General features: G+C 60.3%; 54 protein-coding genes and 1 tRNA gene (1 of these 55 cut by a window edge). 20 read left to right on the top strand and 35 right to left on the bottom strand.

What is annotated here, in order from left to right:
* A protein-coding gene (gene cmoB, locus ACKUG4_RS25950) for a tRNA 5-methoxyuridine(34)/uridine 5-oxyacetic acid(34) synthase CmoB (protein ID WP_064599221.1) crosses the window boundary here: on the top strand, window positions 1-244 show its final stretch. 713 nt of this gene lie to the left of the window's left edge; the window shows 244 of its 957 coding nt (coding positions 714-957); the start codon falls outside the window, past its left edge; the stop codon is at window positions 242-244.
* Window positions 245-373: 129 nt separating this feature from the next.
* Here cmoB and tadA read toward each other — a convergent pair whose 3' ends face one another.
* Complete coding sequence (gene tadA / locus ACKUG4_RS25945; protein ID WP_445435121.1) at window positions 374-871, bottom strand: tRNA adenosine(34) deaminase TadA; 498 nt, start codon at window positions 869-871, stop codon at window positions 374-376.
* Window positions 871-2,247: a multicopper oxidase family protein gene (locus ACKUG4_RS25940; RefSeq protein WP_445435120.1), complete on the bottom strand. Its 1,377-nt coding sequence runs from the start codon at window positions 2,245-2,247 to the stop codon at window positions 871-873. Before ACKUG4_RS25940 ends, tadA begins: the two co-directional genes overlap by 1 nt.
* Before the next feature lie 197 nt (window positions 2,248-2,444).
* On the opposite strand from ACKUG4_RS25940, the gene ACKUG4_RS25935 reads away from it, so the two are divergent.
* Window positions 2,445-5,522, top strand: a complete 3,078-nt coding sequence (locus ACKUG4_RS25935; RefSeq protein ID WP_445435119.1) for a membrane-targeted effector domain-containing toxin — start codon at window positions 2,445-2,447, stop codon at window positions 5,520-5,522.
* Between the two features lie 183 nt (window positions 5,523-5,705).
* Complete coding sequence (locus ACKUG4_RS25930; protein WP_445435118.1) at window positions 5,706-10,040, top strand: membrane-targeted effector domain-containing toxin; 4,335 nt, start codon at window positions 5,706-5,708, stop codon at window positions 10,038-10,040.
* 81 nt (window positions 10,041-10,121) lie between these two features.
* On the opposite strand, the gene guaA is transcribed toward ACKUG4_RS25930, so the two are convergent.
* The 4 genes from guaA to ACKUG4_RS25910 form a co-directional block, all read right to left on the bottom strand.
* On the bottom strand, window positions 10,122-11,699 hold the full coding sequence (gene guaA, locus ACKUG4_RS25925) for a glutamine-hydrolyzing GMP synthase (RefSeq protein WP_064599229.1): 1,578 nt from the start codon (window positions 11,697-11,699) through the stop codon (window positions 10,122-10,124).
* Between the two features lie 100 nt (window positions 11,700-11,799).
* Entirely contained in the window at window positions 11,800-13,269 is a 1,470-nt protein-coding gene (gene guaB / locus ACKUG4_RS25920; RefSeq protein ID WP_085649329.1) for an IMP dehydrogenase, read from the bottom strand.
* Window positions 13,270-13,384: 115 nt separating this feature from the next.
* On the bottom strand, window positions 13,385-13,933 hold the full coding sequence (locus ACKUG4_RS25915) for a hypothetical protein (RefSeq protein WP_011335799.1): 549 nt from the start codon (window positions 13,931-13,933) through the stop codon (window positions 13,385-13,387).
* Window positions 13,934-14,096: 163 nt separating this feature from the next.
* Entirely contained in the window at window positions 14,097-14,864 is a 768-nt protein-coding gene (locus ACKUG4_RS25910; RefSeq protein WP_074691031.1) for a sulfite exporter TauE/SafE family protein, read from the bottom strand.
* 100 nt (window positions 14,865-14,964) lie between these two features.
* Between ACKUG4_RS25910 and ACKUG4_RS25905 the strand changes: the two genes are divergently transcribed.
* The 4 genes from ACKUG4_RS25905 (at window position 14,965) to leuA (ending at window position 20,114) form a co-directional block, all read left to right on the top strand.
* Window positions 14,965-15,852 carry a LysR family transcriptional regulator gene (locus ACKUG4_RS25905; protein ID WP_445435117.1) on the top strand — a complete coding sequence of 296 codons (888 nt, stop codon included), beginning with the start codon at window positions 14,965-14,967 and terminating at the stop codon, window positions 15,850-15,852.
* 10 nt (window positions 15,853-15,862) lie between these two features.
* On the top strand, window positions 15,863-17,242 hold the full coding sequence (xseA, locus tag ACKUG4_RS25900; protein ID WP_445435116.1) for an exodeoxyribonuclease VII large subunit: 1,380 nt from the start codon (window positions 15,863-15,865) through the stop codon (window positions 17,240-17,242).
* A 3-nt stretch (window positions 17,243-17,245) separates the two neighbouring features.
* A complete protein-coding gene (locus tag ACKUG4_RS25895) occupies window positions 17,246-18,067 on the top strand; it encodes a peptidoglycan DD-metalloendopeptidase family protein (protein ID WP_445435115.1) in 822 nt (273 codons plus the stop codon).
* Between the two features lie 367 nt (window positions 18,068-18,434).
* Window positions 18,435-20,114: a 2-isopropylmalate synthase gene (leuA, locus tag ACKUG4_RS25890; RefSeq protein ID WP_064599237.1), complete on the top strand. Its 1,680-nt coding sequence runs from the start codon at window positions 18,435-18,437 to the stop codon at window positions 20,112-20,114.
* Window positions 20,115-20,316: 202 nt separating this feature from the next.
* On the opposite strand, the gene ACKUG4_RS25885 is transcribed toward leuA, so the two are convergent.
* From ACKUG4_RS25885 to trmJ, 21 genes are all read right to left on the bottom strand, one after another.
* The gene (locus ACKUG4_RS25885) at window positions 20,317-21,108 is read right to left on the bottom strand and encodes an amidohydrolase (RefSeq protein WP_445435114.1); all 792 of its coding nucleotides are present in this window, start codon (window positions 21,106-21,108) and stop codon (window positions 20,317-20,319) included.
* Window positions 21,096-22,244 carry a pyridoxal phosphate-dependent aminotransferase gene (locus tag ACKUG4_RS25880; protein WP_085649334.1) on the bottom strand — a complete coding sequence of 383 codons (1,149 nt, stop codon included), beginning with the start codon at window positions 22,242-22,244 and terminating at the stop codon, window positions 21,096-21,098. Before ACKUG4_RS25880 ends, ACKUG4_RS25885 begins: the two co-directional genes overlap by 13 nt.
* Window positions 22,245-22,363: 119 nt before the next feature.
* Window positions 22,364-23,836 carry a ribosome biogenesis GTPase Der gene (gene der, locus ACKUG4_RS25875; RefSeq protein WP_007956675.1) on the bottom strand — a complete coding sequence of 491 codons (1,473 nt, stop codon included), beginning with the start codon at window positions 23,834-23,836 and terminating at the stop codon, window positions 22,364-22,366.
* A gap of 141 nt (window positions 23,837-23,977) precedes the next feature.
* On the bottom strand, window positions 23,978-25,129 hold the full coding sequence (gene bamB / locus ACKUG4_RS25870; RefSeq protein ID WP_041475426.1) for an outer membrane protein assembly factor BamB: 1,152 nt from the start codon (window positions 25,127-25,129) through the stop codon (window positions 23,978-23,980).
* Window positions 25,122-25,763 (bottom strand): tetratricopeptide repeat protein, encoded by a 642-nt coding sequence (locus ACKUG4_RS25865; RefSeq protein ID WP_011335807.1) that lies wholly within the window; start codon window positions 25,761-25,763, stop codon window positions 25,122-25,124. The genes bamB and ACKUG4_RS25865 overlap by 8 nt, the downstream gene beginning before the upstream one ends.
* A gap of 41 nt (window positions 25,764-25,804) precedes the next feature.
* Window positions 25,805-27,094 (bottom strand): histidine--tRNA ligase, encoded by a 1,290-nt coding sequence (gene hisS / locus ACKUG4_RS25860; RefSeq protein WP_445435113.1) that lies wholly within the window; start codon window positions 27,092-27,094, stop codon window positions 25,805-25,807.
* Window positions 27,095-27,116: 22 nt separating this feature from the next.
* Entirely contained in the window at window positions 27,117-28,226 is a 1,110-nt protein-coding gene (gene ispG / locus ACKUG4_RS25855) for a flavodoxin-dependent (E)-4-hydroxy-3-methylbut-2-enyl-diphosphate synthase (protein WP_007956680.1), read from the bottom strand.
* Window positions 28,227-28,229: 3 nt separating this feature from the next.
* On the bottom strand, window positions 28,230-29,279 hold the full coding sequence (locus ACKUG4_RS25850; RefSeq protein ID WP_064599242.1) for a RodZ domain-containing protein: 1,050 nt from the start codon (window positions 29,277-29,279) through the stop codon (window positions 28,230-28,232).
* A complete protein-coding gene (gene pilW / locus ACKUG4_RS25845; RefSeq protein WP_007956682.1) occupies window positions 29,279-30,037 on the bottom strand; it encodes a type IV pilus biogenesis/stability protein PilW in 759 nt (252 codons plus the stop codon). The genes ACKUG4_RS25850 and pilW overlap by 1 nt, the downstream gene beginning before the upstream one ends.
* 12 nt (window positions 30,038-30,049) lie before the next feature.
* Complete coding sequence (gene rlmN / locus ACKUG4_RS25840) at window positions 30,050-31,198, bottom strand: dual-specificity RNA methyltransferase RlmN (RefSeq protein WP_007964428.1); 1,149 nt, start codon at window positions 31,196-31,198, stop codon at window positions 30,050-30,052.
* 28 nt (window positions 31,199-31,226) lie between these two features.
* Window positions 31,227-31,652: a nucleoside-diphosphate kinase gene (gene ndk / locus ACKUG4_RS25835; protein WP_039765715.1), complete on the bottom strand. Its 426-nt coding sequence runs from the start codon at window positions 31,650-31,652 to the stop codon at window positions 31,227-31,229.
* A gap of 88 nt (window positions 31,653-31,740) precedes the next feature.
* A complete protein-coding gene (gene iscX, locus ACKUG4_RS25830) occupies window positions 31,741-31,941 on the bottom strand; it encodes a Fe-S cluster assembly protein IscX (RefSeq protein WP_008084655.1) in 201 nt (66 codons plus the stop codon).
* 14 nt (window positions 31,942-31,955) lie between these two features.
* Window positions 31,956-32,297, bottom strand: coding sequence for an ISC system 2Fe-2S type ferredoxin (fdx, locus tag ACKUG4_RS25825; RefSeq protein WP_007956685.1), 342 nt, complete (start codon window positions 32,295-32,297; stop codon window positions 31,956-31,958).
* The gene (gene hscA / locus ACKUG4_RS25820) at window positions 32,297-34,162 is read right to left on the bottom strand and encodes a Fe-S protein assembly chaperone HscA (protein WP_445435112.1); all 1,866 of its coding nucleotides are present in this window, start codon (window positions 34,160-34,162) and stop codon (window positions 32,297-32,299) included. Before hscA ends, fdx begins: the two co-directional genes overlap by 1 nt.
* A 51-nt stretch (window positions 34,163-34,213) precedes the next feature.
* A complete protein-coding gene (hscB, locus tag ACKUG4_RS25815; RefSeq protein ID WP_007956687.1) occupies window positions 34,214-34,735 on the bottom strand; it encodes a co-chaperone HscB in 522 nt (173 codons plus the stop codon).
* 8 nt (window positions 34,736-34,743) lie between these two features.
* Window positions 34,744-35,067 carry an iron-sulfur cluster assembly protein IscA gene (gene iscA, locus ACKUG4_RS25810; protein ID WP_003227904.1) on the bottom strand — a complete coding sequence of 108 codons (324 nt, stop codon included), beginning with the start codon at window positions 35,065-35,067 and terminating at the stop codon, window positions 34,744-34,746.
* A 34-nt stretch (window positions 35,068-35,101) separates the two neighbouring features.
* Window positions 35,102-35,488, bottom strand: coding sequence for a Fe-S cluster assembly scaffold IscU (gene iscU / locus ACKUG4_RS25805; protein ID WP_003227907.1), 387 nt, complete (start codon window positions 35,486-35,488; stop codon window positions 35,102-35,104).
* 101 nt (window positions 35,489-35,589) lie between these two features.
* Window positions 35,590-36,804 carry an IscS subfamily cysteine desulfurase gene (locus ACKUG4_RS25800; RefSeq protein ID WP_064599246.1) on the bottom strand — a complete coding sequence of 405 codons (1,215 nt, stop codon included), beginning with the start codon at window positions 36,802-36,804 and terminating at the stop codon, window positions 35,590-35,592.
* 50 nt (window positions 36,805-36,854) lie between these two features.
* Window positions 36,855-37,346, bottom strand: coding sequence for a Fe-S cluster assembly transcriptional regulator IscR (iscR, locus tag ACKUG4_RS25795; RefSeq protein ID WP_007956690.1), 492 nt, complete (start codon window positions 37,344-37,346; stop codon window positions 36,855-36,857).
* 168 nt (window positions 37,347-37,514) lie between these two features.
* On the bottom strand, window positions 37,515-38,291 hold the full coding sequence (cysE, locus tag ACKUG4_RS25790) for a serine O-acetyltransferase (RefSeq protein ID WP_007956691.1): 777 nt from the start codon (window positions 38,289-38,291) through the stop codon (window positions 37,515-37,517).
* A gap of 2 nt (window positions 38,292-38,293) precedes the next feature.
* The gene (gene trmJ, locus ACKUG4_RS25785) at window positions 38,294-39,064 is read right to left on the bottom strand and encodes a tRNA (cytosine(32)/uridine(32)-2'-O)-methyltransferase TrmJ (RefSeq protein WP_007956692.1); all 771 of its coding nucleotides are present in this window, start codon (window positions 39,062-39,064) and stop codon (window positions 38,294-38,296) included.
* Between the two features lie 145 nt (window positions 39,065-39,209).
* Between trmJ and suhB the strand changes: the two genes are divergently transcribed.
* Window positions 39,210-40,028, top strand: coding sequence for a type III secretion system regulator SuhB (gene suhB / locus ACKUG4_RS25780; protein WP_007941397.1), 819 nt, complete (start codon window positions 39,210-39,212; stop codon window positions 40,026-40,028).
* Window positions 40,029-40,125: 97 nt separating this feature from the next.
* Here the strand turns inward: suhB and ACKUG4_RS25775 are convergent, their stop codons facing one another.
* The 6 genes from ACKUG4_RS25775 to queA form a co-directional block, all read right to left on the bottom strand.
* Window positions 40,126-40,674, bottom strand: a complete 549-nt coding sequence (locus ACKUG4_RS25775; RefSeq protein ID WP_007956693.1) for a glycine zipper 2TM domain-containing protein — start codon at window positions 40,672-40,674, stop codon at window positions 40,126-40,128.
* 120 nt (window positions 40,675-40,794) lie between these two features.
* On the bottom strand, window positions 40,795-41,709 hold the full coding sequence (secF, locus tag ACKUG4_RS25770) for a protein translocase subunit SecF (protein ID WP_445435111.1): 915 nt from the start codon (window positions 41,707-41,709) through the stop codon (window positions 40,795-40,797).
* Window positions 41,710-41,718: 9 nt separating this feature from the next.
* Window positions 41,719-43,587 (bottom strand): protein translocase subunit SecD, encoded by a 1,869-nt coding sequence (secD, locus tag ACKUG4_RS25765; RefSeq protein ID WP_039765691.1) that lies wholly within the window; start codon window positions 43,585-43,587, stop codon window positions 41,719-41,721.
* A 64-nt stretch (window positions 43,588-43,651) separates the two neighbouring features.
* Window positions 43,652-43,987 carry a preprotein translocase subunit YajC gene (gene yajC / locus ACKUG4_RS25760; RefSeq protein ID WP_007956696.1) on the bottom strand — a complete coding sequence of 112 codons (336 nt, stop codon included), beginning with the start codon at window positions 43,985-43,987 and terminating at the stop codon, window positions 43,652-43,654.
* A 43-nt stretch (window positions 43,988-44,030) separates the two neighbouring features.
* On the bottom strand, window positions 44,031-45,146 hold the full coding sequence (tgt, locus tag ACKUG4_RS25755) for a tRNA guanosine(34) transglycosylase Tgt (RefSeq protein ID WP_161794909.1): 1,116 nt from the start codon (window positions 45,144-45,146) through the stop codon (window positions 44,031-44,033).
* 14 nt (window positions 45,147-45,160) lie between these two features.
* Complete coding sequence (gene queA, locus ACKUG4_RS25750; RefSeq protein WP_443578484.1) at window positions 45,161-46,210, bottom strand: tRNA preQ1(34) S-adenosylmethionine ribosyltransferase-isomerase QueA; 1,050 nt, start codon at window positions 46,208-46,210, stop codon at window positions 45,161-45,163.
* A gap of 108 nt (window positions 46,211-46,318) precedes the next feature.
* Here queA and ACKUG4_RS25745 point away from each other — a divergent pair.
* The 3 genes from ACKUG4_RS25745 (at window position 46,319) to ACKUG4_RS25735 (ending at window position 47,302) form a co-directional block, all read left to right on the top strand.
* Window positions 46,319-46,403, top strand: a tRNA-Leu gene (locus ACKUG4_RS25745).
* A 93-nt stretch (window positions 46,404-46,496) separates the two neighbouring features.
* A complete protein-coding gene (locus tag ACKUG4_RS25740) occupies window positions 46,497-46,826 on the top strand; it encodes a hypothetical protein (protein ID WP_445435110.1) in 330 nt (109 codons plus the stop codon).
* Between the two features lie 110 nt (window positions 46,827-46,936).
* Window positions 46,937-47,302 carry a hypothetical protein gene (locus ACKUG4_RS25735; protein ID WP_085649338.1) on the top strand — a complete coding sequence of 122 codons (366 nt, stop codon included), beginning with the start codon at window positions 46,937-46,939 and terminating at the stop codon, window positions 47,300-47,302.
* Between the two features lie 24 nt (window positions 47,303-47,326).
* On the opposite strand, the gene ACKUG4_RS25730 is transcribed toward ACKUG4_RS25735, so the two are convergent.
* Window positions 47,327-48,073 carry a hypothetical protein gene (locus tag ACKUG4_RS25730; protein WP_064599255.1) on the bottom strand — a complete coding sequence of 249 codons (747 nt, stop codon included), beginning with the start codon at window positions 48,071-48,073 and terminating at the stop codon, window positions 47,327-47,329.
* A gap of 119 nt (window positions 48,074-48,192) precedes the next feature.
* On the opposite strand from ACKUG4_RS25730, the gene ACKUG4_RS25725 reads away from it, so the two are divergent.
* The 5 genes from ACKUG4_RS25725 to ACKUG4_RS25705 all read left to right on the top strand — a co-directional run bounded on the left by ACKUG4_RS25725 (window position 48,193) and on the right by ACKUG4_RS25705 (window position 52,109).
* Window positions 48,193-48,546: a hypothetical protein gene (locus tag ACKUG4_RS25725; RefSeq protein WP_082934444.1), complete on the top strand. Its 354-nt coding sequence runs from the start codon at window positions 48,193-48,195 to the stop codon at window positions 48,544-48,546.
* Between the two features lie 120 nt (window positions 48,547-48,666).
* Complete coding sequence (locus ACKUG4_RS25720) at window positions 48,667-49,413, top strand: hypothetical protein (RefSeq protein WP_445435109.1); 747 nt, start codon at window positions 48,667-48,669, stop codon at window positions 49,411-49,413.
* A 71-nt stretch (window positions 49,414-49,484) separates the two neighbouring features.
* On the top strand, window positions 49,485-51,404 hold the full coding sequence (locus ACKUG4_RS25715; protein ID WP_445435108.1) for an alkaline phosphatase D family protein: 1,920 nt from the start codon (window positions 49,485-49,487) through the stop codon (window positions 51,402-51,404).
* Window positions 51,405-51,603: 199 nt separating this feature from the next.
* On the top strand, window positions 51,604-51,858 hold the full coding sequence (locus ACKUG4_RS25710; protein WP_039765667.1) for a type II toxin-antitoxin system Phd/YefM family antitoxin: 255 nt from the start codon (window positions 51,604-51,606) through the stop codon (window positions 51,856-51,858).
* A complete protein-coding gene (locus ACKUG4_RS25705; protein WP_011335833.1) occupies window positions 51,855-52,109 on the top strand; it encodes a Txe/YoeB family addiction module toxin in 255 nt (84 codons plus the stop codon). The genes ACKUG4_RS25710 and ACKUG4_RS25705 overlap by 4 nt, the downstream gene beginning before the upstream one ends.
* Window positions 52,110-52,117: 8 nt before the next feature.
* On the opposite strand, the gene ACKUG4_RS25700 is transcribed toward ACKUG4_RS25705, so the two are convergent.
* Window positions 52,118-53,290, bottom strand: a complete 1,173-nt coding sequence (locus ACKUG4_RS25700; protein ID WP_445435107.1) for an aspartate aminotransferase family protein — start codon at window positions 53,288-53,290, stop codon at window positions 52,118-52,120.
* 102 nt (window positions 53,291-53,392) lie between these two features.
* On the opposite strand from ACKUG4_RS25700, the gene ACKUG4_RS25695 reads away from it, so the two are divergent.
* The 4 genes from ACKUG4_RS25695 to ACKUG4_RS25680 all read left to right on the top strand — a co-directional run bounded on the left by ACKUG4_RS25695 (window position 53,393) and on the right by ACKUG4_RS25680 (window position 56,215).
* Window positions 53,393-54,298 carry a LysR family transcriptional regulator gene (locus tag ACKUG4_RS25695; RefSeq protein ID WP_064599264.1) on the top strand — a complete coding sequence of 302 codons (906 nt, stop codon included), beginning with the start codon at window positions 53,393-53,395 and terminating at the stop codon, window positions 54,296-54,298.
* Between the two features lie 45 nt (window positions 54,299-54,343).
* Window positions 54,344-54,748: a GNAT family N-acetyltransferase gene (locus ACKUG4_RS25690; RefSeq protein WP_085610942.1), complete on the top strand. Its 405-nt coding sequence runs from the start codon at window positions 54,344-54,346 to the stop codon at window positions 54,746-54,748.
* A 64-nt stretch (window positions 54,749-54,812) separates the two neighbouring features.
* A complete protein-coding gene (locus tag ACKUG4_RS25685) occupies window positions 54,813-55,337 on the top strand; it encodes a hypothetical protein (protein WP_445435106.1) in 525 nt (174 codons plus the stop codon).
* A gap of 173 nt (window positions 55,338-55,510) precedes the next feature.
* Complete coding sequence (locus ACKUG4_RS25680; protein ID WP_039765656.1) at window positions 55,511-56,215, top strand: hypothetical protein; 705 nt, start codon at window positions 55,511-55,513, stop codon at window positions 56,213-56,215.
* Window positions 56,216-56,236 lie beyond the last annotated feature (21 nt).

Here is a 56,236-nt window from a genome sequence, read left to right as displayed (position 1 = left end):
TTATGCGCAGATGCGTAACGTGTGGTTCCTGCCGTCGGTGCCGGCGCTGGAATTGTGGTTGCGTCGTGCCGGTTTCACCGATGTGAAATGCGTGGATGTCAGCACCACCACCGTTGAAGAACAGCGCGGGACCGAGTGGATGAAGTATCAGTCGCTGAGCGATTTCCTTGATCCTGAGGATCACAGCAAGACGATCGAAGGACTGCCGGCGCCGATGCGGGCGGTGATTGTCGCGAAGAAGTAACCCCGACCTCCGGAAATAGGAGATCCCCTGTGGGAGCGGGCTTGCTCGCGAAGGCGATGTGTCAGGTACATCAATGTCGCCTGGCACTCCCTCTTCGCGAGCAAGCCCGCTCCCACATTGGTTTTGTGTTCAGTCTGCCGGTTTCGCGCGCCGCGCCCGGAAGAACTCGGTCAACACCGCCCCACACTCCTCCGCCAACACCCCACCTTCATACAACACTCGATGGTTGAGAAAGCCCTGAGTGAAGAACTGCCCCTGACTCTGCACAATTCCGGCCTTAGGCTCCAGCGCGCCATACACCACCCGCGCAATCCGCGAGTGCACGATCAGCCCCGCGCACATGCTGCACGGTTCCAGCGTCACGTAGAGCGTGCTGCCCGGCAGACGATAGTTATCCACCGCTTGCGCGGCGGCGCGGATCGCGACCATTTCTGCGTGTGCGCTGGGATCGCTGGTGCTGATCGGGCAGTTGAAACCACGACCAATGATCTCGCCGTCCTGCACCAGCACTGCGCCCACCGGCACTTCGCCGAGGGCCGCGCCTTGGGCCGCCAAGGCCAAGGCTTCACGCATGAAGTCGCGGTCTCGGCTGCGGTCGATGATCGCCGCGGGGCGAATCTGGCGCATCACTTCACCTCGATGGCGGCCATCAGGCCGGTTTCCATGTGATCGATCACGTGGCAGTGGAACATCCACACCCCCGGGTTATCCGCCACCAGCGCCACTTGCGCGCGCTCGTTCTTGCCCAGCAGATAGGTGTCGGTGAAGTACGGCACGATCTTGTGCCGGTTTGATGCAATCACCTTGAAGCTCATGCCGTGCAGGTGGATCGGGTGCTGGTACTGGGTCATGTTCTTCAGTTCGAAAATATAGCTCTGACCCAGTTTCAGGCTGGCGATCGGCCGGTCGGCGCAGGTCTTGTCGGTGATGTCCCAGGCCTTGCCGTTGATCTGCCACAGGCTCGGCGGTTTGCCGTTGTCGACATTCACCGACACCGACCCGACCCATTCGAAATTGAAGTTGAGTTTCTCGGCATTGGCCAGGTCCGGCTCGGCCACCGGGTTGGCCGGCAGCGCTTTCGGCCAGTCGGTCGGCGCATCATTGTTGGCCACCGAACGCAGGGTGCCCAGACGCACCGGGCCATTGCGCAGCGACAGTTCCTCACCGGCCGGCGGTGCCTTGATCGCCAGGCAGATGCGCATGCCGGGACCGAGCCAGTACTCCTTGCCCAACGGGCGCGGCTCGACCGGGTTGCCGTCCAGCGCATAGATCTGCGCTTCGACGCCGGGAATGTTGATGCGATAGGTCAGGGTGTTGTCGAGGTTGAGCAAGCGTACGCGGGTGATCTGCCCCGCCGGCAGCTCGATCACCGGCGAAGGTACGCCGTTGATGGTCGACAGCCGCCCCGCCGTACCGCCACGGGCCGCTTCGCGCGGGATGCTGAACTCGACGAAGTTGCCCTCGTCGTCGATGTGCCAGTTCTTCAGGCTGAGGGTCTTTTCGTACTTGAATCCGGTCGGCTCGCGCTCCTCGACGATCAACGGCCCGACCAGCCCGCGACCGAGTTCTTCGCTGCTGCTGACGTGCGGGTGATACCAATAGCTGCCGGCGTCCGGCACACGGAATTTGTAATCGAAGTATTCGCCCGGCAGCACCGGCAGTTGCGATACGTAAGGCACACCGTCCATTTCCAGCGGCAGGCGGATGCCGTGCCAGTGAATGGTCGTCGCCACCGGCAGATGGTTGATAAATCGCACCCGCAGCCACTCACCCTGACGCACGCGCAATTCGGTGCCCGGAGCCGACGGGCCGAAGGCCCAGGCCTCAGTCTTGTGTCCTGGCACCAGCTCGACATCCAGTGGCGCGGCGATCAGTTCGTAGTCGTGACCGGCGTTGTCATCCGCAACCTTGCCCAACCAGTAACGCGTCGCGCCGCCGGCTCCCGCGCCAACCACTGCCAGACCGGCCAGGCCACCGAGGATTTGTCGACGGGAAAAGGACATGGACACAACTACCTCACAGATCAGCCGCAGGCCAGGGCGCCCGCAAAAGGCGAATACGATACACCTGCGCTTGCGAAACAGTAAGGGTGACGCGGCGGATGGCCGCAGATCCGTCCATCGGCGGGTGGTACATATGTACCGCACCGCCCTGGAACGAATGGCTCATTCTCCAGCCCTCTTCTCAAGGATCAGAGCCAATGAACACAGCAGAACCCCGCTCACTGCCCAACGCTGCCGACAAAGCCGCGCTCAAGATCATCGCCACCCAGGTCGTCACGGCTTGCCCGAGCCTCAACGACACAGCCCATCGGGTAGCCAAAGAGCTGCTGGTCAGACACAGCCTTACTGACCTTGACCCCGATCACGTCTATTACCACCGATTCAGAACCGCTCAGAGCCTGGCCGTCTCGTTCACCGGATGGCAGCACTACGGTGAAAAACCCTATGAGAGCCTGACCCTGACGCAACTGGTGATTCAGCGATTCCGAGTCACCGATCAGGACAATGCCGACTTGCTGGATCTGTACGGGGGCTTTTACAGCGCAGGGCCTGACGCCGAAAACTTCGATGCAACCAACGAGGTTCGCCTGCACGGCAACGAGGTGCTCAGGGCGTTCTGGGACATCAACTTCAGCGAGCGTTACCGCAACGAACTGCAAACCTTCTGGAACAACCACTCCGGCGAGTTCCGCACCCTGGCAAAATGCAGCTTCCTCGGCAAAGCCGTCGAAGCGCGGGAGCTCGGTCACCTGGGTGACGATGACTTTCTGACAGTGGTCAATGCGGTCATCGGCCCGCTGACCTGGCCCGTCGACCTGCACACCCTGCAAACAGAAACCGGGGGCGTCCATGGCGCGCAGGTCTACACCCTGGATATCGCCGGCCATGTCGCCACGGACATCCTGCGCATCATCGATTCAAAGGGGCGGCATATCGTTTACGTCCCCGGAGACACTCAGGCATTCCATGTACTGAATACACCTTACGAGCTGCACTGGTGGGCTCTGCAACAACTGAACGAAAACGCGCCGCGCGAGCTGTTCCTCAAACACTTCCCGCTGGCCGACCGGCACTCGATGACCGAGAACATCAGCGATCTGATGAATCGCCTGGTCGCCACCTGGGGGCACGGCGATCATCACCTTATCAATCAGAATGAACAGGCAGTCAGCGAAGACGCGTTCAGCTGGCTTCGTGATTCCACCCGCAACGCCATGTTCGCTGAAGCCGACCTTTCCCTGACCTCAAATGGCGATCTGCGCAAGAAGCTGTGGATCGGCTACTTGAGCGCCGGTCTCAAAGTACTGGGTCCGATGGCCGTCGTCGGCTGGCCCGTGGCATTGCCGGTGATCGGCGCCAGCCTCGCCAGCATGGGGCTGAACATTGATCAGGCGGTCAACGGCAAGACTGCCGCGGAGCGCAAGGATGGAGTGATCGGAGCAATCGTCAGTGGTATCGATGCGTTGTTCAACCTGCCCTTTCTTGCGGAGTTCGATGGTGCGTCGCCAGCCGTCGAGGCCGGAGAAATGGCTGAGGCCGATACGGCAACCGAACTGGAGCCGGAACATCCGAATGAAGTGTTTCCGGCCCTGGAGGAGTTGTCTTCGACAAGGCCTGAAACCGTGCAGGTGCCTGAGATTCCCCCACACTATCGATCGAACGAACTGCTGGAAGGTCTGACGCCGGTATCCGAGACTGGCAAGTTTCAGGGTATCTACAGGCTGAATACCGACCCTCCCTACGCCATCGTCATGAACGACACGGCTTATTACGTCCGCTACTTCACCGACTCACAGGGCGGCGGATTCTGGGCGATCGTCGATCCGGTGAGACCCAATCAGCTTATCCATGCAATGCCGGTGCGCTTGAATGACGAAGGGGTTTGGGAGCGCATGACTCAGTTGGGCCTCAAGGGCGGCGGTCAATGCCTCGGCAAACAATGCACCGTAGACGTGGTACTGGAACTCGACGAGCTCGAGCCGACACCCGAGGAGTCCGCGCAGCCCGTAGAACCCGTCGCTTCATCTGCCCCACCCCCTGCCGAACCCCAGCCTTCGACCTCCAATGCGATCCATCAGGTCCAGACGCCCTATGACGTTGCCGGGGCACGACGGCTCGAGCTGAAACGCTGGGCGCTGCAACTGCGCGAAACCCATGTCCGTCTGCAGATTGGTCCCGATGGCGGGTTTATCGCTCCAGACCGTTATGCGCTGTATTGCGCCGACAAGGCGAGCGCACTCCTGACTTCCGCCAGACGCTTCTTCGGCAACCTTCCATGGGCGAACCTGCCTCCACGCCCGCCGATTCCGGCGGTCACGCCCTCGACGACCTTCGCCGACTTCATTGCACAGGCACTCGAAGAAGCGCCCGGCCTGGTCATTGGCGAGACCCCGGACCGTATCACCAGCATGCGATTGATCATCCAGAACATGCCCGTGCTGGCGCGCAATGGAGTCAAGACACTCTACGTACGTCGATTGCTCAATGACTTTGCCCAGGTCGAACTGAATGACTACTTCAGGTCCGGCGTCATGTCCGAAGACCTGCAACTGTACCTGAGCCGGCTCGGCACCGATCCCGCAGCGCAGTTTGACGAACTGGCGCTGGTCAGGACGGCCCGACAAGACGGTATTCGGGTCCAGGCCACCGATTGTGCGGCGACCTACAAAAAACCCGTTGCGCTCACGCTGCCTGAACAGCAGATGGCGACCACCCACCTGACAGCCGACATCATGTTCATCGACGAGACCATGAATGACGTTGGCAAGTGGGTGGTGCTGACGGGAGTCGAAAATACCAATACGTTCAGAGGGGTGGCCGGTATCAGCGAACTGAAAGGTGGAATCGGCGTTCGGATCGAGGAAGTCGATCCGGGACAGGGCGAGCGCATTGAGCCAGACCCAGGCGTTGCGATAGAACGCGGACCCCATCCACAGACACAGACATTGCGCGGAACCGTCGATACCCATTTCGCCGATCTGCTATTGCGCGCAGAAGCGCCTTTGGTAAGCCGCAGCGAGTTGCAGATCCATCAATTGCTTTATCGCGCAGGCATGTATGTTTTCGATCGTTTCGAAGGGGTCTACCGATTGTTTCACCGCAGCCAGACGGGCGAGGTTGTACAAACCCCCGTTCAGACTTTCGCGGATGGGCGCTACTACATTGATCGACCATCCTGGGGGACGGTCAACCGCGTTCCCTACGATAATCTTGAACAGTTATCCAGCGCACTGAAGCAGATGGGACTGCAACTCCAAAGCCGTCTTCCAGCTTGATCGGAAACCGGGCGGGTCAATTTCGACCCGCCCGGGTTACGGATCGCTCGTTCGCTGCGGAGTTTTCCTATCCGGTTTTCCCCAAATACGACAATCAATCGTCACCCTAGCTGACAGACGTGTCGTGCCTGCACTTGAAATGATCGCGGTGTTTTTTTCAACCACCACGCTCAAGGAAAGACTGTGGACACAACAAAAGACATCGCCCTGCCCAACGCCGACGACCGCAAGGCGCTCAAGGCATTGGTGCCGACACTGGTCACGGCCTGCCCCGACATGTACGAAATGGCGTGCGACATCGCCAGGGACATCCTCGCCAGACATGACCTCGCCCACCTGGAACCCGAACAGGTTTATTGGCATCGGTTTCACGCAGCACAAAGCAGCTCTCGAACGTTCACAGGCTGGGAGCACCTGTTCGAAACTCCGCGTGAATCGATGACCCTGCCACAGCTGGTGATCCAGCGATTCAGCGTTCACGACCAGGACAACGCCGACCTGCTCGACGCCGATGCCGGTTTCTACACCGCAGGACCGGAGGCGGGCACCTACAACGAGAGCAACGAGGTACGCCTGCACAGCAGTGATGTATTGAAAGCGTTCTGGGGAATCAACTTCGCCGATCGTTACCGGAAAAAAGTCGATGCGTTCTGGAGCAAACACGCAAAGACCTTCAGGGCCCTGGCCAAATGCACCTTTCTGGCAAAGGCCATGGAGGATCGTGAAAGTGGTCGGCTGTCGGATGACAACTTCAGAACGGCCGTCAAAGCGGTCGCCGGCAATGTGAGCTGGCCGGTCACCCGCCAGATGCTCGAAGACGAAGCCCTGCCGGCTGACGGCTTGCGGATCGGCCTGCTGAAAATCGGCGGTTTCGTCGCGACCGACATCCTGTGCATCACCGATGGCCATGGCGGCGTGATCCTTTACGTACCGGGGGAAATCTGGGGGGTGCATGCCTTGCAAAACGCTCGCGACCTGCATTGGTGGGTGCTGTCGCAAATCAGAAAACCTTCCGATCGAAAACGCTTCATGGCGCATTTCCAGGTCGCCGATCACGACATCATCGAGGACACATCATGGCGTGCGGTCGCGAAACGGCGATGGCTCTGGGCACTAGGCCCGCTCGCCGGAGTCGTCTCGGAACTGTGGCGCGCCCCGCATATCGAGAATGTCGGACTCAATCATGCGCTGGATCTCTTGGTCAGTACCTGGGACAGCGACGATCACTCCCTCGTCGCCCGTACAGGCAATGCACTGACCACCGATGTGTTCACTTTTCTGGGAACCGCCACCCACGCCCGCATGATCAGCGATGGGGAATTCATGATGCATTCCAATGGCGATCTGCGTAAAAAACTGTGGGTCGGCTATCTGAATGCTTTCAATCGCATGTTCGGTCCCATGGCAGCCGTTGGCTGGCCGGTGGCGCTGGCGGTGGTCGGTGCAGGCATCGCCAACGTTGGCCTGCAGATCGACCAGGCAGTCAATGGCAAGACGCCAGAGGCGCGCAAGACTGGCGTGACCGGGGCGATATTCACGGCCATCGATACCGTGTTCAACGCCCTTTTCATCAAGGGCGGCGAGCTTCTGCCCGAAATTGCCGAAACCGAAACATTTATCGAACCGGAAGAAGAACTCGCTCAAACGGCGCTGTCCATCGCACCGCAAGAAAAACTCGCCGAAGCGGCACTGGCCCGTTCGCCGCTGCCAACGCTGGCCGAGATCGCGCCGAAACAGGTATTGCCTGCGGCACCGGAGGATTTTCTCGCATCGTTCAAGACCGAAATCGGTGAAAGCACCCGGATGGAGACCGGCAATCCGAAACTGCAGGGGATCATTCAAACCGCTTCCGGCAAGCATTACATCTATATGCGCCGTGCCGGATCCGACGGCTTCTACCAGGTGCGCTACGTCGAGCAGATGCGCGGCTGGGTTATCGTCGATCCGAGCAATCCCTATTCGTTTTATCGCAACGTGCCGGTGCGCCTGAACGAAGCACTCAAGTGGCAACCTGTCGCACGCCCAGGCCCCAGGGGAGGCGGAAAAATATTCGGCGACTGGCCCTGGGGACACACTGCCGATCCGCTGCCCGAAGTGGCGATGCAACCCATGCCGTATGACGTTCCTCAACCCTACAGAGCGACGCTGCGCTCGGTAGCGCAAGGCCAGACCGATGACTTTGCGCTGGACAGCCTGCAGGGAAGCGACAGTGTTTATCAGGACTTCAAGATGCTGCGTCGCAGCCTGTATGACGCCTCCATCGACTCTTTCAGCGCCCCGAATCTGCCTCCGCGTCCAGCCATACCACCATTCAAGCCTGCGACTCCCTTCGCGGAGATGACCAAGCGTCTGCTCAAGGAAGTCCCGGGGCTGGTGCTCGGTCAAGACAACGCCGCTTCAGGCGCCCGTGGTGTATTGATCGACAACTTCAAGGCACTGAACAAACAGAAGGTCAGAACCCTGTATCTGGATCATCTGCTGACCGATTTCCATCAGGCGGAACTGGACTTGTTCCACAAGACTGGCAAGCTGCCACCCGCACTCGAAGACTATCTCAAAGCCCTCGACACCCGGTTCGCTGCCGATCCTGCCGGCCCCCATTCCTACACGGAACTGGTGAAAGCCGCCCAGAAAAACCATATCCGCGTACAAGCCATCGATTGCATGGCCAGCCGCCGCTTTCCGACTATGGAGAACACCTCCGAGGTCAGCAGCCGCAAGATGATGAATTATTTTTCCGACGCGGTGATCCGGGCCGACCAAGCAGCACGAGGATCCCATCGCTGGATAGCCCTGATAGACGAGGCACGCGCCAGCACCTTCGACAAGGTCGCCGGACTCAGCGAGCTGGAGGGTGCCGCTTCATTGCGTATCGAAGAACTGCCCGTGGGCAAGGCTGGCGTGTTATCGACCGACCCGGGCAAGAAGGTGCGGGACCTGTTGGGCAACCCCATCGATCTGATCAAAAGCGACATGCGTTTGCAATTGAATGCGCCGCCCCCGTTGGCCTCCGCCCGCACGCTGGAAGAGGCCTTGCCCGCAAGAGGCATGTTCATGCTTCAGGAACCGTCCACGCTGGTCCACCGCAGCGGCGACGGGACGCTGGTACATACGCCGATCCAGCAGGATGCCGGAGGGTTTTTCATCGTTCGCCCCCGATGGGCGACAGTCAGCGGCCGTCATTTCGACAGTGTGCATGAGCTGACACAAGCGCTGGCAGATGAAGGCTTGACGCTCAAACGGGTGCGAATCGATCCGATGGCAACGCCAGAAACCCCAGGTATCGAATCTGCCGGCGCAGGTACGTTGGCCACTCCTGAAATGCCGCTGACTGACACCGCTGCCACCCCTTCGCCCTATGACATTCCCAAGCCGTTTCGCAGCGAACTGAAGAACGCCGCCATCATCGGCAATGAACGCATACTGGGCGATGCATTCGAGAGCCTCGACAGTCACTCCCCGCTCAACGCATTCAGGGCTCTGCGCAGGCAGCTGCGCGAAGCTGCCATGCGTTTATTCGCAGAGCTGAACTTACGTCCGCGTCCGGTCCTGCCTACTGTAGACCCGACCGTGACAGCCGAGTCATTCATCGAACAATTGCTCGCTCGGTTCCAGGGGCTGGTCATCGGTGAGAGCCATGCCGATATCGGCAGTAAACAGTGGCTCATCGAACAGATGCCGACCCTGGCCCGCAAAGGGGTGAAAACGCTTTACATGGAACACCTGCTCACGGACTTCCATCAGGCAGCCCTGGACAACTTCGCCAGGACTTCCGTGATGTCCCAGGACCTTGAGCTTTATCTGGAAAGCCTCGACCAGGGTCACATGACCGACCCGACACGGCGCTACACCTTTCTCAATCTGGTGAAAGAGGCCAACCGCCACGGCGTGCGCATCCAAGCCATCGATTGCATGGCCAGTTACAGACTGGAAGGCATGCGAGGCCTCGACCCGACAATCCGCCAGAAGATGATGAACTTCTTTGCCCACACGATCATCGAGGCCGACCAGGCCGCACGCGGCCCGCACAAATGGGCCGCGCTCATGGGCAATTCACACTCCAATACCTTCGAGGGCGTCGCAGGGGTCAGTGAGCTGGAAGACGCAGTCGGCCTGCGCATCGAGGATGTCGGCTACGGCGAGGCTCGCGGATTCGAACCGGACCCTGGCAAGACTTTTCTTGACCATAACGGCAATCCGACCGGCCGCGTAAAAGGTGATATCCGCCTGCAAGTGCAAACACCGTGGAAAGCCGGGACGAAAAAGGAGATCGATCAATTGCTGAGTCGTCCGGGGATGTACACCTTGAAACAGGAGCCCCGCGAAACGCTGCTTCTGCACCGCGGTCGCGACAACGTGATTGCACGTACGCCGATCCACTTTGAATCCGGCCGCTATTTCATCGAGCGTCCCGCCTGGCCCACGCTCCATGAGAAGCGCTTCGGCAGCGTCGAAGCCTTGATCAAGACGCTGAACGAGCGGGGCCTGACCCTGGCCGGCTGGCACGGGCCTTTGTAAGCGGCAACAAAAAGGCCGCGTGAACACCGTTCACGCGGCCTTGGATTGCCAGCACTCACACCGTCATGGCGCGACGCGGGATCACTCCCACTCAATGGTCGCTGGCGGCTTGCTCGACACGTCGTAAGTAACGCGCGAGATACCCTCGATTTCATTGATGATGCGGCCGGAAACGGTTTCCAGCAATTCGTAAGGCAGGTGTGCCCAACGGGCGGTCATGAAGTCGATGGTTTCCACCGCACGCAGGGCCACGACCCAGGCGTAACGACGGCCATCGCCGACCACGCCAACCGATTTCACCGGCTGGAACACGACGAAGGCCTGGCTGACCTTGTGGTACCAGTCGGCCTTGCGCAGTTCTTCGATGAAAATGTGGTCGGCGCGACGCAGCAGGTCGGCGTATTCCTTCTTCACTTCGCCAAGGATCCGCACGCCCAGGCCAGGACCCGGGAACGGGTGACGGTAGACCATGTCGTACGGCAGGCCCAGTTCCAGACCCAGACGACGGACTTCGTCCTTGAACAGTTCGCGCAGTGGCTCGACCAGTTTCAGGTTCATTTCTTCCGGCAGGCCGCCCACGTTGTGGTGCGACTTGATCACGTGGGCCTTGCCGCTTTTCGCGCCAGCCGACTCGATCACGTCCGGGTAGATGGTGCCCTGAGCCAGGTACTTGATGTTGTCGAGCTTGCAGGATTCGGCATCGAACACGTCGATGAAGGTGCGGCCGATGATCTTGCGCTTCTTCTCTGGATCGGCTTCGCCGGCCAGGTTGTTCAGGAACTGGTCTTCGGCGTTGGCGCGGATCACCTTGACGCCCATGTTCTCGGCGAACATGGCCATAACCTGCTCGCCTTCGTGCAGACGCAGCAGGCCGTTGTCGACGAAGACGCAGGTCAGTTGATCACCGATGGCCTTGTGCAGCAGCGCCGCGACCACCGAGGAATCCACACCGCCGGACAGACCCAGCAGCACGTTGTCGGTACCGACCTGTGCGCGGATGTTGGCGATGGCGTCTTCGGCGATCTTCGACGGGGTCCACAGGGCTTCACAGCCGCAGATGTCCAGCACGAAGCGCGACAGGATGCGACCGCCCTGCTTGGTGTGGGTCACTTCCGGGTGGAACTGCACGCCGTAGTAGGCGCGCTCGTCGTTGAACATGCCGGCGATCGGGCAGCTCGGGGTGCTGGCCAGGATATGGAAATCGCTCGGCATCCTGGTGACCTTGTCACCGTGGCTCATCCACACGTCGAGGCCGAACAGGCCGTCAGCGTCGATATGGTCTTCGATGCCGTCGAGCAGGCGGCTCTTGCCGACCACGTCAACGCGGGCGTAACCGAACTCACGCAGCTCGGAGCCTTCAACCTTGCCGCCCAGTTGTTCGGCCATGGTCTGCATGCCGTAGCAGATACCGAAGACCGGTACGCCCAGGTCGAACACCGCTTGCGGGCAGCGCGGGCTGTTGGCTTCGTGCACGGACTCGGGACCGCCGGCGAGGATCACGCCTTTTGGCGCAAATTCGCGGATCGCATCTTCGTCCATGTCGAACGGGTGCAGTTCGCAGTACACACCGATCTCGCGCACGCGGCGGGCGATCAGTTGGGTGTATTGCGAACCGAAGTCGAGGATCAGGATGCGGTGAGCGTGAATGTCGAGGGCCATGATTCAGTCTCGTCTAAGTAATTCAGAAACAGTCTTTGATTCAGAAACGACTCGGGGCTGAATAAAACAGCCCCGGTCATTTAACGTTTTGCTTGAAGCCTCAACCTACGCGGTAGTTTGGCGCTTCCTTGGTGATCTGCACGTCGTGAACGTGGGATTCGGCCATGCCGGCACCGGTGATCCGCACGAACTCAGGCTTGGTGCGCATTTCTTCGATGTTGGCGCTGCCGGTGTAACCCATCGAAGAACGCAGACCGCCCATCAACTGGTGGATGATCGCGCTCAGGGTGCCCTTGTAAGGAACACGGCCTTCGATCCCTTCCGGAACGAGTTTCTCGGCGCCTGCCGAGGAGTCCTGGAAGTAACGGTCGGAAGAACCTTGAGCCTGGGACATGGCGCCCAGCGAACCCATGCCGCGATAAGCCTTGTAAGAACGGCCCTGGAACAGTTCGATCTCGCCCGGCGCTTCTTCGGTACCGGCGAACATCGAGCCCATCATCACGCAGGAAGCACCGGCCACGATGGCCTTGGACAGGTCACCGGAGAAACGGATGCCGCCGTCGGCGATCAACGGAACACCGGTGCCTTCAAGGGCAGCGGCGACGTTGGCGATGGCACTGATTTGCGGAACGCCGACACCGGCGACGATACGGGTGGTGCAGATCGAGCCAGGGCCGATACCGACCTTGACCGCATCAGCGCCGGCCTCGGCCAGGGCCTTGGCGGCTGCGCCGGTGGCGATGTTGCCGCCGATCACCTGCACTTCAGGGAAATTCTCTTTGACCCAGCGAACGCGGTCGATCACGCCTTTGGAGTGACCGTGAGCGGTGTCGACCACCACCACGTCCACGCCGGCATGGACCAAGGCTGCAACGCGGTCACCGGTGTCTTTACCGGTACCGACCGCAGCGCCAACGCGCAGACGACCCTGGTCGTCCTTGCTGGCCAGCGGGTAGGCCTTGGCTTTTTCGATGTCTTTGACAGTCATCATGCCTTTGAGGGCAAACTTGTCGTCGACGATCAGGACTTTTTCCAGGCGATGCTTGTGCAGCAGCTCGCGGACTTCGTTCTTGTCGGCGCCTTCGCGAACAGTGACCAGACGCTCTTTCGGCGTCATCACTTCACGAACGGTGGCATCCAGACGGGTTTCGAAACGTACGTCACGGGAAGTGACGATGCCGACCAGGTCGCCATCGTGCAGCACCGGAACACCGGAAATGTTGTGCATGCGGGTCAGTTCGAACAGATCACGAACCGTGGCGTCAGCCTCGATGGTGATCGGGTCCTTGACCACACCGGCTTCGAACTTCTTGACCTTGCGAACTTCGGCAGCTTGCTGCTCGATGGTCATGTTCTTGTGGATAATGCCGATGCCACCTTCCTGAGCCATGGCGATTGCCAGACGGGCTTCGGTGACGGTGTCCATGGCGGCAGAAACCAGAGGAATGTTCAGCTCGATGCCACGGGTAAGGCGGGTCTTCAGACTGACTTCGTTAGGAAGCACCTCGGAATAACCGGGCACTAGGAGAATGTCGTCGAAGGTCAGAGCTTCTTGGCTGATACGCAGCATCGCGGGGGCTCCCGAGCGGGAAAATGGAAGCGCGCCATTATACTCAGACACCCTACCGGGCTCAATGTAAAACTTGTCTTATATCAATGTTGCTGATGTACGGGAAAAACGCCCCCTACAACTCGACCTTGACCCAGCTCACCGGTTGATCCAGCCAATCGGCGAATTCGTCGATGAAACTCTGCTTGAACCCCGCCTCCAGCCAGTTGTTGAAGATGAAACCGAGGTTGGAAAACCCGCACTCCTGCAAATACAGGAAACCGTTGATGTCGTCCTCATGCCCGCATTCCGGGCAGGTGAAGTTATCGGTGCGGCCCGGCATCCAGTCTTCCAGGCTTTCGAACAGCGCTTCGCCGATTTCCTGACGGCATTCGGCGCACCCGGCTTCTTCGAGAAAACCCTTGGCCGGGGTGTAGATGCAGCGCTTGGTGATGACCTCGAGACCGTTGATCGGCTCGCCGAACGGCAGCGCCTCGGGGTGCAGCACCACCGCACGGGCGCCATCGGCGATGGCGTAGGCCATGCGATTGCCGGTACGTCCGCAAGTGCTCAGCTCTTCCTTGACGATGTTCTTGCGCACCAGCCAGCGCAGAATCGCCCGAGCGCGGGGCTCGTGCACCGGCAGGTTGGAGATTTTCGGGACGATGATGCTCTGCGAATTCATGAAAAGTCCTGCGGTATGGCTTCTGACGCCTTCGCGGGCAAGCCCGCTCCCACAAGGTTCTCAGTCGCTCACACATCCTGTGTACATCTGAGAAATCTGTGGGAGCGGGCTTGCCCGCGAAGAGGCCCTAAAGGCCGGCAGCTTAATCCCTGAGCCACTCAGGTCAAGTGCTTAAATAGCGGCCGATCAGCGCAATCCCGCTCGCCAGCACCAGCCAGGTCACCAGCCGCACGAAGGCCTCGCGGGACAGGCGCATGGTCAGCCGCCGTCCGACCCACAAGCCCAGCGCCATGGCCGGCAACAAGCACAGCGCCAGCATCAACAAGGGTAGCTCGGCATACACCCCGGCGATGGCAAACAGGCTCAAACGCACCACCGTGCTGCAACTGATCAGCGCACTTTGCGTGGCCCGCGCCGCGTCCTTGGGCAATCGGCTGTTGAGGTAGATCGCATAAAGAAAGCCGCCGCTGCCAAACAATGCCCCGAACAGTCCGCCCACGGTGCCCATCGGCAACGCCCACCCGGCAGACAATTGCGCCGGCCGCGCCTTGATCCACAAGCTGTAGATCGCATAAGCACTGATGAACAATCCCATCAACAGCAACAGCAGATCGGACTTGAGGTTAAGCAGGAAAATCACCCCGAGCGTGCAACCCACCGCCATGCACGGCAATAGCCGCAGCAATTCCGGTTTCGCCACATCCCGCCGCGACGGCAGCAAATTGCCGAACGCCGCGACGAAATCCAGCAGCACCAGCAACGGCACGATTTTCGACAGCGGCATGAACAGAATCAGAATCGGCCCCGCTACCAGCGCCGTACCGAAACCGGCAATCCCGAACACGATGTAGGCCAACGCGATGGCCAATCCGATCACCACCCAGCCCTGGGCGCCCCACGACCATTCGCTCAACAACCCCGCCACGCTCATCCGTTCGCTTCCTTTATAAGTCTGCGATGACTTTAGCCAGCGCCGAGGGTTGCGACTAATATCTTCGAAACCGCCAAGCCATCTCGAAAAGGCATGCCTCGTGCTTTCAACCCGTCAATTGCGTTATTTCGTGGAAATCGCCGAGAGCGGCAGCTTCAGCGCCGCTGCCGAACGCCTGTTCATTGCTCAGTCGGCGCTGAGCCGGCAGATCAAGGACATGGAAACCCGACTGCAAACGCCGCTGTTCGAACGCACCGCACGCCAGCCCCGGCTCACCGCCGCTGGCGAAGCGTTTTTGCCCCGGGCGAGAAACCTGATCAATGAATTGAACAAGGCCAGCGCCCTGGCCACGGAAATCGGCCAGGGCCAGCGCGGCACCTTGCGCCTTTGTCACTCCAGCACCGTGCCAATCAGCGGCCGACTGTTGCACGACATGAGCGCATATCTGGAGCAGCAACCCGGCGTTTCGCTGGACATCGGCTCGCTCTCCTCGGAAGCACAACTTGAAGAACTGGCCGAGGGCCGCCTCGATATCGGCCTTCTGCGCCTGCCGGTGCTGCGCCAGCGCGAGGGCGTTCAGATTGTGCCGCTCTACACCGAACGTTTGCTGCTTGCTGTGCCGGCGAATCATCGACTGGCGTTGGCGGAGGCCGTCGACCTGGCGCAATTGAAGGACGAAGCGTTCATCTCCATCCCGCATCCGCAGCGCGGCGGGCTGAGTTATTTGTGCGCCGACCTGTGTATGCGTCACGGTTTTTTCCCTCAGGCTGCGCGGGTGATGTCGCGCAAGACCACGCAATTGCAGTTGATCCAGGCCGGATTCGGCATTGCTCTGTTGCCGGAATCGATGCAGGACATCGCGCCCACCGGTGTGAGATTTCTGCCGCTGACCAGCGATTGCCAGAGCACCGTCGCCCTCGCTTCTCGGCAAAATCCCACACCTCTGGTGCGACACTTCCTCCAGACATTCACCGGCGAATGCCTTTAAACTGCGCCCCATGATTAAAGATCCCTTTGCAAGACTCGGCCTGGACCGCGAAGTCCTGACCGTCAGCCAGCTCAACGGCCGCGCGCGAGTGTTGCTCGAAGACGTGTTCAGCAACATCTGGGTCGAAGGCGAAATCTCCAACCTCGCCCGCCCGGCGTCCGGCCACGTGTATTTCACGCTCAAGGACAGTGGCGCGCAGGTGCGTTGCGCGCTGTTCCGCCAGAATGCGGCGCGGGTGCGTCAGGCGCTGAAGGATGGCCTGGCGGTCAAGGTGCGCGGCAAGGTCTCGCTGTTCGAAGGGCGTGGCGACTATCAACTGATCCTCGACACCGTGGAGCCGGCCGGTGACGGTGCGCTGCGTCTGGCCTTCGATGCGTTAAAGGAAAAGCTCAGCGCCGAAGGCCTCTTCAGTGCCGAGCACAAAGTGCCGCTGCCGGCGCACCCGCAGCGCATCGGCATCATCAGTTCGCCGACCGGCGCGGTGATCCGCGACATTATCAGCGTGTTCCGCCGCCGTGCGCCGCAAGTGCAACTGACGCTAATCCCGACCGCCGTTCAGGGCCGCGAAGCCACCGCGCAGATCGTCCGCGCCCTGAAACTGGCGGATGCCCGTGGTTTCGACGCGCTGATCCTGGCCCGTGGCGGCGGCTCGCTGGAAGACCTCTGGTGCTTCAATGAAGAAGCCGTGGCCCGGGCGGTCGATGCCTGTGTTACGCCAATCGTCAGCGCAGTCGGCCATGAAACCGATGTGTCGATCAGCGACTTCGTGGCGGACGTTCGCGCACCGACGCCGTCCGCCGCTGCTGAACTGCTTGCCCCGGATTCCAGCCATCTGATCCGGCAGGTCGAAAGCCTGCATCGCCGACTGGTAATGCGCATGCGTGACCGCCTGATGCGCGATCGCCTGCGCCTTGAAGGCATGACCCGCCGCTTGCGCCATCCCGGCGAACGTCTGCGTCAACAGGCACAGCGCCTGGATGATCTGGACATGCGCATGCGTCGGGCGTTCGAGCGCCAGCTCAATACCCGTCGTGAACGCCTGATCCGCCTGGAAACCCGCCTCGCCGGGCAGCATCCGGGACGCCAGCTGGCCCTGTTGCGCCAGCGTCTCGACAGCCTCGCCGAACGTCTGCCACGCGCCATGAACGAAGGCCTGAAACGCCGTCGCCTGCAGTTGCAAAGCCAGATGCAGACCCTGCACGTGGTCAGCCCGCTGGCGACTCTCGGTCGTGGCTACAGCATTCTGCTGGATGAACGCGGCAACGCGATCCGCAACGCTGCGCAAACGCATAACGGCCAACGCCTCAAGGCCAGGCTGGGCGAAGGCGAACTGCAAGTGCGCGTCGAGGACAATCACCTGACGCCCGTCACCCTTTCTTTACTGGACTGATCCATGCCGCGTTTTCTCGCTCCGCTGCTGTTGCTGTGCCTGACCTTCAACGCCCACGCCGACAGTTACATCACCCGCCTGCTGAACAAACCGGTGCCGGGCGGCGTGGCGGTCGTCGATCTGGGGACCGCTGCGCAAGCGCCGAAAGCCACGTATCAGGGCAAACCGGTGCTGGTGGTCAAGGAGCAGAACAACTGGCTGGCGATTGTCGGCGTTCCGTTGACCGTCAAACCTGGCGCTCAGCAGATCAGCAGTGGCGGCCGTAATCTCAACTTCAATGTCGGCAACAAGAAATACCCGGAACAGCACATCACCCTGAAGAACACCCAGCAGGTCAATCCAAACCCGGCCAACCTCAAGCGCATCGAGGGCGAGCTGGCCGAGCAGATCAAGGCCTATCGCAGCTTCAGCCCGAATACCCCGAGCAATCTGCTGCTGGACAAACCGGTCAACGGGCCGCTGTCGAGCAAGTTCGGCGTGCGCCGTTTCTTCAACGGTGAAGAGCGCAATCCGCACGCAGGTCTGGACTTCGCGGTGCCGGCGGGTACACCGATCAAGACCCCGGCGGCGGGCAAGGTGATCCTGATCGGCAACTACTTCTTCAATGGCAACACCGTGTTCGTCGACCACGGCCAGGGCTTCATCAGCATGTTCTGCCATATGTCGAAGATTGATGTGCAGAACGGCCAGCAACTGGCGCGCGGTGCGGTGGTGGGCAAGGTTGGCGCTACAGGTCGGGCGACCGGGCCGCACATGCACTGGAACGTCAGCCTGAACGATGCGCGGGTCGATCCGGCGATTTTCATTGGGGCATTCCAGCCTTGATTTGTGGGTGAAGCGACTGGCTTCATCGCGAGCAAGGTCGCTCCCACAGGGATTGCGCACGACGAACGGACTGCGCAATCTCTGCAAACATTCACTTTGATTCAGAGAATAAAATCTCGGAAAAAACCACTTTCCGGGTATTCCTCTCAATTTTTTCCGACTGCTTGCCATCCTCATCCCTCGCGGTTAGGGTTGAGGGCATGAAAACCTCTCACACCCTCATTCAGCTTCGCCAGCACCGCAGCCTGTGCCTCGTCAGCGCACGACTGCCGGGCTGAATCGCTGCGCCTCGTCCCACGCTTTTCCAAGAACGTTCGTTACACCGGCAGGCCGCCTCTTTTCGGCCCAGACAATAAGGAATTTCCCGATGAGCATGCTCAAAGACCCGTCTTCGAAATACCGCGCGTTTCCTGTGATCAACCTGCCGGACCGCACCTGGCCGTCGAAAACCATCAATGCCGCGCCGATCTGGTGCAGCTCCGACCTGCGTGACGGCAACCAGTCGTTGATCGAGCCAATGGACGCGGTGAAAAAACTGCGCTTCTGGAAAACCCTGGTGCAGGTGGGTGTGAAGGAGATCGAGGCGTCGTTCCCGGCCGCTTCGCAAACCGACTTCGACTTCGTGCGCACTTTGATCGAAGACGGCCACATCCCGGACGACACCACTATTCAAGTGCTGACCCAAGGCCGTGAAGACCTGATCGAGCGCACTTTCGAATCCCTGCGCGGGGCGAAAAAAGCCATCGTTCACCTGTACAACGCCACCTCCCCTTCTTTCCGTCGCATCGTCTTCAACCAGGACAAGGACGGGATCAAGGCCATCGCCGTGAACGCTGCCAAGCTGTTCGTCAAATACGCCGCCATGCAGCCGGACACCGAGTGGACCTTCGAGTACTCGCCGGAAACCTTCAGCGCCACCGAGCTGGAATTCGCCAAGGAAGTCTGTGACGCGGTGATCGAGGTCTGGAACCCGACGCCTGAGCACAAGATCATCCTCAACCTGCCGGCCACCGTTGAATGCGCGACCCCAAACGTCTACGCCGACCAGATCGAGTGGTTCCACCGCAACATCAACCGTCGTGACAGCGTGATCATCAGCCTGCACACCCACAACGACCGTGGCACCGGCGTGGCCGCCACCGAGTTGGGCCTGATGGCCGGCGCCGACCGCGTCGAAGGCTGCCTGTTCGGCAACGGCGAGCGCACCGGCAACGTCGACCTCGTGACCGTGGCACTGAACATGTACACCCAGGGCCTCGACCCGCAACTGGACTTCTCCGACATCGACGGCGTGCGCAAAGTCGTTGAAGAGTGCAACCAGATCCAGGTTCACCCGCGCCACCCATACGTCGGCGACCTGGTGCACACCGCCTTCTCCGGCTCCCACCAGGACGCGATCCGCAAGGGCTTCGCCCAGCAGAAATCCGACGCACTGTGGGAAGTACCGTACCTGCCGATCGACCCGGCCGACATCGGCCGCAGCTACGAGGCGGTGATCCGCGTCAACAGCCAGTCGGGCAAGGGCGGCATCGCCTACTTGCTGGAACAGGAATACGGCATCAGCCTGCCACGTCGCATGCAGATCGAATTCAGCCAGGTCGTGCAGCGTGAAACCGACCGTCTGGGTCTGGAGATGACCGCGCAACAAATCCACGCGCTGTTGCACAGCGAATACCTGCAAGCCAACACCCCGTACGCGCTGGTCAGCCATCGCCTGCAGGAAGAAAACGGCAACAGCGCCGTCGAAGTGGAAGTGGCGAGCAAGGGTCAGGGCGAAACCAATCTGCACTGGCGCGGCAAGGGCAACGGCGCGCTGGAAGCGCTGGTGGCCGGTCTGCCGATTCCGGTGGAGATCATGGACTACAACGAACACGCCATCGGCGCGGGCACCAACGCCAAGGCGGCGGCCTACATCGAACTGCGTGTGAACGGCGAACGTGCGGTGCACGGCGTGGGCATCGATGAAAATATCACCACCGCCAGCTTCAAGGCCCTGTTCAGCGCGCTGAACCGCTCGCTGAGCCAGCCGGAAGCGAAAGCGGCGTAACTGACCGCTGCAATACGAAAGGCCCCGGAGTGCGAACTCCGGGGCCTTTTTTTGCCTGCCAATCTGGTGCTGTCTGTAATGACCCCTTCGCGGGCAAGCCCGCTCCCACAGAGAACGCGGGTGCACCCCAGACTCATGCACACCATAGAACACTGTGGGAGCGGGCTTGCCCGCGAAAAGGCTTTTGCAGACGCTGCAAATGTCAGGTGAACTCGAAGGTATCGGCATCCAGATTTGCCGGGAAGCGCTCGCGGTAAGCGGCAAGCGAAGCCGCTTCCAGAACCACCTTGAACACCCCGTCAGCCTCTCCCGCCGCCAGCAACGTCTCGCCCTGGAAATCCAGCACCTGACTGTCGCCGGTATACGCGAAACCCTTGCCATCGGTGCCAACCCGGTTGACCGCCGCCACATAGCACAGGTTTTCAATGGCGCGAGCCGGCAGCAACCGGTTCCAGTGCTGACGCCGTGCGCCCGGCCAGTTGGCGGTGTACAGCAGCAGGTCGGTGTCTTGAGCGTCGCGACTCCATACCGGGAAGCGCAAGTCGTAGCAGATCAGCGGCCGCACCCGCCAGCCCTTGAGCTCGAACTGCACCTGGCGCTCGCCGGGGGTGTAATGGTTGTGCTCGCCGGCCATGCGGAACAGGTGACGCTTGTCGTAGTGCAGCACTTCGCCGTCCGGCCGCACCCACAGCAAGCGGTTGCGGTGGCTGCCGTCGGCAGCCTGGATGATCACGCTGCCCGTGACGACCGCGTTCAGCTTCTCTGCCTGGGCCCGCAGCCATTTGCTGGTCGGGCCGTTTTCGGCTTCGGCCAGGGTTTCGGATTCCATGGAGAATCCGGTAGTGAACATCTCCGGCAGGATGATCAGATCCGCACCGCGCGCCTGTTCGAGCAAAACGTCGAAATGCTCGAGATTGGCCTGACGATCATGCCAGGCCAGGCTGGTCTGGATCAGCGCCAGATTCAGATCGGGCAACGCACTCAGATCACGCATAGTTTGGCCGCCGCTTCCCGCAGCGTCTCCTCACGTTTGGCAAAGCACAGGCGCACCAGGCGCTGGCCTTCGGGTGGACTCTGGTAGAACACCGACACCGGAATACTCGCCACGCCGTGCTCGCGGGTCATCCACATCGCCATCTCGACATCGTTCAGGTCAGGGCGAATCTGCGAGTAATCAACCAGTTGGAAATAGGTGCCGGTGACCCGAGTGAAACTGAATCGCGACGGCGCCAGCAGATCACAGAACAGATCGCGCTTGGCCTGATAGAAGCCCGGCAGCTCTTCGACGTGTTCCGGATGCTCGGCCATGTAATCGGCCAGGGCGTACTGCAACGGTGTCACGCCACAGAAGCTGACGTACTGGTGCACCTTGCGCAGCTCCGCACTCAGGGCCGGCGGCGCCACGACGTAGCCGGTTTTCCAGCCGGTGACGTGATAAGTCTTGCCGAACGAGCTGACCACGAAGGCGCGCTGATACAGCTCTTCATGGGCCAGCACGCTGACATGCGGGACGCCGTCGAACACCAGGTGTTCGTAGACTTCGTCGCTGATCACGTAGATGTCGCGATCACGGATCAACGCTGCCAGTTGATCCAGCTCGGCACGGCTGATCAGCGCACCGCTCGGGTTGTGCGGGGTGTTGAGGATGATCATCCGCGTGCGCGGGCTCAGGGCTGCGCTGAGTTTGTCGAAATCGATGGAGAAATCTTTCAGCCCAAGTTGCACATGCACGCAGCGTCCGCCGGCCAGCTCTACTGCGGGCTCATAGCTGTCGTAAGCTGGGTCGAACACGATGACTTCGTCACCGCTGTGGATAACCGCCTGGATCGCACAGAAGATTGCCTGGGTCGCGCCAGGGGTCACGGTGACTTCGGTATCGGCATCGACGTTGGCGCCATAACTGCGGGTGATTTTCGCCGCAATCTGCTGGCGCAGCGCCGGCAGGCCGGTCATGGGCGAATACTGGTTATGGCCACTGGCGATGTGTCGACCGACTGCGTCGCGCAGTGCCTGCGGGCCGTCGAAATCGGGAAAACCCTGGGAAAGGTTGATCGCTCCGGTCTGCGCCGCGAGCTGAGACATCTGCGTGAAAATAGTGATGCCGACATTCGGCAGCTTGCTGGTGATCATCGGGGTTCCCTGCTCTGCCCCGGCTCTGACGACGGCGCGGGAGAGCCCGAGGATAGCCCATCCGGCGCCCATAAAAAAAGGGCGCCAAATGGCGCCCCTTCTCTCTGTTCGCAACGACCTTACTTCTTGTCGCGGCGCTTCTTGCTGGCCTTCTTGTTGTGCGACATCAAACGACGCTTCTTGTTGACCTGGCGGTCGGTCAGCGTGTTCTTGTTGCCTTCGTACGGGTTCTCGCCACCCTTGAACTCGATACGGATCGGCGTACCGACCAGTTTGAGCACACGGCGGTAAGTGTTTTCCAGATAGCGTACGTACGACTTCGGCACTTTCTCGATCTGGTTGCCGTGGATCACGATGATCGGCGGGTTCGCACCACCCAGGTGAGCGTAACGCAGTTTGATCCGGCGGCTGTTGACCATCGGCGGTTGGTGCTCGCTGACCGCGTCTTCGAGAATCTGCGTCAGGCGGCTGGTCGGCCAGCGGGTGACCGCGGACTTGAACGAGTTCTGCACCGAGGCGTAGAGGTTGCCCACGCCAGTGCCGTGCAAGGCCGAAATGAAGTGGATATCGGCGAAGTCAACGAAGAACAACCGACGTTGCAGCTCGACCTTCACGAAGTCGCGCTCGCTTGGCGTCATGCCGTCCCATTTGTTGATCGCGATCACCAGCGCACGACCTGCTTCAAGGGCAAAGCCCAGCAGGTTGAGATCGTGATCGACCACGCCTTCGCGAGCGTCCATCACGAAGATCACCACGTTGGCGTCTTTGATCGCCTGCAGGGTTTTGACCACGGAGAACTTTTCGACTTCTTCGTGGATCTTGCCGCGCTTGCGTACACCGGCGGTGTCGATCAGCGTGTACTTCTCGTCGTTACGCTCGAACGGGATGTAGATACTGTCGCGGGTGGTGCCGGGCTGGTCATAGACGATTACCCGGTCTTCACCGAGCATGCGGTTGACCAGGGTCGACTTGCCGACGTTCGGACGGCCGATGATGGCGATCTTGATCCCGTCTTTCTCGCTCGGGCCAGGAATGCGCTTGGCTTCCTCGCCTTCGGCGACCACTTCTTCCTCTTCACCTTCGGCCGGCTCGTCATCATCGCGCGGGAAGTCGCTCAGGGCGGCTTCCAGCAATTGCGTGATGCCGCGACCGTGGGCGCCGGCGATCGGGATCGCGTGGCCCATGCCCAGCGGGGCGAATTCGGCGCGGGCCATTTCCGGGTCGATGTTGTCGACCTTGTTGGCGACCACGTGGGAACGCTTGTTACGTTTGCGCAAGTGTTCGGCGATCATCTGGTCGGCGGCGGTGAAACCGGCCTTGGCATCTACCAGGAACAGAACGACATCCGCTTCTTCGATGGCCAGCAGCGACTGCTCGGCCATTTTTTCGTCCATACCATGCTCGTCACCGGAGATACCGCCGGTGTCGATCAGAATGTAGGAACGCCCTTGCCACTTGGCCTCACCGTACTGGCGATCACGGGTCAGACCGGACAAGTCGCCGACGATGGCGTCGCGAGTCCTGGTCAGGCGGTTGAACAAGGTGGACTTGCCGACGTTCGGTCGGCCCACCAGGGCGATTACGGGAACCATGCGGCTCTCCACTTCGTTATTTCAGAAAATACAAAAGCCGCTGCGAGGCAGCGGCTGGTGCTCGGGGCAACACCCGTGGGTGCTGCAAACCCTGCAGAAGCAGGGCCGCCTGGGGAATTAACCCCAAGCATAGTCAAACCATTACTTGATGGTCAGGGCTTCCAGTTTGCCGCTGTTGCCATACACATAAATCGTGTCACCCACCACCAGCGGACGGGCACGCAGGCCGTCGCTGTCGATGCGCTCGCGGCCAACGAAACGACCGTCCACCTGACTCAGCAGGTGCAGGTAACCTTCCAGGTCACCGACTGCAACGTAGCTGGAGAACACTTCCGGCGCCGACAGTTGACGGCGGGCCAGCGAGTCGTTGCTCCACAGGGCTGTGGTGGAACGCTCGTCGACGCCTTCAACGGTGCCCGACGACAGGCTTACGTAGACGTTGCCGAAACCCTGGGCAACACCGGCGTAGCTCGACGCGTCGCGCTGCCAGAGTTGACGGCCGCTTTCCAGATCCAGTGCCGCAACGCGACCCTGATAGCTGGCAACGTACAGGGTACCGCCGGACAGCAGCAGACCGCCGTCGATGTCGACCACGCGCTCCAGTTCCGAACGACCTTGTGGAATCGCGATCCGCTGTTCCCAGACCGGCACGCCGTTGGAAATGTCGAGCGCGACCACTTTACCGGTCGACAGGCCAGCCACCGCGAGGCGGTTGGTGACGATCGGTGCGCTGGTACCGCGCAGGGTCAGTACGGCCGGAGTGCTGTCATACACCCAACGCTGATTGCCGGTGGACGCGTCCAGACCGATCAGACGATCGTCCTGGGTCTGTACCACCACCACATCACCGTTGCTGGCCGGTGGCGCGAGGACTTCGCTGTTGACGCGCGAGCGCCACTTCTCTTCACCGTTGATGGCGTCGAGGGCAACGACTTCACCGCGCAGGGTGCCGACCATGACCAGACCGTAACCCACGCCAACGGCGCCGGACACAGGCAGTTCAAGGTCTTTCTTCCATTTCACGTCGCCGTTGCCGCGATCCAGGCCCATCACGATACCGGTCACGTCGGCCGCGTAGATGGTGTCACCGTCGATCGCCGGCACCAGCATGTTGTAGGTTTCGCCCTGACCGTCACCGATCGAACGGCTCCACTGCTTGTGCAGGACCACTTCTTCTTTGAAGTCGGTCAGCTCGGCCGGTGGCAGTTCTTTTTTGCTGTTGCTGCTGCAACCCGCGGCCAGAATGGCCAGAGCCAGCAATGCTGCATGCTTCCAACGGATCACGTCACGCATCCCCTTTGGCCAGGTCGTCCAGCTTGATTTGAAGGCCACCGACCGCCGCTTCATCCGACAGTGCCGCCTTGGCTTTTTGATACGCCGCGTTCGCTTCGTCGGTGCGGCCCAGCTGTACCAGCAGGTCGCCCTTGAGTTCTTCGCGAGTGGCCAGGAACGACTTGTCGGCATCGCCTTCGAGCAGTTTCAGGGCTTCATCGGCCTTGTTCTGTGCGCCCAGTACCTGCGCCAGACGCTGACGGGCGATTTCGCCCAGCGCCGGGTTGGCCGGTTTGGCAACGATGGCCTTGAGTTCGGTCGCCGCGTCGTCCAGCTTGCCGCTGTCGACCGCGACCTTGGCCACGAACAGGCTGCCGTACTGCGCGTAGGCAGAACCGCCGAATTCGCTGTTGAGCTTGCCGGCCAGATCCGCAACGCGCGCGGCGTCAGGCTTGCCGTCCGGGGTCAGCGTGGTTTCCAGCAATTGCTGATAGAGCACCGAGGCGCCTTGCGACTGGTTGCTCTGATACTTGTGATATGCCTGCCAGCCGAACACGATGACCAGCGCCAACAGGCCGCCGGTGACCAGAGGTTTGCCGTTGCGTGTCCACCAGTCCTTCAAATCCGCCAACTGTTCGTCTTCGGTACTCGACACCCCAATACTCCTTAATCGCTAAATCGGCTGTTTGGACAGCTTCAACCCTGCACGACGCAGGTGGCCAGGTGTGCAGCGAGCGCATCCCAGGCAATGCTTTGTTGTTCGCCCTGGCCACGCAGGGGTTTGAAACCTACCACTTGCTGGGCCATTTCGTCGTCACCGAGGATCAGTGCGTACAGCGCACCGCTCTTGTCGGCTTTCTTGAACTGGCTCTTGAAGCTGCCGGCGCCGGCATTGACTTGCAGGCGCAGGTTGGGCAGTTGGTCGCGTACCCGCTCGGCCAGAGCCAGACCGGCCAGCTCTGCTTCTTCGCCGAAGGCGCAGAGATAGACGTCGACCTGACGGGAGATTTCTTCCGGGATCTGCTCCAGGGTTTCCAGCAGCAGCACCAGCCGCTCGATGCCCATGGCGAAACCGACGCCCGGGGTCGGCTTGCCGCCCATCTGCTCGACCAGACCGTCATAGCGCCCACCCGCGCAGACGGTGCCCTGGGCGCCGAGCTTGTCGGTGACCCATTCGAATACGGTTTTGCTGTAGTAATCCAGACCACGCACCAGCTTCGGGTTGAGCACGTAAGGAATGCCGACGGCATCCAGACGGGCCTTCAGGCCTTCGAAGTGGGCACGGGATTCGTCATCCAGGTAATCCGCCATTTTCGGCGCATCGACCAGCACCGCTTGAGTGTCGGCATTTTTGGTGTCGAGCACGCGCAGCGGGTTGGTCTTCAGGCGACGCTGGCTGTCTTCGTCCAGTTTGTCGTGGTGCGCCGAGAGGTACTCGACCAGCGCTTCACGATAACGGCCGCGGGACTCGCTGGTGCCGAGGCTGTTGAGCTCGAGCTTGACCGCATCGCGGATGCCCAGCTCGCCCCACAGGCGCCAGGTCATGATGATCAGCTCGGCGTCGATGTCCGGACCGTCGAGGTTGAACACCTCCAGACCGATCTGGTGGAACTGGCGATAACGGCCTTTCTGCGGACGCTCGTGACGGAACATCGGGCCGATGTACCAGAGTTTCTGCACCTGGCCACCGACGGTGATGCCGTGCTCGAGCACCGCACGCACGCACGCGGCCGTGCCTTCCGGACGCAGGGTCAGCGAGTCGCCGTTGCGGTCTTCGAAGGTGTACATCTCTTTTTCGACGATGTCGGTCACTTCACCGATCGAGCGCTTGAACAGCTCGGTGAACTCGACGATCGGCATGCGGATCTGCTTGTAACCGTAGTTATCCAGCAGACGCGAAACGGTGCCTTCGAAATAGCGCCATACCGGCGTCTGTTCCGGCAGGATGTCGTTCATGCCACGAATGGCTTGCAGAGACTTGCTCACAGAAATTCCTTAGTTCGTTCGATCAGCCGCGCGCAATAACCGCTGCGTCAGCTTCGACCTTCTCGGCCGCTTTCTCGCGGATCAGCTTTTCCAGCTCGTCCACCAGATTGTCATTCGTCAGTTTCTGCGACGGCTTGCCGTCGATGTAAATCAGGTTTGGCGTGCCGCCGGTCAAGCCGATATGGGCTTCCTTGGCTTCGCCGGGGCCGTTGACCACGCAACCGATCACCGCGACATCCAGCGGCACCAGCAGGTCTTCAAGGCGCCCTTCCAGCTCGTTCATGGTCTTGACCACATCGAAGTTCTGCCGCGAGCAGCTCGGGCAGGCGATGAAGTTGATGCCACGGGAACGCAGATGCAAAGACTTGAGAATGTCGTAACCGACCTTCACTTCCTCGACCGGGTCGGCCGCCAGCGAGATGCGGATAGTATCGCCAATCCCCTCGGCGAGCAGCATACCTAGGCCCACGGCGGATTTCACTGTACCGGAGCGCAATCCACCGGCTTCGGTGATGCCCAGGTGCAGCGGCTGGACGATTTCCTTGGCCAGCAGACGGTAGGCTTCAACGGCCATGAACACGTCAGAGGCCTTCACGCTGACCTTGAAGTCCTGGAAATTCAGGCGCTCGAGGTGTTCGACGTGGCGCAGGGCGGACTCGACCAGCGCGGCCGGCGTCGGCTCGCCGTATTTCTTTTGCAGGTCTTTTTCCAGGGAACCGGCGTTGACGCCGATGCGGATCGGGATCCCGCGGTCACGGGCGGCATCGACCACCGCACGCACGCGGTCTTCGCGACCGATGTTGCCCGGGTTGATGCGCAGGCAGTCCACACCCAATTCGGCCACGCGCAGAGCGATCTTGTAGTCGAAATGGATATCGGCAACCAACGGCACCTTGACCAGTTGCTTGATCTTGCCGAACGCCTCGGCGGCGTCCATGTCCGGTACCGAAACACGGACGATGTCGACGCCGGCGGCTTCCAGACGGTTGATCTGCGCGACGGTGGCAGCGACGTCATTGGTGTCGCTGTTGGTCATGCTCTGTACAGCGATAGGGGCATCGCCGCCCACGGGCACGTTACCTACCCAGATCTTGCGCGATTCGCGACGTTTGATTGGAGATTCGCCGTGCATGACTTATTGACCCAATTTCAGGCGAGCGGTCTCGCCACTGGTGAACGGAGCGACATCGACCGGCTGGCCGTTGTAGCTGACCTGCGCGCCACGGGCAACGCCCAGACGCACGGCAAACGGAGGCTTGCCGACGACAGACAGGCTGTCGCCCTTGCGCTTGAGGCCGCTGTACAGAACCTTGCCGCTGCCATCGGTCACCTGCGTCCAGCAATCGGCGATGAATTGCACCTGAACCTGGCCCTGACCTGCCACCGGAGCAACAGGCGCTGTCGGCGCGGGCGCGGCGACGGCCGGAGCAGTGACGGTCGGTGCAGGCGTGGCCGGAACAGCAGGCGCAGGAGTTGCTGGAGCAGCAACCACAGGCGCTGGCGTATGAGCCGGTGCAGCCGGAGTAGCGGCTGGCGCAGCAGGTGCCGGAGCAACCGGTGCGGTCGCTGGGGCTGCGGCCTCGGTTTCGGCGCCGGTCGATTCAGCCGTGGTTTCCGATTGAGGCAGCGCCAGAGCGGTCGAGCCCTCGGCTTCGCCTTCTGCAACGGCCTGGTCTTCCGGCTCGTCGAGCGGATGAATCTGGGTGGTGCCGTCAGCGCCTTCGACTTCGACGTGCTCCGGCGCCAGGCCGATCAGGTCCTTGGTACGCAGCGAGGTCTGATCCTGCCACCAGACGAAACCGCCGCCGATGACCGCAATCAGCAGCAACAGGCTGACGATACGCAAAATGGTGTGGGAAACCCGTACCGGCTCTTCAATACGGCCCAGAGCGTGGACGTTGCTGCCCTGGGAATCGGTGCCGGTGGACTGGTCGAATTGCTGGACCAGAACGGTCTGGTCCATGCCGAGCAATTTGGCGTAGGCGCGAATGTAGCCGCGAGCGAAGGTATGCCCGGGCAACTTGTCGAATGCGCCGGCTTCAAGATTGCTCAGGGAAGTCACGGTGAGGTTGAGCTTGAGGGCCACTTCGGCCAGCGACCAGCCATTGCTTTCGCGGGCCTGGCGCAGGGTCTCACCGGGGTTAACGCGATTCGCTGCTACAACTTCGGGATGCGCCGCTTTCATCATTGCTCCGACAGGTATTGCTGATATTCCGGCGTACCGGGATAGAGTCGTTTTAATTGCAGGCCCGCACTGGCGGCCTTGTCGCGATCTTCAAATACTTTTGCCAACCGAACGGCGAGCAACAGACTACGTGCATTTTGCTCGGAGAGCTGGCTGAAACGATCGTAATAGTCACGCGCGGGCACATAATGCCTGTCTTCGAATGACAACTCAGCCATTTCCAGCAATGCCCGTGGTTGCTGGCGGTTCAAACGCAGCGCTTTTTCCAGCTGCTGCTGAGCCAGATCACGCTGCCCGAGCTTCGCCGCCGTCATGCCGAGGTTCTCGAACACCCGCGAACGCTCAGGATACAGGGTATCGGCGGCCGCCTGTTCAAAACGCTCGTAGGCTTCCTTGTAACGCTGTTCTTCGTAGAGAAAACTGCCGTAGTTGTTGAGGATGCGCGCATCGGCGGGACGGGAGGACAAGGCTTTGCGGAAGTGTTCGTCAGCAAGCGCAGGTTCCATTTCGGCCTGGAACACCAGCCCCAGCGCGGCATTGGCGTCGGGATCCGAACCGTCCAGCTCCAGGGCTTTCTTCAGTGGAACCTTGGCCCGTTCGGTCATGCCCTGCTGCAAGTATCCCAGCCCCAGCTGCACGTAGGCAGCCCGCGCTTCGTCACGGCCCTTGCTGGTCTTCATCGGGTTGTAATCGCCCGACAGGACACAACCAGCACACAGGCTGGCCAACAGCAACAGCAGCGCAAAGCGCAGGGACATAGAGATCCTCTCTTAGTTAGTGTTCGCGGCGTTCTGTGCCAGATCGCTGTCGGCGCTCAATTCGCGCACGGCGATGTAACGTTCGCTGCGACGGGTGCGATCCAGCACCTGCCCTACCAATTGACCACAAGCTGCGTCGATGTCTTCACCACGGGTGGTGCGCACGGTGACGTTGAAACCGGCCTGGTGAAGCTGATCCTGGAACCGGCGGATGGCGTTGTTGCTCGGCCGCTCGTACCCGGAATGCGGGAACGGGTTGAACGGAATCAGGTTGATCTTGCATGGAATATCTTTGAGCAGCTCGATCATTTCCACGGCGTGCTCAAGCTTGTCGTTGACGTCCTTGAGCAAGGTGTACTCGATGGTCAGCACACGTTTCTCGCCAAGGGCGGACATGTAGCGCTGGCACGACTCGAGCAGCATCTTAAGCGGATATTTCTTGTTGATCGGCACCAATTGGTTACGCAATGCGTCATTCGGTGCGTGCAGGGACAACGCCAGGGATACGTCGATGTGCTTGGCCAGCTCATCGATCATCGGCACCACGCCCGACGTGGACAGGGTCACGCGGCGCTTGGAGATCCCGTAGCCCAGGTCATCCATCATCAGATGCATGGCGGCCACGACGTTATCGAAGTTCAGCAGCGGTTCGCCCATGCCCATCATCACCACGTTGGTGATGGCGCGGTCGATGGTAGCCGGAACACTGCCGAAGGATTTGTTGGCAATCCACACCTGACCGATGACTTCGGCGGCGGTGAGGTTGCTGTTGAAGCCTTGCTTGCCGGTGGAGCAGAAACTGCAGTCCAGGGCACAGCCTGCCTGGGACGAAACGCACAGAGTGCCGCGTTTTCCCTGGGGAATGTAAACGGTCTCGACACAGCTGCCGGACGCCACGCGCACCACCCACTTACGGGTGCCGTCGCTGGAAATGTCCTCGCTGACCACTTCGGGACCACGAACCTCAGCAACAGCCTTGAGCTTCTCGCGCAAGGCCTTGCTGACGTTCGTCATGGCGTCGAAATCATCGACGCCAAAGTGGTGAATCCATTTCATTACCTGACCGGCACGGAAACGCTTCTCCCCGATTGAGTCGAAGAATTTTTCCATTTCCGGCTGGGTCAGACCCAGCAGGTTGGTTTTAACAGTCGATGTCGTCATGGATTCACCTTCACTCTTAAGCCAATGCTTAGCGAGTGGTTACTTCAGTAGCTGCGAAGAAGTAAGCGATTTCGCGAGCAGCAGCGGCTTCGGAGTCCGAACCGTGAACGGCGTTGGCGTCGATCGATTCAGCGAAGTCAGCACGGATGGTGCCTGGAGCAGCTTCTTTAGGGTTGGTAGCGCCCATCAGCTCACGGTTGCGAGCGATGGCGTTTTCGCCTTCCAAAACCTGAACGACAACTGGACCCGAAGTCATGAAGGCAACCAGGTCGCCGAAGAAACCACGAGCGCTGTGCTCAGCGTAGAAGCCTTCGGCTTCGGCTTTGGACAGTTGCTTCAGTTTCGAAGCTACAACGCGCAGGCCAGCGTCTTCGAAGCGAGTGGTGATCTTGCCGATCACGTTTTTAGCAACGGCGTCAGGCTTGATGATGGAGAAAGTACGTTGAACAGCCATGGTGTAACTCCAGAAACGGTAATTTGCGAAAAATTAAACCCGCGAATTATACGCGGGTTCTTGGGTATTGCCTAACCTGCGAGGACGATCAGTCCAATTCTTCGGCCCAGAGAGTCTGAACCGCCTCCAACACCTTCTCGCCAACACGACCAGAGGTATTGTCGAAATCCGGCAGCTCTTTGATCCATTGCTGCAGGTCGACGAAATTGACAGAAAACGGGTCTACACCCGGTTTGGCTTCCGCCAGCTCTTCTGCAATACGTTGAACATCATTCCAACCGTAGCTCATGACAGTCTTACCAGTCAGTGCGGCGCTTCGGCCGCATGGTTAAGCGAATATTTCGGAATTTCGACGGTGATGTCTTCTTCACCGACGATCGCCTGACAGGCCAGGCGCGACTGGGCTTCCAGGCCCCAGGCACGATCAAGGAAATCCTCCTCCAACTCGTCGGCTTCTTCCAGCGAGTCAAAACCCTCGCGGATGATGCAGTGACAAGTGGTGCAGGCGCAGACGCCACCGCAGGCGCTTTCCATCTCGATGTGGTGCTCGTGAGCCAGTTCGAGGATCGACGTGCCAGGCGCAGCGTCAACGACCATGCCTTCAGGGCAGAACTTCTCGTGGGGCAGAAAAATGACCTGGGGCATCAGATATCCTCGATTTCATTCAGATTGCGCCCGGACAGAGCGGCTTTCACCGTCTGATCCATACGACGGGCTGCAAAAGCATCGGTCACTTGCGACAGACGCTTGGTCTGCTGCTCGATGGCGTAACCATCGGTACCTTTCATCAGTTCGGTCAGTTCCTGCACTTGCAACTCGATGACCATGCGCTCTTCGGCGTCGAGCAAACGCTCGCCATCCGCCTCCAGAGCGCCCTGCACCGCTTCGATCAGGCGCTGGGCATCGACCTGCTGCTCGCGAAGAACGCGCGCGACTTTGTCGTCATTGGCGTGCTGGAACGAATCTTTCAGCATCTTGGCGATTTCGCCGTCGGTCAGGCCGTAGGACGGCTTGACCTGAATGCTCGCTTCAACGCCAGAACCCAATTCTCGGGCAGAAACGCTGAGCAGACCGTCGGCATCGACCTGGAAGGTCACGCGAATTTTCGCCGCACCGGCCACCATCGCCGGGATGCCGCGCAATTCAAAGCGAGCCAGGGAGCGGCAATCGGAGATCAACTCACGCTCGCCCTGCAATACGTGGATCGCCATCGCCGATTGGCCGTCTTTATAAGTGGTGAAGTCCTGGGCACGCGCGACGGGGATAGTGGTGTTACGCGGAATCACCTTCTCCATCAGGCCGCCCATGGTTTCCAGCCCCAGGGACAGCGGAATCACGTCGAGCAACAGCAGTTCGCCGCCATCGCGCTTGTTGCCGGCCAGCGTATCGGCCTGGATCGCGGCACCGATGGCCACCACTTGATCCGGGTCGATTTCGGTCAGCGGTTGACGACCAAAGGCTTCGGCGACGGCTTCGCGAACACGTGGAACGCGGGTCGAGCCACCGACCATGACCACAGCGTGCACGTCTTCCAGCTCGACGCCGGAATCGCGCACGGCGCGGCGGCAGGCTTTCAGGCTGCGAGCGACCATTGGCTCGATCAGCGCATCGAAGGCGTCGCGGGTCAGCTGTGCTTTCCAGTCGCCGTAGGCAACTTCAACACTGTCGACATCAGTAAGGGCTTCTTTGGCTGCGCAGGCGGCTTGCAGCAGACTACGCTGTGCGCCCGGATCGAGGTCGGCGGACAAACCGGCGCTCTCGATGATCCAGCCGGCAATCGCGTGATCGAAATCATCGCCGCCCAGCGCGCTGTCGCCGCCGGTTGCCAAGACTTCGAAGACACCGCCAGTGAGGCGCAGAATCGAAATATCGAAGGTGCCACCGCCCAGATCGTAAATGGCGACCAGGCCTTCGGCATGCTGATCCAAACCGTATGCCACCGCCGCAGCGGTCGGCTCGTTGAGCAGACGCAACACGTTCAGACCGGCAAGTTTCGCCGCGTCCTTGGTAGCCTGGCGCTGAGCATCGTCGAAATACGCCGGAACGGTGATCACCGCGCCCACCAGCTCACCGCCAAGGGTGGCTTCGGCGCGCTGACGCAATACTTTCAGGATATCGGCGGAGACTTCGACCGGGCTTTTCGGGCCCTGCACGGTGTCGATGAAAGGCATGTGCGATTCGCCGCCGACAAAGCGGTACGGCAGTTGATCGCCCAATTGCTTGACGTCGGACAGACCACGACCCATCAGGCGCTTGACCGACAGCACGGTATTCAGGGGATCGGAGGATGCGGCCAGCTTGGCTGACTCGCCGACTTCGACGCGATCGGCGTGATAACGCACGGCGGAAGGCAGGATGACCCGCCCTTCGGCGTCGGCCAGCGGCTCGGAAAGACCACTGCGCAACGCAGCGACCAGCGAATTGGTAGTGCCCAAGTCGATCCCCACAGCCAGACGACGCTGGTGCGGTTGAGGACTTTGGCCGGGTTCGGCGATCTGCAGTAGGGCCATCGTGATCAGGACTTATCTGTATATCAGGCGTGCGACCGGAGCGGCACTGGGTTAATCGTCGAGGCGCTCTTCTAACTGGCGCACTTCGTAGGTGAGCTTGTCGAGGAACTGCATGCGCCGCATCAGGCGTTCGGCCTGCTCGCGTTGCGCTGCATCATCCCAACAGGCTGCGAAGCTTTCGTTGAGCTCTTCCTGGGCGGTTTTCAGGCGACGCTTGAACGCCGCGACACCGTCCAGATCGGCACTGTCCTGCAGATCTTCGAGCTCTTCGCGCCATTGCATCTGCTGCAAAAGAAACTCGGGATCGTGAACAGTAACCTCCATCGGCACTTCATGCCCGCTGATAGTCAGCAGGTAGCGTGCGCGCTGGGCCGGACTCTTGAGCGTCTGGTAGGCATCATTGAGCCGCGCAGACTGTTCGAGCGCCGACCGCTGCTCTCGCTCGGAAGCATCGGCAAAGCGGTCAGGATGAACGCCGCGCGCCAGCTCGCGATAGCGCGTGGCCAACTGCTCAAGATCCAGACGGAAGCCCGGTTGCAGCTCGAATAAAGCGAAATGACAAGGAATACCCACGACAAGCCTCAGATGTTGAAGCTTTCGCCGCAGCCACATTCACCGCGTACGTTGGGGTTGTTGAACTTGAAGCCTTCGTTCAACCCTTCCTTGACGAAGTCGAGCTCGGTGCCGTCGAGGTAGGCCAGGCTCTTCGGGTCGATGATCACTTTTTCGCCGTGACTCTCGAACACCTGATCTTCTGCAACCACCTCATCGACAAACTCCAGCACGTAGGCAAGGCCGGAACAGCCCGTGGTGCGAACACCCAGACGAATCCCTTCACCCTTGCCGCGCCCGTCGAGGGAGCGCCGCACGTGTCGAGCAGCCGCTTCTGTCATGCTGATAGCCATCGTTGACTCCTTACTCGTCGCCAAATCTTGAAAGTCAGATCAAGCCTTTCTTCTGCTTGTAATCGCGAACGGCGGCCTTGATGGCGTCTTCAGCGAGAACCGAGCAGTGGATTTTCACTGGCGGCAGGGCCAGTTCTTCGGCCAGCTGAGTGTTCTTGATGGTTTCAGCTTCGTCCAGGGTCTTGCCCTTCATCCACTCGGTAGCGAGGGAGCTGGAGGCGATAGCCGAACCACAGCCGTAGGTCTTGAACTTGGCGTCTTCGATAACGCCCTGATCGTTGACCTTGATTTGCAGACGCATCACGTCGCCGCACGCCGGAGCGCCGACCATGCCGGTGCCGACATCAGGATCTTCCGCATTCATCTTGCCGACGTTGCGCGGGTTTTCGTAGTGGTCGATGACCTTTTCGCTGTAAGCCATGATTCTCAATCCTCACTCATCAGGGCCGCTCTTGAGACCCTGCAACTGCGCTGCGTAAACCGCCGCGTCGCTACAGGATCTGTATCCGGCGGCTTCTATATTTAGTGTGCCGCCCACTCGATCTTCGAGATATCGACGCCGTCTTTGTACATGTCCCACAGCGGCGACAGAGCGCGCAGCTTGGTAACGGCCTCGCAGACTTTCTGCGCGGCGTAATCGATTTCTTCTTCGGTGGTGAAGCGGCCGAAGGTGAAACGGATCGAGCTGTGTGCCAGTTCGTCGTTGCGGCCCAGGGCGCGCAGTACGTACGAAGGCTCAAGCGACGCCGAGGTGCAGGCCGAACCGGACGAAACCGCCAGATCCTTGAGCGCCATGATCAGCGACTCGCCTTCAACGTAGTTGAAGCTCAGGTTCAGGTTGTGCGGAACGCGGGCGGTCAGGCTGCCGTTGACGTACAGCTCTTCCAGGTGCTCGACCTGCTTGTAGAAACGGTCGCTCAACGCCTTGATACGGACGTTTTCGGCAGCCATGTCTTCCTTGGCCACACGGAACGCTTCGCCCATGCCGACGATCTGGTGGGTCGCCAGGGTACCGGAACGCATGCCGCGCTCGTGACCGCCGCCGTGCATGGTCGCTTCGATGCGCACACGCGGCTTGCGGCTGACGTACAGCGCGCCGATGCCTTTAGGGCCGTAGGTTTTGTGAGCGGAGAACGACATCATGTCGACTTTCAGTTTCTGCAGGTCGATCTCGACCTTGCCAGTGGACTGAGCGGCGTCGACATGGAACAGGATGCCCTTGGAACGAGTCAGCTCGCCGATGGCGGCGATGTCGTTGACGGTGCCGATTTCGTTGTTCACGTGCATCACCGACACCAGGATGGTGTCTTCGCGCAGCGCGGCTTCGATCATGGCCGGCGTGATCAGGCCATCTTCGGTCGGATCGAGGTAGGTGACTTCGAAACCTTCACGCTCCAGTTGGCGCATGGTGTCGAGGACAGCCTTGTGCTCGATCTTGGAGGTGATCAGGTGCTTGCCCTTGGAGGCGTAGAAATGTGCCGCACCCTTGATTGCCAGGTTGTCGGACTCGGTGGCACCGGAGGTCCAGACGATTTCACGCGGGTCGGCGTTGACCAGATCGGCCACCTGACGACGGGCGTTTTCGACGGACTCTTCGGCTTTCCAGCCGAACACGTGGGAACGGGACGCCGGGTTACCGAAGTTTCCGTCGACCAGCAGGCATTCACTCATTTTTTGCGCAACGCGCGGATCGACCGGGGTGGTCGCAGAGTAATCAAGGTAAATCGGCAATTTCATGGACTATCTCCTAAATCAGGCTGGCTGGCGTGCCGCGAGCTCTCTGGCTGTCATTCGACGGCGGACGCTTCAATCTTGTCCAGGCGCGGCGCCTTGCCATTGCAACGACGCTGATCCTGACGCTGGGCCACTTCCTGTACCTCACGGCGAGTTACGAGGTCGGCCAAGCTGATACCGCTGAGAAATTCGTGAATCTGCAGGCTCAGGTCGCACCACAGGTGGTGGGTCAGGCAGGTGTCACCGGAGTGGCAGTCGCCCTGGCCCTGGCATTTTGTTGCATCGACCGATTCGTTCACCGCATCGATCACCTGAGCCACCTGGATGCCCTGCATGTCGCGGGACAACTGGTAGCCACCGCCCGGACCGCGAACACTGGAAACCAGGTTACTGCGGCGCAGCTTGGCGAAAAGCTGTTCGAGATAGGACAGGGAGATGCCTTGGCGCTCGGAGATATCGGCCAGGGACACCGGCCCGTGTTGCGCGTGCAACGCCAGGTCAAGCATGGCGGTCACGGCGTATCGGCCTTTTGTAGTCAGTCGCATGGACAATTACCACGGAGTTCGGAATGGGCGGGAGTATGCAATTCCCGAGCATTTAAGTCAACTATAAGACCTAGTGCTTTAGTCGGGTTTACCCGCAAAAGAGCGCGCGAATGATAGCAGGGTCTGCGGCCTAATGGCACACCGGTTGGCAGCAGCCCTGCAAGTGCGTCAGTGGAGCTTGGATTCGTCCTTACCCTTGACGCAGGCGAAGTCTTCTTCACGCAGCTCGGGCAGATCTTTCGCACAGTAATTACTGCCCAGATCCTTCAGCGCACCGCACATCCCCTCCAGACGCCCATCCACCGCTTGCAGGTGATCGAGCAACTGGCCGATGGCGCGCGCCACCGGGTCGGGCATGTCTTCGCTGACGCCATAGGCATCGAAGCCGATCTTCTCGGCCATCGCCTTGCGCTTGGCGTCGGCCTCATCATCGGACTTGACGATGATCCGCCCCGGAATCCCCACCACGGTGGCACCCGGAGGCACTTCCTTGGTGACCACGGCATTGGAACCGACCTTGGCACCGGCACCCACAGTGAACGGACCGAGCACCTTCGCGCCCGCTCCCACCACCACGCCATCGCCGAGGGTCGGGTGACGCTTGCCCTTGTTCCAGCTGGTACCGCCGAGCGTCACGCCCTGATAGATCGTCACGTCATCGCCGATTTCAGCGGTTTCGCCGATCACAATGCCCATGCCGTGATCGATGAAGAAGCGTCGACCGACCTTGGCACCCGGATGGATCTCGATCCCAGTCAGCCAGCGACCGAAGTTCGACACCAGTCGCGCCAGCCATTTCAGATCGTTGCGCCAGAGCATGCCGGCCAGTCGATGAATCCAGATCGCATGCATGCCGGGGTAGCAGGTCAGGACTTCAAAAGCGTTACGCGCCGCCGGGTCTCGGTGGAATACGCTCTGGATATCTTCACGCAAACGCTCGAACATCATTAATCCTTCCGCTTAAGGAGCTCGCCACGGGCCGCTTTCTGGGTTTCCGTGAGGATGCCACGCAAAATATTCATTTCCGCCCGGCTGACCGAGCTGCGTCCGTACAACCGGCGCAGGCGCGCCATCAAGTGCCGCGGCTTTTCCGGATCGAGAAATTCGATGGCCACCAGGGTCTGCTCCAGGTGTTCATAGAACCGCTCCAACTCATCCATGGTCGCAAGCTCTGCGCTTTTCACGGAGGCCACTTCTTCCTTCTCGATCTTGGTCGGCTGACCTTGTGCAGCCAGCCACGCCATGCGCACTTCATAGCTCAACACCTGCACCGCCGCCCCGAGGTTCAGCGAGCTGAACTCAGGATCCGAGGGGATGTGCACGTGATAGTGACATCGCTGTAGCTCGTCATTGGTCAGGCCGGAATCTTCACGACCGAACACCAGCGCGATTTCCGCGCCCTGCCCGGCCTCCTCGACCACTTTGGTCCCGCACTCGCGTGGGTCCAGCAATGGCCAGGGAATGCGCCGGTCACGGGCACTGGTGCCGAGCACCAGATTGCAACCGACCAGGGCGTCTTCCAAGGTGGCGACGACTTGCGCGTTTTCAAGGATGTCACCGGCACCGGAAGCGCGGGCATCGGCTTCGTGATGCGGAAAGACGCGCGGATCAACCAGCACCAAGCGTGACAGGCCCATGTTTTTCATGGCGCGCGCGGTCCCGCCGATGTTTCCCGGATGGCTGGTGTTGACCAGGACGACACGAATATTTTGCAGCACGGCGGGCGCTCTCGGACTCGGCAAAGGGGTGCAAATCTTACAGAACAGCCTACCGTTAAGCTATGAAAGCGAACAGCGACCTTCACCTGAAGAAAAGTTCTGATAGAATGCGCGGCTTTCTTTAACAACCTTAGGTGACACATCCATGCAGCCCATGCTGAATATCGCGCTGCGCGCCGCCCGCAGCGCCAGTGAACTGATCTTCCGCTCCATCGAGCGCCTGGATACCATCAAGGTCGACGAAAAAGACGCCAAGGATTACGTATCCGAGGTCGATCGCGCCGCCGAACAGAAAATCATCGACGCCCTGCGCAAGGCTTACCCGAATCACTCGATCATGGGTGAAGAGACCGGCCTGCACGCCGGCACCGGCATCGAAGGCGAAGAATACCTGTGGATCATCGATCCGCTGGACGGCACCACCAACTTCCTGCGTGGCATTCCTCACTTCGCTGTCAGCATTGCCTGCAAATACCGTGGTCGCCTGGAACACGCCGTTGTTCTGGATCCGGTTCGCCAGGAAGAATTCACCGCCAGCCGTGGTCGCGGCGCTCAACTGAACGGTCGTCGCCTGCGTGTCAGCGGTCGTACCAGCCTGGACGGCGCTCTGCTCGGTACCGGTTTCCCATTCCGTGACGACCAGATGGACAACCTCGACAACTACCTGGGCATGTTCCGCGCCCTGGTTGGCCAGACTGCCGGCATCCGCCGCGCCGGTTCGGCGAGCCTGGACCTGGCTTACGTGGCCGCCGGCCGTTTCGACGCGTTCTGGGAGTCGGGCCTGTCCGAGTGGGACATGGCTGCTGGCGCCCTGCTGATTCAGGAAGCAGGCGGCCTGGTGAGCGACTTCACCGGCGGTCACGATTTCCTTGAGAAGGGCCACGTCGTTGCCGGCAACACCAAATGCTTCAAGGCAGTTCTGACGGCGATCCAGCCGCACCTGCCGGCCTCGCTGAAGCGCTAAGCGTTTCGCGAAACCAAAAAAAACACCCTTCGGGGTGTTTTTTTATGGGCATGAAAAAGCACCCCGAAGGGTGCTTTTTTTATAAGCCGTCAACCAGTCACTGGCCCGGCTCGTTCTGCGACAGGATCAGCTTGCCTTCCTTGTCGACCGGGATCTGGTTGCCCGGATCACGATCCATCCGCACCTTGCCTTCCTTGCCGTCCAGCGAATACCGGACGTCATAGCCCACAACCTTGTCGCTGATGTCATTCACCGTGTTACAGCGAGTCTGAGTCGTGGTGTAGGTATCACGCTCCTGCATACCCTCCTGAACCTTGTTACCGGCGTAACCACCACCGACCGCACCGGCCACCGTGGCAATCTTCTTGCCGGTGCCGCCGCCGATCTGGTTACCCAGCAGACCACCTGCCAGCGCACCGACCACGGTGCCGGCAATCTGGTGTTGATCTTTCACCGGCGCCTGCCGGGTCACTGTCACATCCTTGCACACTTCACGTGGAGTCTTGATCTGTGTTTTGACCGGTTCTACGGCCAGCACTTGCGCATACTCAGGGCCGCTTTTAACCAGGCTGTAGGTGGCAACAGCACCCCCGGCAGTCACACCGACAGCACCCAATACCGCACCAACCAGCAACGACTTGTTCACATGAACCTCCTGACCATCACATGCGGGACGCGCCCGCGCTTCTCCCAGCCTTGGAGCAAAAAAAAAGACGCGAGTTCAACTCGCGTCTTTTTTGACTGACAACCGGGAAAACGATGGCCGTTATGGACGGTCGTCGACTTCCTTCTCGGTGTTGACCGGCGGAATCAGATCTTCGGTCGACAGGTTCAGCCAGATCAGCACCACGTTGGCGATGTAGATCGACGAGTAGGTACCCGCCAGAACACCCACCAGCAGCGCCAGGGAGAAGCCGTACAGGTTGTCACCGCCGAAGAACAGCAGCGCCGCGATCGCCAGCAAGGTCGAAACCGAGGTCGCGATGGTCCGCAGCAAGGTCTGCGTGGTCGAGATGTTGATGTTCTCGATCAGCGTGGCCTTGCGCAGAACACGGAAGTTCTCACGCACCCGGTCGAACACGACGATGGTGTCGTTGAGCGAGTAACCGATGATCGCCAGTACCGCCGCCAGCACCGTCAGGTCGAAGGTGATCTGGAAGAACGACAGGATACCCACAGTCACGATCACGTCGTGGATCAGCGACACGATGGCGCCGACCGCAAACTTCCACTGAAAGCGGAAAGCCAGGTAGATCAGGATGCCGCCGAGCGCCAGCAGCATTCCAATGCCGCCCTGGTCGCGCAGCTCTTCACCGACCTGCGGGCCGACGAACTCGACGCGCTTGACGGTCGCCGGGTTGTCGCCGCCGACCTTCTGCAGCGCTTCCGCCACCTGATGGCCCAGCTGCGGGTCTTCACCCGGCATGCGCACCAGCAGATCGGTGGTCGCGCCGAAGTTCTGCACCACGGCTTCGTGATAACCGGAAGAAACCAGTTGCTCGCGCACCTTGGTGACATCGGCCGGACGCTCGTAGGTCAGCTCGATGAGCGTACCGCCGGTGAAGTCCAGACCCCAGTTCATGCCCTTGTGGAACACACTGAAGATTGCCAGCAAGGTCAGGAATACGGTGACGCCGAACGCAAAGTTGCGGACGCCCATGAAGTTGATTGTACGTAACATGGCAGCCCCTTAAATCCACAACTTCTTGAAGTCACGACCGCCGAAGATCAGGTTGACCATCGCGCGGGTGACCATGATGGCCGTGAACATCGAAGTCAGAACCCCGAGGGACATGGTGACTGCGAAGCCCTTCACCGGGCCGGTGCCCATGGCGAAGAGGATGCCGCCGACCAGCAAGGTGGTCAGGTTGGCGTCGAGAATCGCAGTGAATGCCCGACCGAAGCCTTCGTTGATTGCACGCTGCACGGTCATGCCGGCGGCGATCTCTTCACGAATCCGCGAGAAGATCAGTACGTTGGCGTCGACCGCCATACCCATGGTCAACACGATACCGGCGATACCCGGCAGGGTCAGCGTGGCACCCAGCAGCGACATCAGCGCCAGCAGCAGCACCATGTTCACCGCGAGTGCGACGGTGGCGATCAGGCCGAAGAAACGGTAGATGGCGATGATGAACAGCGAGACGAACAGCATGCCCCACAGCGATGCATCGATACCCTTGGTGATGTTGTCCGCACCGAGGCTCGGGCCGATGGTGCGCTCTTCAGCGAAGTACATCGGAGCAGCCAGACCACCGGCACGCAGCAGCAGCGCCAGTTCGGACGACTCGCCCTGGCCGTTCAGGCCGGTGATACGGAACTGCGCACCCAGCGGCGACTGAATGGTCGCCAGGCTGATGATCTTCTTCTCTTCCTTGAAGGTCTGCACCGCGACGTCTTTCTCGACGCCGTCGACCACTTGCTTGGTGTAAGTGGTGACCGGGCGCTGCTCGATGAAGATCACCGCCATGCTGCGACCGACGTTGCTGCGGGTCGCACGGCTCATCAGCTCGCCACCATGGCCATCCAGACGGATGTTCACTTCAGGAGTGCCGTGCTCACCGAAGCCGGCCTTGGCGTCAGTCACCTGGTCACCGGTGATGATCAGGCCACGCTCGATCTGGGCAGGAGGACGATTGCCTTCGCGGAATTCGAAAGTTTCGGAAGTGGCTTTCGAAGCACCCGGCTCTGCAGCCAGACGGAACTCCAGGTTAGCCGTCTTGCCGAGGATACGCTTGGCTTCGGCAGTGTCCTGCACGCCCGGCAGCTCAACCACGATACGGTTGGCGCCCTGACGCTGGACGATCGGTTCGGCAACACCCAGCTCGTTGACGCGGTTACGTACCGTGGTCAAGTTCTGCTTGATGGAGTATTCACGGATTTCCGCCAGCTTGGCCGGGGTCATCGCCAGACGCAGCACCGGTTGACCGTTGAGGTCGGCCGGAACAATGTCGAAATCGTTGAAATTCTTGCGGATCAGCGCGCGGGCCTGTTCGCGGGAATCGGCATCGCTGAAGCCCAGCTGAATGGCGCCATTGAGTTGCGGCAGGCTGCGATAACGCAGTTTCTCTTTGCGCAACAGGCTCTTGACGTCGCCTTCGTAGACTTTCAGGCGGGCGTCGAGGGCTTTGTCCATGTCCACTTCCAGCAGGAAGTGCACACCACCGGACAAGTCCAGACCCAGCTTCATCGGGTGCGCGGCCACGCTGCGCAGCCATTGCGGGGTGGTTTGTGCCAGGTTCAGCGCGACGACGTAGTCATCACCCAATGCCTTGCGGACAACGTCCTTGGCCGGCAGCTGGTCTTCAGCCTTGGTCAGACGGATCAGACCGCCCTTGCCGTTCGCAGCCAGGCTCGAAGCCTTGACGTTGATCCCGGATTCCTTGAGCGCGGTGCTCACGCGATCCAGATCGGCCTGATTGACCTGCAGAGCCGTGCTGGCGCCGCTGATCTGAATGGCCGGGTCATCGGGGTATAGATTCGGAGCGGAATAAATCAGACCGATCGCCAGCACCGCCAGGATCAGAATGTATTTCCACAGAGGATATTTGTTCAGCATCACGCCGCCCGTTATGAACGCGGGGCGCCTTGCGCGCCCCGTCGATTGAGTAGAAGTTGGAACCTTAGATCGCTTTCAGCGTGCCTTTTGGCAGCGTGGCGGCGATGGCGCCCTTCTGGAACTTCATTTCCACGGTGTCGGAAACTTCCAGAACCACGAAGTCATCGGCCACTTTGGTGATCTTGCCGGCGATGCCGCCAGTGGTAACCACTTCGTCGCCCTTTTGCAGGCTGCTCAGCAGGTTCTTCTGCTCTTTGGCGCGCTTGGCCTGTGGACGCCAGATCATCAGGTAGAAGATGACCAGGAAGCCGACCAGGAAAATCCACTCGAAGCCGCCGCCCATAGGCGCTGCAGCCGGTGCAGCCGCGTCAGCCATGGCATTAGAGATAAAAAAGCTCATTTAGCACTCCAGTTGCAAATGTTGAATCTTGGGGTCAGAAAACTCAGTCCAAAGGCGGAACGGGAAGCCCGCGTTTGGCGTAGAAGGCATCGACAAAGGCGGCCAATGTACCCTGTTGAATAGCCTCGCGCAAACCAGCCATCAGCACCTGATAATGGCGCAAATTGTGGATGGTATTGAGCATGCTGCCGAGCATTTCGCCGCACTTGTCCAGATGATGCAGATAAGCGCGGGAGAAGTTCTGGCAGGTATAGCAATCGCAGGTCGGATCCAGCGGCGAATCATCATGGCGATGGAACGCGTTACGGATCTTCAGCACGCCTGTATCAATGAACAGATGCCCGTTGCGGGCATTACGGGTTGGCATCACGCAATCGAACATGTCCACACCGCGGCGCACACCCTCAACCAGATCTTCCGGTTTGCCAACGCCCATAAGGTAACGAGGTTTGTCAGCCGGCATCATGCCCGGCAGGTAGTCCAGCACCTTGATCATTTCGTGCTTGGGCTCGCCCACCGACAGACCGCCGATGGCCAGGCCGTCGAAACCGATCTTGTCCAGGCCTTCCAGCGAGCGCATGCGCAGGTCCTGGTGCATGCCGCCCTGAACGATGCCGAACAGCGCTGCCGTGTTGTCGCCATGGGCATTCTTCGAACGCTGAGCCCAGCGCAGCGACAGCTCCATGGACACACGGGCGACGTCTTCGTCAGCCGGGTACGGGGTGCATTCGTCGAAGATCATCACGATGTCGGAGCCCAAGTCGCGCTGGACCTGCATCGATTCTTCCGGGCCCATGAACACTTTCGAGCCGTCGACCGGAGAGGCGAAGGTCACGCCCTCCTCCTTGATCTTGCGCATGGCGCCGAGGCTGAACACCTGGAAACCGCCGGAGTCGGTCAGAATCGGGCCTTTCCACTGCATGAAATCGTGCAGGTCGCCGTGCTCCTTGATCACTTCCGTACCCGGGCGCAGCCACAGGTGGAAAGTGTTGCCCAGAATGATCTCCGCGCCGGTGGCGACGATGTCACGCGGCAACATGCCCTTGACCGTGCCGTAGGTGCCCACCGGCATGAAGGCCGGGGTCTCGACGGTGCCACGAGGGAAGGTCAGACGACCACGACGGGCCTTGCCATCGGTGGCAAGCAGCTCGAACGACATACGACAGGTGCGACTCATACGGATTCCTCTGGGCCGCGGGGAGCGGGATTACGGGTGATGAACATCGCATCACCGTAGCTGAAAAAGCGGTATCCGTTGTCCACGGCGGCTTTGTAGGCGGCCATGGTTTCCGGATAACCGGCGAACGCCGAAACCAACATCAACAGCGTGGACTCGGGCAAATGGAAATTGGTGACCAGGGCATCGACCACATGGAACGGCCGGCCGGGGAAGATAAAGATGTCGGTGTCGCCGCTGAACGGCTTGAGTACGCCATCGCGGGCGGCGCTCTCCAGCGAACGCACGCTGGTGGTGCCGACAGCGATGACGCGACCGCCACGCTCACGGCAAGCGGCGACGGCATCGACCACGTCCTGACCGACTTCCAGCCATTCAGTGTGCATGTGGTGATCTTCGATCTTTTCGACACGCACCGGCTGGAACGTGCCGGCGCCGACGTGCAGCGTGACGAACGCCGTCTCGACACCCTTGGCGGCGATCGCTTCCATCAGCGTCTGATCGAAATGCAGCCCGGCGGTCGGTGCCGCCACCGCGCCGAGCTTCTCGGCATACACGGTCTGATAGCGCTCGCGATCCGAACCTTCGTCCGGGCGGTCTATATAAGGAGGCAACGGCATGTGCCCGACGCGATCGAGCAGCGGCAGCACTTCTTCGGCAAACCCCAGCTCGAACAGCGCATCGTGACGCGCCAGCATCTCGGCTTCGCCGCCGCCGTCGATCAGGATCTTCGAACCCGGTTTCGGCGACTTGCTGGAACGCACATGGGCCAGCACGCGGTGGGTATCGAGCACGCGTTCGATGAGGATTTCCAGCTTGCCGCCGGAGGCCTTCTGCCCGAACAGGCGCGCCGGAATCACCCGGGTATTGTTGAACACCATCAGATCGCCGGGGCGCAAATGCTCCAGCAGATCAGTGAATTGACGGTGTGCCAGGGCGCCGCTGACCCCATCCAGGGTCAACAGGCGACTACCGCGACGCTCGGCCAAAGGATGGCGGGCAATCAGCGAATCAGGAAGCTCGAAGGTAAAGTCAGCAACGCGCATGATGGGGTTCGTCTAGCAGGGCCGGAAAGTCTAGCGGAAATATCGAAAATTGACCATGAAACGTGATTGACCAACGGTAGGCACCTCTCTATACTTCGCCGCCATTGAGCCCTGATGGCGGAATTGGTAGACGCGGCGGATTCAAAATCCGTTTTCGAAAGGAGTGGGAGTTCGAGTCTCCCTCGGGGCACCAAAATTAGAAAAGGTCTTGCTTAGCAAGGCCTTTTTTTTCGTCTGTCGGAAAGTGCCGTCGGGCCTCCGGCGAGATCCCACACAGGTTCACCCCATGGAAACGTCACTGGAAACCGTCGCCCTGTTCTCCCTCAAACTCGCGTACGAGGAAGAAGGCCTGAGCCCGATTCTGCGCGATGACATGGTCATGGGCGACTATCAGAAGGATGTGTTCGAACTGCTGGTGCGCCGGGGTGATGTCGAGACGATCCAGTTCAAAATGAACGAGTGCCTGACGCTGGCGATGGATGCGTTGGGTGGCGTCGAGAAACCGCTGGGGCGGGAACTGCACAAGTTGTCGGCCGACTTCCGCCAGGCGCAATCGCTGGAGCAACTGGATCAGCCGCTCCTCGCGCTCAAGGGTTATTTGAAGGACATTCTTTAAGCTACGCAGATGAAGAAAGTGGCGCGAAGCTTCTATTTTGATATCTTGCCGTCCACTCGCTAGAGGCCTGTCAACCGCCTCTGTCATCGCGCACTCGGGAATAAACCAAAATGGATGCTGTGTTGTGCTTGCTGGTGATGGCTGGAACCTGGCTATGGGTGGTGAAGCAACGAGGTGAGTGGAACCTGTTGCTGGCCAACCTTGCCGGCGCCGGAAGTGGTGTGGTTACCGGCATTGTGTTCACGCTGATTTACGACGCAGTCATTGGTACGTCGATGGCGACCCCCAACCTGAATCGCAGTCTGGTGGTGTTCCTCACCAGCGCGGGTGTTCTGGCGGGGGTATGGCTTTGGATTGCCAATCGCCGCCAACCCGAACACCCGGTCGCACGTCAGTTGCTCGGCGCGGTGTGTGGCCTGGCTGCCGGCATGGCGACCCTGATGTTTCTCGCGGTGAATTATTTCCCCCACACGTGACAGGACGGCGTGACTGTTTTGCAGTCAGCGCCGAGCCTTCAACACACGAATATCCGTCGCAAACCCATCCGCACCGACAATCTTCTTCCAGCCCACATACTGAAACTCGCCCCGCTCATCGATGTAATCGCCCTTCTCCACCGATCTGCCGCCGACGATCGCCACGCGCTTTTCCTCGCCACACCCGCCATCCGACGGCCGCACGGTGTAGATCACATACGGCTTCACATACTGCGTGGCGCGAAAGTATTGGCCGCAGACTTGATCGACGGTAATCAGCATGGTTTTCAGGCGGGCTTCGCCGTCCATGTCTTCGTGAAGTTTGAGGAAGGAGATTTCGCCGACATCGCTGTAGCCGAGTGAACGGGCGCGTTGGTATTCGGGGGAGTTCTGGTGGGCGATGCGGCCTTGCTCGGCGGCCTGGTTCATTCTGTCGGCGAACTCGGCTTTGCCACGGGCAATCATCGCATCGGCCTCGGCCGCCACGTTTTCGCATTGAGCGAATTCCCCGGAGGCGAGGTATTGGGGAGGCAGGTTTGGGCGGTGTTCATTCATGCTCCCCTGACTGTTCTCCAGATCGCCCATCACCTCAAAGGCACCGGGCACGCGACCGCTTTGGACGTCGGCCATTTTTTCCTGCATGCGCTGACAGTTGGCGAGGTAATACTTCCAGCTGTTTTCCGGGTGCTCTTTCCAGGCGGCGAATGCCGGGGTCAGCGTGGTAGCAAAGACGAACACACAAAACAGACGGCAGGTTTTGAGAGCAGGCATGAGTAGTCCATTACGGAGATGAAGTCAGTGGCGCGACGCTACTATTTTGCTATCTTGCCGTCCACTGTCGACCAAGGTGCCAAGGGCCTGATCAACACCGATTCCGAAGGAAGAATGCGATGGAAATAGCCGTTATGTTTTTTGCCTGGGCGGCCATGTGGGTATGGGTTGTCAGGCAGCGTGGTGCCTGGAATCTGATCCTCGCCAATATGCTCGGTGCCGCCAGCGGCATGATGGTAGGCGTGGTGGTCTCGGAGTTTTACATTCGCTTGTTCGGGGCGGACCGGCCGCCCATACCCGGGCTCATGGGCACAGTGCTGCAGATGCTGACAACCGCTGCGGCGCTGGTGGGTGTATGGATGCTGGTATCCCATCGATCGCAGGTCGAACATCCTGTTGCGCGTCAGCTACTGGCAGGCCTTTGCGGCACCGTGGCCGGCCTGACAACATTCATGTTTTTTGCACTCAAATAATTTTACCGGCGTTGAATGCGATGGTTGCTGTAGCAGCGGATGTCTATTTTGCTATCTTGCCGCCCATCTCAGCACTGCGAGCGCTGAATTCAGGTTTTGCAGGTTTAAGGAAAGGATCGAATGGAGTTTCTGCGTTTTCTGGCATTTGTCGCGGCCTGGGGTTTCATGTGGCGCTGGGTGGTGAAAAACCGCGGCAGCTGGAATCTGTTTTACGCCAACCTGGTCGGTGTCGCGGGCGGTTTCATTGTTTCGATGGTGGTGCTGGCGATCACTTTTTCACTGTTCCCGTCGGCGCATCGCTACGAAGCCGCGCAGACTGCAAACGTCGTGGCACAGCAGCAAGCCGAGCCGACCTCGTTGCTGCCGGAAGCCGAGGCGGTTGCAAGCCCTGCTGCGCTGAAAGATGCGCCGGTGTTTGCCGCTATCGAGCCGGACAACAAGCCCTCTCCAGCGGATTCCGCGTTGTTGCCGAACTATGCCAGTCGCGCGCCGAAGTCGATGTCGGTGCAATCCGTGATCGACCAGAGTGATGATGAGGGGCGCAAGGCCCTGACGGCGCTGAGCAAAAAACTGCGCGCCGACGCGCAGGGCGACAAGTCGATGCTCGCGTATGTCATGTGCAGCCCGTTCGTGACCAGCACCTTGCGCTTCCCCGCCTCTGCCCGGTTTGCTGACAGCAAAAGCCTCACGCCGCAGCGCTTCAAGGATCAGGTTTACTCCTTCAGCAACACCGTCACCGCGCGGAACATGAATGGCGACGACGTGACGTACCGCTTCGACTGCTCCGTACAGGAACAGCCAAGCGTCGACGCGACACCTGCCGAATGGCGCCTGTTGGCGCTGAAGCTGGAAAAAACAGGCTCTTAAGCCTGATTTAAGGGTTCGAGGCGCCGGCTGCGCTATCATCGCCGGCCTGTGCGCCTTGAGCTTTTCCCCTGATGCCTCCGACACCTGATGACCTGAGCCTGCTGCCCGCTATTCTGGCCGGGCCGTTGCTGCGACGGCTGGAGCCAACGCGCTTAGTGCTTTGGCTGGTGGGCAGCCGCGAGCTGTCGCTGACCCTGCGCCTGCAAGGCGTAGGAGACATTCCACTGGGTGCAGGTAAATGCACGATCATTCCGGTAGGCTCCCGGGCGTTTGTTCACCTGATCGACGTTCCGCTGGAAACCGCCCTGCCCTGCGACACCCGCATCGACTACGACCTGTTGATCGATGGCTTGCAGCCCATCGCCGAATGGGCGCCACACCTGCTCTACGACGACGCCACCTGCCCGAACTTCGTCCTGCGCTCGCGCATCGACCAGTTGCTCCACGGTTCCTGCCGCAAACCCCATCACCCGGCCGCCGACGGCCTGCTCTGTGTTGACCGGTTGCTGGCCGCCGAAACCGATCCGCAGCAACGTCCCGCCCTGTTGATGATGAGCGGTGATCAGGTTTACGCCGACGATGTGGCCGGTCCGATGTTGCGGGCGATTCACGCCCTGATCGAGCGCCTCGGCCTGTTCGGTGAGCACCTCGAAGGCGCGGTGGTCAGTGACAGCGCGAAACTCTACGAACACCCGGCCAGCTACTACCACCGCGCGGATTTGCTGCCGGCACTGGAAAGCAACGAGACATTGCGCGAGCGTTTCTTCGGCGGTGCGCGCAAACCGATTTTCACCAGCAGCAGCGCCGACAATCACCTCGTGACCTTCGCTGAAGTCATGGCGATGTATTTGCTGGTGTGGTCGCCAACGCCCTGGGCGCTGGTCAATCCGCAGCCGCCAGCGCTGACGCCGGAACGCCTCAAGCGCTATGCCCTCGAACAGACCCGCATCGACGGGTTCAAGGCCGGCCTCGGCCAGGTGGCCCGGGCCTTGGCGCATTTGCCGAGCCTGATGATCTTCGATGACCACGACATCACCGACGACTGGAACCTGTCCGCGCAATGGGAGGAAACGGCCTACGGCCACCCGTTCTCCAAACGCATCATCGGCAACGCGCTGATCGCCTACATGCTGTGTCAGGGTTGGGGCAACAATCCGGATGCATTCAGCGCTGTACTGGAGAAAACCCGAGGCCTGAGCGCCAGCGGCTATGACCGCTATCTCGACGCTCCCGTGCAGGACGAATTGATTGAGGAACTGCTGCGCTTTCAGCAATGGCATTTCGTAATGCCAACCAGCCCGGCACTGGTGGTGCTCGACACCCGAACCCGACGCTGGCGCAGCGAAATGGCGCTCAAGCAACCGTCGGGTTTGCTGGACTGGGAAGCATTGAGCGAACTGCAGCAGGAACTGCTCGACCATCCTTCGGCGATCATCGTTTCGCCGGCGCCGATCTTCGGCGTGAAGCTGATCGAAACCGTGCAGCGAGTTTTCAGCTGGTGCGGTTATCCACTGCTGGTGGACGCGGAAAACTGGATGGCCCATCGCGGCGCCGCCCAGGTGATCCTGAACATTTTCCGACACTCACGTACACCGGGCAGTTACGTGGTGCTGTCAGGCGACGTGCATTATTCCTTCGTCTACGAAGTCCTGATCCGACACCGCAAGGCCGGGCCGCGCATCTGGCAGATCACCAGCAGCGGCATCAAGAACGAATTTCCCCCGACCCTGCTGGAATGGTTCGACCGTCTCAACCGCTGGCTCTATTCACCGCGCTCGCCACTCAACTGGCTGACCAAACGCCGCCGCATGCGCATCGTCCCGTACGTGCCGGAACACGCCGAAGCGGGTGAACGGTTGTGGAATTCGGCGGGGATCGGTCAGGTATTTTTCAATCATCAGGGACAGCCGAGCGACATCATCCAGCACAACGCGAACGGCGCACCGAAGACCCGGATGCTGGCGCCGGATTTGTCGGACTACCCTGATTAGAAAAATCTCACGTAGACAGTGAGAGGGATGGCAGGCTCGTCGGAATCAGCTTACAGAAGACCCAGAAACGTCTTGATGGGACTTCGGTGATACTCAGCACACCGCAGGCAGCCCGTCTGTGGCGCAACCACTGATAGGTATCGCCTTGTCATCCTGTACTCATTTCTGTACGTTCTTTGCATCAAGCGAGGACTACAACATGGACACTATCAACTACACCACAGCTCGTGCGCACTTGGCCGAAACCATGGATCGCGTGAATGAAGACTGCGCCCCGCTTCTGGTAACCCGCCAAAAAGGCGAGCCTGTAGTGATGATGTCTCTGGCCGAATACAACGCGCTGGAAGAAACGGCTTATCTGCTGCGTTCTCCGGCCAATGCCGAGCGCTTGATCAAATCGATTGGCGAAATGCGCGCTGGAAAAGCCAAAGTCAGGCAACTGATTGAAGAATGAAAATCCAGTTCACGCCAACGGGCTGGGAAGACTACTTATGGTTTCAACAAAACGATAAGGCCGGTCTCAAACGAATCAATCTTTTGATCAAAGCGATCCAGCGCCAACCCTTTGAAGGCTTGGGTAAACCGGAGCCACTCAAGCACAACATGAGCGGCTTCTGGTCACGGCGGATAACTGCCGAGCATCGCTTGGTCTATGCGATCGTAGACGGCGAAATCTGCGTCATAACTTGCAGATTTCACTACTGACCAAGTGATCAGACATGGCTCAGGGAACGGCCCACCCCTCTGACAATCATCCCCACCTCCCGCTCATCAATCGTCAGCGGCGGCAGCAACCGAATCGTCTTGCCGCGAGTGACGTTGATCAGCAGTCCATGATCCCGCGCGGCAATCAGTGTCAGGTCGCGGATCGGCTGTTTGAGTTCGATGCCGATCATCAGCCCTTGTCCACGAATCGCCAGCACATTCGGATTGTCTGCCAGCTCTGCACGCAAGCGGGTCAGCAGGCGCTCACCCTGGACCCTGGCATTTTCCAGCAGGCCTTGTTCCTCGATGATCTCGAGCACGGTGCAGCCCACCCGACACGCCAATGGATTGCCGCCGAAGGTGCTGCCGTGGCTGCCGGGGGTGAACAGATCCGCCGCTCGGCCCCGTGCCAGGCAGGCGCCGATCGGCACGCCGTTGCCCAGACCCTTGGCGAGGGTCATGACGTCGGGAACGATGCCTTCGTGCTGGAACGCAAACCAGCGACCGGTACGGCCGATACCGGTCTGGATTTCGTCGAGCATCAGCAGCCAGGCGTGACGGTTGCACAGCTCGCGCAGGGCCTTGAGGTAGCCGGACGGCGCCAGTTGCACGCCGCTTTCACCCTGAATCGGCTCGACCAGAATCGCCACGATTCGCTGGCCATGCTTGCGCTGTACCTGCTCCAGCGCCTCAAGATCGCCGAACGGAACCTTGACGAAATCCCCGGGCAAGTCATTGAAACCGAGCCGCACCGCCGGGCCATCGCTGGCGGACAAGGTGCCGAGGGTACGGCCATGAAACGCGTTGGCCATCACCACCACCAGCGGCTGCTCGATGCCTTTGCGCCAGCCGTAAAGGCGCGCCAGTTTCAGTGCGGTTTCATTGGCCTCGGCACCGGAGTTGTTGAAGAACGCCCGCTCCATCCCTGCCAGCCGCGTCAGCTTCTGCGCCAGCGACTGTTGCCAGTCGATGCTGTAGAGGTTGGAGGTGTGCAGCAGCAATCCCGCCTGCTCGCTGATCGCCGACACGATGCGCGGGTGCGAGTGACCGACATTGGTCACCGCCACGCCCGCCACCGCGTCCAGATACTCGCGGCCCGCCTGATCCCAGAGTCGGGTGCCCAGGCCTTTGATGAAGCTCAGGTCCAGCGGTTGATAGGTGTTCATCAGGGCGGCGGTCATGTCGGCAAACTCCAGCGAGGTGAGAGGTGCTGGCAGTATGGTTATCCACCTGAACTGGATAAACTCGGCAAAACTTCAATCATTTAAAAGTCGGGCTTGATAATGGATCTGTTCCAGTCGATGAGCGTGTACGTCAAGGTTGTGGAGTCCGGCAGCATGACGGCGGCCGCGCTGCAGTGCGAAATGTCCACGACCATGGTGGGCAATCACCTGCGGGCACTGGAGCAACGGCTCGGTGTGCAATTGCTGCAACGCACCACCCGCCGCCAGCGGCTGACCGAGTTCGGCAGCGTTTACTACCAGCGCTGCCTGGAGGTATTAGGTCTGGTCGCCGACTCCGAACGCCTCGCCGAACAGACGCTGGATGAACCGCGCGGCATCCTGCGGGTGACCGCGCCGCTGACCTTTGGCGTCGAACGCCTGGCCCCGGCGCTCAGCGAGTTTTCCCTGCAATGTCCGCAGGTCAAACTCGATGTGATCCTGACCAACCGCCGCCCTGATCTGCTGGAAAGCGGTCTCGACGTGGCCTTCCGACTGGGCCACTTCGACCAGTCCAACCTGATCGCCCGCCCGCTGATCGACTACACCCTGACCGTCTGCGCCTCCCCGGAATACGTGGCCCGACGCGGCATGCCGCTCACGCCTGAAGAACTGCGCCAGCACGACTGTCTGTCCTTCGCCTACCCCGCCGGCGATGACTGGCAATCGGTGGAAAAGCAGTGGCGCCTCAGCGGCCCGGACGGGGACATCATGGTCGACGTAAAAGGCCCGATGCTGATCAACAGCTCCGCCGGCCTGCATCAGGCCGCGCGCACCGGCATGGGCATCGTGATGCTGCCGGATGCACTGGTGGAACAGGATCTGCGCGACGGCCGACTGGTCGTCGTGATGCCGGACTACCAGCCGCCGAACCGCCCGATGCATCTGCTTTACGCGCCGGATCGCTATCGGCTGCCGAAACTGCGTCGCTTCGTCGAGTTCGCCATGCAGATGTGGGGCAGACCGTAAGCAACGCGACTACTGTTGGAAATACACCAGGGACGGGATCAACGAATGAACAAGGACATTTCAATACGCGACCTCCTGCCGACGGAAGTCGAGGCCGCAAGGCAGTTTCTGGGGCGGCACGGCTGGGGTCATCGCACCGGCACCGCCGAGCATTTCGCAAAGCTTGTTCAGAACTCCCAACGCACTGCCGTTGCATTGAGCGGCCAGCAGGTTGTCGGTTTCGCCCGTGGCATCACCGATGGTTTGTCCAACGGTTACCTGTCGATGGTCGTGGTCGACGGGCAACACCGGCGCGCGGGAATCGGGCGGGCGCTGGTCGAACATGTGATGGGCGACAACACCGACATTACCTGGGTTCTGCGTGCCGGCCGCGAAGGTGCGGAAGCGTTTTTTGCCAGCCTGGGGTTTGAAACCTCGGTGATCGCGATGGAGCGTTTGCGACTGAAATAGCCGACGGTTACTGTGACCCCGACTATGCTCCACCCTCCTCCTTTTCCAGCATGGATGCTGCGCAATGCTCACGATTCTGCAAAACACTCCGATACGGGTTTACCTGATTTTTCTGCTGGTGGTTTGTTTCGGTATAAAGGCGTTCTCTCCCCGCCGCGAAAGCCGTGCCTCTATGCTGATAACACCCCCGGCGTTTTTGGCGTGGTCGCTGTACTCCCTGAACCTGTCGATCAACCCGGCCTTGTTTTTCAGCACCTGGCTCGGCGCGCTGTTGCTGGGCGGTCTCTCGGCCTGGCTGGTGTTCTCCCGCCGGGGCGTGGTGCTCGACGACTCTGCGAAAGGGCTGATCATGCCGGGCACCCCAAAAATCCTGATCATGTACCTGATGTTCTTTTCCGCGAACTACTACTTCAATTATCAGCATGACGTGCATCCGGAGCGTTCCGCGTCCCCGGACATGCTGCTGCTCAAAGCCTGCATTGCGGGCTTCATTTGCGGTCTGATCGGTACCCGTTCTCTGAAGCTCTACTGGACGCTGCGTGGCCTGACATCCCGGCGGCTACCGGAGAACGCTGTCGCCAATGAATGAGCCAAGGCACGCGCGGTGTCTGGTTGCCCTTCACAAATCATCCGGATAAATAATCGGCACCGCCGGCCCCTTGCTCCGTGACAACGCTGCCGCGCTCCCCTAAATTAGTCGGCCTGAAAAAGCCCCCAGCGCTTTCTCGTCTCATCTCAAGTTAAAAAAGTAGTGAAATTTCAATGTCCGATTTCAACACCGCTGAATCCGTAGTCACTCTGTCGTCCAAAGCGGAATACGAAAACTCCATCAATCTTTCACAACACATCCCACAGGCGAAGATCATCAGCGAGATGGTGCTGGACGCGTTCCAGTCGAGCCGCGAAAGCGATCAGATCCGCGAACTGCGCGCCGCGATCCGTCAGGCCCACGACCGCTTCGATGACGACCAGGCTTACGAGCTGATGGGCGAACTCAAGCGCCTGAAGGACGCCGAGGCTGCCGACATCGCCGCCCTCGAAGATCTGAGCAGCAAATTCCCGATCAGCCGCATCCTGTCCAGCTTCAAGGACGATCCGGCGTTCCAGGAAATCGTCTATGGCCTGGCCCTCAAGGTTCTGAACCAGACCCATCAGGCGATCAGCAACCCGAGCGGCGGCAAGAGCAAGGCCGCACGCGCCAAGAAAGACGTCGAAGTGTTCAGCATCAGCAAGGACGGCATCAGCGTGACCCTGCCAATGCGCACACCGCGTTCGCGCCTGAGCGTGGATCGCGAGGCGCTGGAATTCCTCGGCTTCACCTTCGTCGGCGAAGGCGATGAGGCGGAAATCGAAGGCGAAACCTTCGTCGACAACGCCGGCACCGAACACGCGATCAACCGCAAGAACATCATCACCGCCCTGCAACAGCAGACCGCGTTTGATGGCTACAGCATCGCCGCCCAGTAATACCGGGCGCTGACAAAAAAG

The organism is Candidatus Pseudomonas auctus, assembly GCF_048654275.1.
In the GTDB taxonomy this organism is placed as follows: Bacteria; Pseudomonadota; Gammaproteobacteria; order Pseudomonadales; family Pseudomonadaceae; genus Aquipseudomonas; species Aquipseudomonas pharyngis.
The sequence above is the reverse complement of the archived record's forward strand: the minus strand, read 5'-3'. Positions and strand labels throughout refer to the sequence as shown.

What these genes read in the sequence shown, in the direction of transcription:
- tadA (WP_445435121.1), bottom strand. Translation starts at nt 871, where the DNA reads ATGCGCCAGATTCGCCCCGCGGCGATCATCGACCGCAGCCGAGACCGC.
- ACKUG4_RS25940 (WP_445435120.1), bottom strand. Translation starts at nt 2,247, where the DNA reads ATGTCCTTTTCCCGTCGACAAATCCTCGGTGGCCTGGCCGGTCTGGCA.
- ACKUG4_RS25935 (WP_445435119.1), top strand. Translation starts at nt 2,445, where the DNA reads ATGAACACAGCAGAACCCCGCTCACTGCCCAACGCTGCCGACAAAGCC.
- guaA (WP_064599229.1), bottom strand. Translation starts at nt 11,699, where the DNA reads ATGGCCCTCGACATTCACGCTCACCGCATCCTGATCCTCGACTTCGGT.
- guaB (WP_085649329.1), bottom strand. Translation starts at nt 13,269, where the DNA reads ATGCTGCGTATCAGCCAAGAAGCTCTGACCTTCGACGACATTCTCCTA.
- ACKUG4_RS25915 (WP_011335799.1), bottom strand. Translation starts at nt 13,933, where the DNA reads ATGAATTCGCAGAGCATCATCGTCCCGAAAATCTCCAACCTGCCGGTG.
- ACKUG4_RS25910 (WP_074691031.1), bottom strand. Translation starts at nt 14,864, where the DNA reads ATGAGCGTGGCGGGGTTGTTGAGCGAATGGTCGTGGGGCGCCCAGGGC.
- xseA (WP_445435116.1), top strand. Translation starts at nt 15,863, where the DNA reads ATGATTAAAGATCCCTTTGCAAGACTCGGCCTGGACCGCGAAGTCCTG.
- ACKUG4_RS25895 (WP_445435115.1), top strand. Translation starts at nt 17,246, where the DNA reads ATGCCGCGTTTTCTCGCTCCGCTGCTGTTGCTGTGCCTGACCTTCAAC.
- leuA (WP_064599237.1), top strand. Translation starts at nt 18,435, where the DNA reads ATGAGCATGCTCAAAGACCCGTCTTCGAAATACCGCGCGTTTCCTGTG.
- ACKUG4_RS25885 (WP_445435114.1), bottom strand. Translation starts at nt 21,108, where the DNA reads ATGCGTGATCTGAGTGCGTTGCCCGATCTGAATCTGGCGCTGATCCAG.
- ACKUG4_RS25880 (WP_085649334.1), bottom strand. Translation starts at nt 22,244, where the DNA reads ATGATCACCAGCAAGCTGCCGAATGTCGGCATCACTATTTTCACGCAG.
- der (WP_007956675.1), bottom strand. Translation starts at nt 23,836, where the DNA reads ATGGTTCCCGTAATCGCCCTGGTGGGCCGACCGAACGTCGGCAAGTCC.
- bamB (WP_041475426.1), bottom strand. Translation starts at nt 25,129, where the DNA reads ATGCGTGACGTGATCCGTTGGAAGCATGCAGCATTGCTGGCTCTGGCC.
- ispG (WP_007956680.1), bottom strand. Translation starts at nt 28,226, where the DNA reads ATGCACGGCGAATCTCCAATCAAACGTCGCGAATCGCGCAAGATCTGG.
- ACKUG4_RS25850 (WP_064599242.1), bottom strand. Translation starts at nt 29,279, where the DNA reads ATGAAAGCGGCGCATCCCGAAGTTGTAGCAGCGAATCGCGTTAACCCC.
- pilW (WP_007956682.1), bottom strand. Translation starts at nt 30,037, where the DNA reads ATGTCCCTGCGCTTTGCGCTGCTGTTGCTGTTGGCCAGCCTGTGTGCT.
- rlmN (WP_007964428.1), bottom strand. Translation starts at nt 31,198, where the DNA reads ATGACGACATCGACTGTTAAAACCAACCTGCTGGGTCTGACCCAGCCG.
- ndk (WP_039765715.1), bottom strand. Translation starts at nt 31,652, where the DNA reads ATGGCTGTTCAACGTACTTTCTCCATCATCAAGCCTGACGCCGTTGCT.
- iscX (WP_008084655.1), bottom strand. Translation starts at nt 31,941, where the DNA reads ATGAGCTACGGTTGGAATGATGTTCAACGTATTGCAGAAGAGCTGGCG.
- fdx (WP_007956685.1), bottom strand. Translation starts at nt 32,297, where the DNA reads ATGCCCCAGGTCATTTTTCTGCCCCACGAGAAGTTCTGCCCTGAAGGC.
- hscA (WP_445435112.1), bottom strand. Translation starts at nt 34,162, where the DNA reads ATGGCCCTACTGCAGATCGCCGAACCCGGCCAAAGTCCTCAACCGCAC.
- iscA (WP_003227904.1), bottom strand. Translation starts at nt 35,067, where the DNA reads ATGGCTATCAGCATGACAGAAGCGGCTGCTCGACACGTGCGGCGCTCC.
- iscU (WP_003227907.1), bottom strand. Translation starts at nt 35,488, where the DNA reads ATGGCTTACAGCGAAAAGGTCATCGACCACTACGAAAACCCGCGCAAC.
- ACKUG4_RS25800 (WP_064599246.1), bottom strand. Translation starts at nt 36,804, where the DNA reads ATGAAATTGCCGATTTACCTTGATTACTCTGCGACCACCCCGGTCGAT.
- iscR (WP_007956690.1), bottom strand. Translation starts at nt 37,346, where the DNA reads ATGCGACTGACTACAAAAGGCCGATACGCCGTGACCGCCATGCTTGAC.
- cysE (WP_007956691.1), bottom strand. Translation starts at nt 38,291, where the DNA reads ATGTTCGAGCGTTTGCGTGAAGATATCCAGAGCGTATTCCACCGAGAC.
- suhB (WP_007941397.1), top strand. Translation starts at nt 39,210, where the DNA reads ATGCAGCCCATGCTGAATATCGCGCTGCGCGCCGCCCGCAGCGCCAGT.
- secF (WP_445435111.1), bottom strand. Translation starts at nt 41,709, where the DNA reads ATGTTACGTACAATCAACTTCATGGGCGTCCGCAACTTTGCGTTCGGC.
- secD (WP_039765691.1), bottom strand. Translation starts at nt 43,587, where the DNA reads ATGCTGAACAAATATCCTCTGTGGAAATACATTCTGATCCTGGCGGTG.
- yajC (WP_007956696.1), bottom strand. Translation starts at nt 43,987, where the DNA reads ATGAGCTTTTTTATCTCTAATGCCATGGCTGACGCGGCTGCACCGGCT.
- tgt (WP_161794909.1), bottom strand. Translation starts at nt 45,146, where the DNA reads ATGTCGTTCGAGCTGCTTGCCACCGATGGCAAGGCCCGTCGTGGTCGT.
- queA (WP_443578484.1), bottom strand. Translation starts at nt 46,210, where the DNA reads ATGCGCGTTGCTGACTTTACCTTCGAGCTTCCTGATTCGCTGATTGCC.
- ACKUG4_RS25740 (WP_445435110.1), top strand. Translation starts at nt 46,497, where the DNA reads ATGGAAACGTCACTGGAAACCGTCGCCCTGTTCTCCCTCAAACTCGCG.
- ACKUG4_RS25735 (WP_085649338.1), top strand. Translation starts at nt 46,937, where the DNA reads ATGGATGCTGTGTTGTGCTTGCTGGTGATGGCTGGAACCTGGCTATGG.
- ACKUG4_RS25730 (WP_064599255.1), bottom strand. Translation starts at nt 48,073, where the DNA reads ATGCCTGCTCTCAAAACCTGCCGTCTGTTTTGTGTGTTCGTCTTTGCT.
- ACKUG4_RS25725 (WP_082934444.1), top strand. Translation starts at nt 48,193, where the DNA reads ATGGAAATAGCCGTTATGTTTTTTGCCTGGGCGGCCATGTGGGTATGG.
- ACKUG4_RS25720 (WP_445435109.1), top strand. Translation starts at nt 48,667, where the DNA reads ATGGAGTTTCTGCGTTTTCTGGCATTTGTCGCGGCCTGGGGTTTCATG.
- ACKUG4_RS25715 (WP_445435108.1), top strand. Translation starts at nt 49,485, where the DNA reads ATGCCTCCGACACCTGATGACCTGAGCCTGCTGCCCGCTATTCTGGCC.
- ACKUG4_RS25710 (WP_039765667.1), top strand. Translation starts at nt 51,604, where the DNA reads ATGGACACTATCAACTACACCACAGCTCGTGCGCACTTGGCCGAAACC.
- ACKUG4_RS25705 (WP_011335833.1), top strand. Translation starts at nt 51,855, where the DNA reads ATGAAAATCCAGTTCACGCCAACGGGCTGGGAAGACTACTTATGGTTT.
- ACKUG4_RS25700 (WP_445435107.1), bottom strand. Translation starts at nt 53,290, where the DNA reads ATGACCGCCGCCCTGATGAACACCTATCAACCGCTGGACCTGAGCTTC.
- ACKUG4_RS25695 (WP_064599264.1), top strand. Translation starts at nt 53,393, where the DNA reads ATGGATCTGTTCCAGTCGATGAGCGTGTACGTCAAGGTTGTGGAGTCC.
- ACKUG4_RS25690 (WP_085610942.1), top strand. Translation starts at nt 54,344, where the DNA reads ATGAACAAGGACATTTCAATACGCGACCTCCTGCCGACGGAAGTCGAG.
- ACKUG4_RS25685 (WP_445435106.1), top strand. Translation starts at nt 54,813, where the DNA reads ATGCTCACGATTCTGCAAAACACTCCGATACGGGTTTACCTGATTTTT.
- ACKUG4_RS25680 (WP_039765656.1), top strand. Translation starts at nt 55,511, where the DNA reads ATGTCCGATTTCAACACCGCTGAATCCGTAGTCACTCTGTCGTCCAAA.